The sequence below is a fragment of the Salibacterium halotolerans genome (genome assembly GCF_900115625.1).
GTDB lineage: Bacteria > Bacillota > Bacilli > Bacillales > Marinococcaceae > Salibacterium > Salibacterium halotolerans.
On the sequence record NZ_FOXD01000002.1, the window covers coordinates 1 to 57,671 of the forward strand.

The 57,671-nt window shown below is 46.4% G+C and carries 57 protein-coding genes (1 of these 57 running past the window's edge); 40 read left to right on the top strand and 17 right to left on the bottom strand.

Annotated elements, in window-relative coordinates; translation table 11 throughout:
• Window positions 1-92: 92 nt before the first annotated feature.
• Complete coding sequence (locus BM124_RS01365) at window positions 93-380, bottom strand: hypothetical protein (protein WP_093334868.1); 288 nt, start codon at window positions 378-380, stop codon at window positions 93-95.
• A gap of 179 nt (window positions 381-559) precedes the next feature.
• On the opposite strand from BM124_RS01365, the gene BM124_RS01370 reads away from it, so the two are divergent.
• Both BM124_RS01370 and BM124_RS01375 read left to right on the top strand, forming a co-directional pair.
• Window positions 560-2,167: an ATP-binding protein gene (locus tag BM124_RS01370; RefSeq protein ID WP_093334869.1), complete on the top strand. Its 1,608-nt coding sequence runs from the start codon at window positions 560-562 to the stop codon at window positions 2,165-2,167.
• Entirely contained in the window at window positions 2,154-2,831 is a 678-nt protein-coding gene (locus BM124_RS01375) for a response regulator (protein ID WP_093334870.1), read from the top strand. Before BM124_RS01370 ends, BM124_RS01375 begins: the two co-directional genes overlap by 14 nt.
• Window positions 2,832-2,877: 46 nt before the next feature.
• On the opposite strand, the gene BM124_RS01380 is transcribed toward BM124_RS01375, so the two are convergent.
• Window positions 2,878-4,209, bottom strand: a complete 1,332-nt coding sequence (locus BM124_RS01380; RefSeq protein WP_093334871.1) for a CitMHS family transporter — start codon at window positions 4,207-4,209, stop codon at window positions 2,878-2,880.
• Window positions 4,210-4,457: 248 nt separating this feature from the next.
• Here BM124_RS01380 and BM124_RS01385 point away from each other — a divergent pair, with 248 nt between their 5' ends.
• The 4 genes from BM124_RS01385 (at window position 4,458) to BM124_RS01400 (ending at window position 7,216) form a co-directional block, all read left to right on the top strand.
• Entirely contained in the window at window positions 4,458-4,784 is a 327-nt protein-coding gene (locus tag BM124_RS01385; protein WP_093334872.1) for a YnfA family protein, read from the top strand.
• A gap of 62 nt (window positions 4,785-4,846) precedes the next feature.
• The gene (locus BM124_RS01390) at window positions 4,847-5,977 is read left to right on the top strand and encodes a mechanosensitive ion channel family protein (RefSeq protein ID WP_244504192.1); all 1,131 of its coding nucleotides are present in this window, start codon (window positions 4,847-4,849) and stop codon (window positions 5,975-5,977) included.
• Window positions 5,978-6,044: 67 nt separating this feature from the next.
• The gene (locus BM124_RS01395; protein ID WP_093334873.1) at window positions 6,045-6,476 is read left to right on the top strand and encodes an HPr family phosphocarrier protein; all 432 of its coding nucleotides are present in this window, start codon (window positions 6,045-6,047) and stop codon (window positions 6,474-6,476) included.
• Between the two features lie 176 nt (window positions 6,477-6,652).
• Window positions 6,653-7,216 carry a hypothetical protein gene (locus BM124_RS01400; RefSeq protein ID WP_093334874.1) on the top strand — a complete coding sequence of 188 codons (564 nt, stop codon included), beginning with the start codon at window positions 6,653-6,655 and terminating at the stop codon, window positions 7,214-7,216.
• Between the two features lie 60 nt (window positions 7,217-7,276).
• Here BM124_RS01400 and BM124_RS01405 read toward each other — a convergent pair whose 3' ends face one another.
• Entirely contained in the window at window positions 7,277-8,494 is a 1,218-nt protein-coding gene (locus tag BM124_RS01405; RefSeq protein ID WP_093334875.1) for an MFS transporter, read from the bottom strand.
• Window position 8,495: 1 nt separating this feature from the next.
• Window positions 8,496-8,915 carry a MarR family winged helix-turn-helix transcriptional regulator gene (locus tag BM124_RS01410; RefSeq protein ID WP_093334876.1) on the bottom strand — a complete coding sequence of 140 codons (420 nt, stop codon included), beginning with the start codon at window positions 8,913-8,915 and terminating at the stop codon, window positions 8,496-8,498.
• Window positions 8,916-9,093: 178 nt separating this feature from the next.
• Between BM124_RS01410 and dapD the strand changes: the two genes are divergently transcribed.
• From dapD to BM124_RS01425, 3 genes are all read left to right on the top strand, one after another.
• Entirely contained in the window at window positions 9,094-9,816 is a 723-nt protein-coding gene (gene dapD / locus BM124_RS01415) for a 2,3,4,5-tetrahydropyridine-2,6-dicarboxylate N-acetyltransferase (RefSeq protein WP_093334877.1), read from the top strand.
• 78 nt (window positions 9,817-9,894) lie between these two features.
• Window positions 9,895-11,103: an aspartate aminotransferase family protein gene (locus BM124_RS01420; protein ID WP_093334878.1), complete on the top strand. Its 1,209-nt coding sequence runs from the start codon at window positions 9,895-9,897 to the stop codon at window positions 11,101-11,103.
• Window positions 11,096-12,214 (top strand): N-acetyldiaminopimelate deacetylase, encoded by a 1,119-nt coding sequence (locus BM124_RS01425; protein ID WP_093334879.1) that lies wholly within the window; start codon window positions 11,096-11,098, stop codon window positions 12,212-12,214. The genes BM124_RS01420 and BM124_RS01425 overlap by 8 nt, the downstream gene beginning before the upstream one ends.
• A gap of 97 nt (window positions 12,215-12,311) precedes the next feature.
• Here the strand turns inward: BM124_RS01425 and BM124_RS01430 are convergent, their stop codons facing one another.
• Window positions 12,312-13,133 carry a mechanosensitive ion channel family protein gene (locus BM124_RS01430; RefSeq protein WP_244504193.1) on the bottom strand — a complete coding sequence of 274 codons (822 nt, stop codon included), beginning with the start codon at window positions 13,131-13,133 and terminating at the stop codon, window positions 12,312-12,314.
• Between the two features lie 162 nt (window positions 13,134-13,295).
• Between BM124_RS01430 and BM124_RS01435 the strand changes: the two genes are divergently transcribed.
• The 3 genes from BM124_RS01435 (at window position 13,296) to BM124_RS01445 (ending at window position 15,087) form a co-directional block, all read left to right on the top strand.
• Window positions 13,296-13,844: a peroxiredoxin gene (locus BM124_RS01435; RefSeq protein WP_093334880.1), complete on the top strand. Its 549-nt coding sequence runs from the start codon at window positions 13,296-13,298 to the stop codon at window positions 13,842-13,844.
• A 30-nt stretch (window positions 13,845-13,874) separates the two neighbouring features.
• Complete coding sequence (locus tag BM124_RS01440) at window positions 13,875-14,318, top strand: TlpA family protein disulfide reductase (protein WP_093334881.1); 444 nt, start codon at window positions 13,875-13,877, stop codon at window positions 14,316-14,318.
• Window positions 14,319-14,421: 103 nt separating this feature from the next.
• Window positions 14,422-15,087 (top strand): potassium channel family protein, encoded by a 666-nt coding sequence (locus tag BM124_RS01445; RefSeq protein WP_093334882.1) that lies wholly within the window; start codon window positions 14,422-14,424, stop codon window positions 15,085-15,087.
• 53 nt (window positions 15,088-15,140) lie between these two features.
• Here the strand turns inward: BM124_RS01445 and rnjA are convergent, their stop codons facing one another.
• Together rnjA and BM124_RS01455 are read right to left on the bottom strand one after the other, a co-directional pair.
• Window positions 15,141-16,808: a ribonuclease J1 gene (rnjA, locus tag BM124_RS01450; RefSeq protein WP_093334883.1), complete on the bottom strand. Its 1,668-nt coding sequence runs from the start codon at window positions 16,806-16,808 to the stop codon at window positions 15,141-15,143.
• A gap of 3 nt (window positions 16,809-16,811) precedes the next feature.
• Entirely contained in the window at window positions 16,812-17,021 is a 210-nt protein-coding gene (locus BM124_RS01455) for a DNA-dependent RNA polymerase subunit epsilon (RefSeq protein ID WP_093334884.1), read from the bottom strand.
• A gap of 343 nt (window positions 17,022-17,364) precedes the next feature.
• Between BM124_RS01455 and BM124_RS01460 the strand changes: the two genes are divergently transcribed.
• Window positions 17,365-18,141 (top strand): Cof-type HAD-IIB family hydrolase, encoded by a 777-nt coding sequence (locus BM124_RS01460; RefSeq protein WP_093334885.1) that lies wholly within the window; start codon window positions 17,365-17,367, stop codon window positions 18,139-18,141.
• 17 nt (window positions 18,142-18,158) lie between these two features.
• Here BM124_RS01460 and def read toward each other — a convergent pair whose 3' ends face one another.
• The gene (def, locus tag BM124_RS01465; protein WP_093334886.1) at window positions 18,159-18,707 is read right to left on the bottom strand and encodes a peptide deformylase; all 549 of its coding nucleotides are present in this window, start codon (window positions 18,705-18,707) and stop codon (window positions 18,159-18,161) included.
• A gap of 163 nt (window positions 18,708-18,870) precedes the next feature.
• The gene (locus BM124_RS01470) at window positions 18,871-19,020 is read right to left on the bottom strand and encodes a YjcZ family sporulation protein (protein WP_139217056.1); all 150 of its coding nucleotides are present in this window, start codon (window positions 19,018-19,020) and stop codon (window positions 18,871-18,873) included.
• 233 nt (window positions 19,021-19,253) lie between these two features.
• On the opposite strand from BM124_RS01470, the gene BM124_RS01475 reads away from it, so the two are divergent.
• The 5 genes from BM124_RS01475 (at window position 19,254) to lpdA (ending at window position 25,656) form a co-directional block, all read left to right on the top strand.
• Window positions 19,254-19,931: a YkyA family protein gene (locus tag BM124_RS01475; RefSeq protein WP_170840906.1), complete on the top strand. Its 678-nt coding sequence runs from the start codon at window positions 19,254-19,256 to the stop codon at window positions 19,929-19,931.
• 902 nt (window positions 19,932-20,833) lie between these two features.
• A complete protein-coding gene (pdhA, locus tag BM124_RS01480) occupies window positions 20,834-21,877 on the top strand; it encodes a pyruvate dehydrogenase (acetyl-transferring) E1 component subunit alpha (RefSeq protein WP_093335155.1) in 1,044 nt (347 codons plus the stop codon).
• Window positions 21,878-21,880: 3 nt separating this feature from the next.
• Window positions 21,881-22,858 carry an alpha-ketoacid dehydrogenase subunit beta gene (locus BM124_RS01485; protein WP_093334889.1) on the top strand — a complete coding sequence of 326 codons (978 nt, stop codon included), beginning with the start codon at window positions 21,881-21,883 and terminating at the stop codon, window positions 22,856-22,858.
• A gap of 97 nt (window positions 22,859-22,955) precedes the next feature.
• The gene (locus BM124_RS01490) at window positions 22,956-24,242 is read left to right on the top strand and encodes a dihydrolipoamide acetyltransferase family protein (protein ID WP_093334890.1); all 1,287 of its coding nucleotides are present in this window, start codon (window positions 22,956-22,958) and stop codon (window positions 24,240-24,242) included.
• Between the two features lies 1 nt (window position 24,243).
• Window positions 24,244-25,656, top strand: coding sequence for a dihydrolipoyl dehydrogenase (lpdA, locus tag BM124_RS01495; protein ID WP_093334891.1), 1,413 nt, complete (start codon window positions 24,244-24,246; stop codon window positions 25,654-25,656).
• A 469-nt stretch (window positions 25,657-26,125) separates the two neighbouring features.
• Here lpdA and BM124_RS01500 read toward each other — a convergent pair whose 3' ends face one another.
• Window positions 26,126-27,718, bottom strand: a complete 1,593-nt coding sequence (locus BM124_RS01500) for a glycine betaine uptake BCCT transporter (RefSeq protein WP_093334892.1) — start codon at window positions 27,716-27,718, stop codon at window positions 26,126-26,128.
• Between the two features lie 371 nt (window positions 27,719-28,089).
• On the opposite strand from BM124_RS01500, the gene BM124_RS01505 reads away from it, so the two are divergent.
• From BM124_RS01505 to BM124_RS01515, 3 genes are read left to right on the top strand one after another with little or no spacing between them, the layout of a single operon-like run.
• Window positions 28,090-28,965, top strand: coding sequence for a polysaccharide deacetylase family protein (locus BM124_RS01505; protein ID WP_093334893.1), 876 nt, complete (start codon window positions 28,090-28,092; stop codon window positions 28,963-28,965).
• Between the two features lie 59 nt (window positions 28,966-29,024).
• Complete coding sequence (locus BM124_RS01510; protein ID WP_425288494.1) at window positions 29,025-29,981, top strand: NAD(P)H-dependent flavin oxidoreductase; 957 nt, start codon at window positions 29,025-29,027, stop codon at window positions 29,979-29,981.
• Window positions 29,982-29,991: 10 nt separating this feature from the next.
• A complete protein-coding gene (locus tag BM124_RS01515) occupies window positions 29,992-30,270 on the top strand; it encodes a UPF0223 family protein (protein ID WP_093334895.1) in 279 nt (92 codons plus the stop codon).
• Between the two features lie 59 nt (window positions 30,271-30,329).
• On the opposite strand, the gene BM124_RS01520 is transcribed toward BM124_RS01515, so the two are convergent.
• Window positions 30,330-30,965, bottom strand: a complete 636-nt coding sequence (locus tag BM124_RS01520) for a YktB family protein (RefSeq protein WP_093334896.1) — start codon at window positions 30,963-30,965, stop codon at window positions 30,330-30,332.
• Window positions 30,966-31,183: 218 nt separating this feature from the next.
• On the opposite strand from BM124_RS01520, the gene BM124_RS01525 reads away from it, so the two are divergent.
• Window positions 31,184-31,372: a hypothetical protein gene (locus tag BM124_RS01525; RefSeq protein WP_093334897.1), complete on the top strand. Its 189-nt coding sequence runs from the start codon at window positions 31,184-31,186 to the stop codon at window positions 31,370-31,372.
• A 153-nt stretch (window positions 31,373-31,525) separates the two neighbouring features.
• Window positions 31,526-32,335 (top strand): inositol monophosphatase family protein, encoded by an 810-nt coding sequence (locus BM124_RS01530; RefSeq protein ID WP_093334898.1) that lies wholly within the window; start codon window positions 31,526-31,528, stop codon window positions 32,333-32,335.
• A 37-nt stretch (window positions 32,336-32,372) separates the two neighbouring features.
• Here the strand turns inward: BM124_RS01530 and BM124_RS18680 are convergent, their stop codons facing one another.
• On the bottom strand, window positions 32,373-32,546 hold the full coding sequence (locus tag BM124_RS18680; protein ID WP_170840907.1) for a DUF5325 family protein: 174 nt from the start codon (window positions 32,544-32,546) through the stop codon (window positions 32,373-32,375).
• A 152-nt stretch (window positions 32,547-32,698) separates the two neighbouring features.
• On the opposite strand from BM124_RS18680, the gene typA reads away from it, so the two are divergent.
• The gene (typA, locus tag BM124_RS01535) at window positions 32,699-34,540 is read left to right on the top strand and encodes a translational GTPase TypA (protein ID WP_093334899.1); all 1,842 of its coding nucleotides are present in this window, start codon (window positions 32,699-32,701) and stop codon (window positions 34,538-34,540) included.
• A gap of 44 nt (window positions 34,541-34,584) precedes the next feature.
• Window positions 34,585-34,941 (top strand): YlaH-like family protein, encoded by a 357-nt coding sequence (locus BM124_RS01540; protein ID WP_244504194.1) that lies wholly within the window; start codon window positions 34,585-34,587, stop codon window positions 34,939-34,941.
• A gap of 383 nt (window positions 34,942-35,324) precedes the next feature.
• Here the strand turns inward: BM124_RS01540 and BM124_RS01545 are convergent, their stop codons facing one another.
• Window positions 35,325-36,866 carry a BCCT family transporter gene (locus BM124_RS01545; RefSeq protein WP_093334900.1) on the bottom strand — a complete coding sequence of 514 codons (1,542 nt, stop codon included), beginning with the start codon at window positions 36,864-36,866 and terminating at the stop codon, window positions 35,325-35,327.
• 362 nt (window positions 36,867-37,228) lie between these two features.
• Here BM124_RS01545 and BM124_RS01550 point away from each other — a divergent pair, with 362 nt between their 5' ends.
• From BM124_RS01550 to BM124_RS01575, 6 genes are all read left to right on the top strand, one after another.
• Window positions 37,229-38,272: an ornithine cyclodeaminase family protein gene (locus BM124_RS01550; RefSeq protein WP_093334901.1), complete on the top strand. Its 1,044-nt coding sequence runs from the start codon at window positions 37,229-37,231 to the stop codon at window positions 38,270-38,272.
• Between the two features lie 22 nt (window positions 38,273-38,294).
• A complete protein-coding gene (gene pruA, locus BM124_RS01555) occupies window positions 38,295-39,842 on the top strand; it encodes an L-glutamate gamma-semialdehyde dehydrogenase (RefSeq protein ID WP_093334902.1) in 1,548 nt (515 codons plus the stop codon).
• Between the two features lie 98 nt (window positions 39,843-39,940).
• A complete protein-coding gene (locus tag BM124_RS01560; protein ID WP_093334903.1) occupies window positions 39,941-41,101 on the top strand; it encodes an aromatic ring-hydroxylating oxygenase subunit alpha in 1,161 nt (386 codons plus the stop codon).
• 89 nt (window positions 41,102-41,190) lie between these two features.
• Window positions 41,191-41,538, top strand: a complete 348-nt coding sequence (locus tag BM124_RS01565; RefSeq protein ID WP_093334904.1) for a Rieske (2Fe-2S) protein — start codon at window positions 41,191-41,193, stop codon at window positions 41,536-41,538.
• A 104-nt stretch (window positions 41,539-41,642) separates the two neighbouring features.
• Complete coding sequence (locus BM124_RS01570; RefSeq protein ID WP_093334905.1) at window positions 41,643-42,890, top strand: NAD(P)/FAD-dependent oxidoreductase; 1,248 nt, start codon at window positions 41,643-41,645, stop codon at window positions 42,888-42,890.
• 211 nt (window positions 42,891-43,101) lie between these two features.
• Window positions 43,102-43,785, top strand: coding sequence for a TetR/AcrR family transcriptional regulator (locus BM124_RS01575; RefSeq protein ID WP_093334906.1), 684 nt, complete (start codon window positions 43,102-43,104; stop codon window positions 43,783-43,785).
• A gap of 87 nt (window positions 43,786-43,872) precedes the next feature.
• Here the strand turns inward: BM124_RS01575 and BM124_RS19455 are convergent, their stop codons facing one another.
• On the bottom strand, window positions 43,873-44,004 hold the full coding sequence (locus BM124_RS19455) for a hypothetical protein (protein ID WP_280139706.1): 132 nt from the start codon (window positions 44,002-44,004) through the stop codon (window positions 43,873-43,875).
• A gap of 403 nt (window positions 44,005-44,407) precedes the next feature.
• A complete protein-coding gene (locus BM124_RS01580; protein WP_093334907.1) occupies window positions 44,408-44,608 on the bottom strand; it encodes a YlaI family protein in 201 nt (66 codons plus the stop codon).
• A 177-nt stretch (window positions 44,609-44,785) separates the two neighbouring features.
• Here BM124_RS01580 and BM124_RS01585 point away from each other — a divergent pair, with 177 nt between their 5' ends.
• Window positions 44,786-45,250 (top strand): pyridoxamine 5'-phosphate oxidase family protein, encoded by a 465-nt coding sequence (locus BM124_RS01585; protein WP_093334908.1) that lies wholly within the window; start codon window positions 44,786-44,788, stop codon window positions 45,248-45,250.
• Between the two features lie 167 nt (window positions 45,251-45,417).
• Complete coding sequence (locus BM124_RS01590; protein WP_093334909.1) at window positions 45,418-46,746, top strand: PhoH family protein; 1,329 nt, start codon at window positions 45,418-45,420, stop codon at window positions 46,744-46,746.
• A gap of 27 nt (window positions 46,747-46,773) precedes the next feature.
• On the opposite strand, the gene BM124_RS01595 is transcribed toward BM124_RS01590, so the two are convergent.
• Complete coding sequence (locus BM124_RS01595) at window positions 46,774-47,277, bottom strand: hypothetical protein (RefSeq protein ID WP_093335157.1); 504 nt, start codon at window positions 47,275-47,277, stop codon at window positions 46,774-46,776.
• 135 nt (window positions 47,278-47,412) lie between these two features.
• On the opposite strand from BM124_RS01595, the gene glsA reads away from it, so the two are divergent.
• From glsA to BM124_RS01620, 5 genes are all read left to right on the top strand, one after another.
• Window positions 47,413-48,357: a glutaminase A gene (gene glsA, locus BM124_RS01600; protein ID WP_093334910.1), complete on the top strand. Its 945-nt coding sequence runs from the start codon at window positions 47,413-47,415 to the stop codon at window positions 48,355-48,357.
• A 119-nt stretch (window positions 48,358-48,476) separates the two neighbouring features.
• The gene (locus BM124_RS01605) at window positions 48,477-48,761 is read left to right on the top strand and encodes an Fpa/YlaN family protein (RefSeq protein ID WP_090925484.1); all 285 of its coding nucleotides are present in this window, start codon (window positions 48,477-48,479) and stop codon (window positions 48,759-48,761) included.
• 242 nt (window positions 48,762-49,003) lie between these two features.
• The gene (gene pyc / locus BM124_RS01610) at window positions 49,004-52,453 is read left to right on the top strand and encodes a pyruvate carboxylase (RefSeq protein ID WP_093334911.1); all 3,450 of its coding nucleotides are present in this window, start codon (window positions 49,004-49,006) and stop codon (window positions 52,451-52,453) included.
• 163 nt (window positions 52,454-52,616) lie between these two features.
• Window positions 52,617-54,044 (top strand): cryptochrome/photolyase family protein, encoded by a 1,428-nt coding sequence (locus BM124_RS01615; protein WP_093334912.1) that lies wholly within the window; start codon window positions 52,617-52,619, stop codon window positions 54,042-54,044.
• Window positions 54,041-55,213, top strand: coding sequence for a GNAT family N-acetyltransferase (locus tag BM124_RS01620; RefSeq protein WP_093334913.1), 1,173 nt, complete (start codon window positions 54,041-54,043; stop codon window positions 55,211-55,213). Before BM124_RS01615 ends, BM124_RS01620 begins: the two co-directional genes overlap by 4 nt.
• 78 nt (window positions 55,214-55,291) lie before the next feature.
• Here the strand turns inward: BM124_RS01620 and BM124_RS01625 are convergent, their stop codons facing one another.
• Entirely contained in the window at window positions 55,292-56,293 is a 1,002-nt protein-coding gene (locus tag BM124_RS01625) for a COX15/CtaA family protein (protein WP_342028576.1), read from the bottom strand.
• A 258-nt stretch (window positions 56,294-56,551) separates the two neighbouring features.
• Between BM124_RS01625 and cyoE the strand changes: the two genes are divergently transcribed.
• Together cyoE and coxB are read left to right on the top strand one after the other, a co-directional pair.
• Window positions 56,552-57,478 carry a heme o synthase gene (cyoE, locus tag BM124_RS01630; protein WP_093334914.1) on the top strand — a complete coding sequence of 309 codons (927 nt, stop codon included), beginning with the start codon at window positions 56,552-56,554 and terminating at the stop codon, window positions 57,476-57,478.
• A 92-nt stretch (window positions 57,479-57,570) separates the two neighbouring features.
• On the top strand, window positions 57,571-57,671 hold the 5' portion of the coding sequence (coxB, locus tag BM124_RS01635; RefSeq protein WP_093334915.1) for a cytochrome c oxidase subunit II. 1,084 nt of this gene lie beyond the right edge of the window; only the first 101 of its 1,185 coding nucleotides appear in the window; it begins with the start codon at window positions 57,571-57,573; the stop codon falls past the right edge of the window.

Sequence of the window (57,671 nt, forward strand, 5' to 3'; positions counted from 1 at the left end):
GATTTCCTTTTTTCCTCCAAGGTAGCCTCTCTATCTCAAAAGGAGTCACACCTTATTTATTTTAAAAATGTGTCTTGACAAAGGGGTCCACTTTAGTTCATGATCATATACAGCCAAAAATGGTGATGCGTGAAATATAAAATGATAATGGTACCGGCAAAAAACAAGCCATAGACAAATGATGTGATATTGGTCAGTAAAATAATATTTTCTTCTATCCGCCACCATTCAAACCGGTCTGCCATCTGAAAAACAAACGTCAGGATGAGCGTACCGTACATGGCAGCCGGGAACACTTTTTTTACACGGGTTTTGTTCAATGGGATCAGTGCCAACCAGGGGATGATAAAGGTTGCCCATAACAGCAGTTGGTTAAACAAAAAGTATCCGCCCTTTAACAGTTTCTTCTTTTTCCGTTTCTTTTCAGCATGCCCAGTAAGTGAAAATACAAACAGCGGGTAAACCGCCTGCGGGAACTAATTTCAACGCAAAACAGGGGTGTGCTAAAATAAGAAATAGGTGTCGTTTCGAGAATTTTCTTCTTTATGGGAGAGTGCCTATGTTTAAGTGGAAATTGTTTCACCGCATGACAGCGGTTATCGCTTTATTACTGACAGCGGTAACAGGCGTTCTGGCCGGCTTTTTTTACATATTCTTTTCAGATTCTCTGGAGCAGCAGGTTGGGCAGAATGCTCTAAACCTGGCCCACAGCGTAGCTGAGAGTCCTGAAATACAGGCAGCGTTTAACGACGACCATCCTTCAGAAACGATACAGCCTATTACAGAACGTATCCTGGAGCGCACCGGAGCTGAATTTATTGTCGTCGGAAACCGACAGAGTGTACGTTATTCCCATCCTGAACCGGATCGCATCGGTGAAACAATGATTGGAGGCGATAACAGAAGGGCTCTTCAGGAAGGAGAGAGCTATGTCTCCAGAGAAGAAGGATCGCTCGGTCCTTCGATACGGGGCAAGACTCCGGTATTTAATGAAAACGGCTCTGTCATTGGCGTGATAAGTGTCGGCTTCCTGCAGAAAAATGTAAACGATCTTATTACGGATTACAGCACCGAATTGTGGGTGGCTTTTGCTCTTTTGCTGCTGCTTGGGCTGACAGGTGCCCACTTTATCGTGAGGTGGATCAAGTCCAGTTTATTTGATCTCGAACCGGAAGAAATTGCGCAGTTGTACATACAAAAAGAAGGAGTGCTGCAGGCGGCCCATGAAAGCATCATAGCATTTGACAGTGCCGGCAATGCCACCTTTATGAATCGCAGCGCGGAGCAGGCTGTGTCTCAGAACGGGGATAAAACCGCTCTGCTGGAGACATTGGTTTCCAGTGACATACTTGAAACGGTGCTGAAAGAAGGAAGAGCACGGCATTTTGTAGAAAGGTCGCTGGCCGGAACGACCATGCTGCTTCATCTCATTCCGATCGAATACGGACCCCGGATTACCGGGGCGGTGGCATCGTTTCACCCCAAAAATGAGGTGGATCGTTTGAACATGGAACTTTCCGACATGCGGGCTTATTCGGAAACACTGCGCGCGCAGACGCATGAATTTTCCAATAAGCTGTTCACGATTTCCGGCCTGCTTCAGATGAATGAAGTGGATCAGGCAACGGAATACATACAATATGAAACCAAAACACAGCAAAACCGCATTCATTTCTTCACATCGAGAGTGGCGGACCCATCCGTTGCCGGTCTGCTGCTTGGGAAATACAATCAAGCGTATGAAAAAAATATTACACTGACCATACATCCGGACAGCAGTCTCTCCTCAAGACTGCCCGCTCTTTTGCAGCATACGGTGTTAACCGCTCTTGGCAATGTGCTCGATAATGCGTTTGAAGCTGTTCTCCGTAACGGACAAGCTGCTAAACAGGTTACGATCCATTTCACTGATATTGGAGATACGATTATATTCGAGGTGGATGATAATGGTCCGGGGTTGTCGGAGGAGGAAGCAGGTACGGTGTTTGAACGCGGCATTTCCACAAAGGAGGAAAGCGGCCACGGCTACGGCCTGTTTCTCGTCAAAGAAACGCTGGAGCATGTGAACGGAGACGTATATCTTGAAGAAAGCGAATGGGGAGGGGCGTGTGTGGTGCTCAGCTTTCCCAAATATAACGAGGAGGAACGCTCAAATGGAGAAATATAATGTATTGATTGTGGAAGATGATTTCCATGTTGCTGAAATCCTCGCTTCACGGGTGGATCAATCCGATTTTTTTCAAGCGATGCATAAGACAAAGACAGGGGAAGAAACGCTGCAATATCTGAATGATACAGACGCACCGCCTGATATTATTCTTCTTGATGTATACATTCCCGATGTCGAAGGGCTTGAATTACTTTGGTCTTTAAAAAAATCTGCCCGCCGCTCGGAAGTGATTATGATTACGGCAGCAACAGAAGCAAAAACGGTGGAAGAAGCCCTGCGTGCCGGTATTTTTGATTATATTATTAAGCCGATTCAGCTGGAACGTCTGGATGATGCGCTGCAGCAGTTTCTGCGTAAACAGCAGTTTCTAAAAGATCAGGTGGATCTCGATCAATCGTCCATAGACTATCTCGTGCAGAATAGAGAGAACAAAGGAGAAGACCTTCCAAAAGGGATAGATTCGCAGACACTGAAAATCATCCGGAATGTATTCGATGACGGCACAGCAGCCTGTTCTGCCTCGGAGACAGCGCGCCTCACCGGTGTCAGTCGTCCGACGGCCAGAAGGTATCTGGAATACCTGGTGAGTATCAATGAACTGTCCTTCTCCTCCACCTACGGCGAACCGGGACGGCCGCAGCGGCTTTACCGGAAAAAATAAAGCCGGTACGCTCTTTTTCAGCAGCGTACCGGCCCACTTTTTGTGGTTAAGACCCAATGATTCCCATGATCCAGGCGACAAAGAGCAGCAGGATACTGAATGCCCATACCCAGAAGAAAGAATATTTCAAGTGCTGTCCCATTTCCACTCTGGCAAGTCCCAGGCCGAGCCATAGGGCGGGCGCAAAAGGACTGACCATCGTACCAATGATATTGCCGACAACAAGCGTGTAAATGATTTTCGTGGATTCTACGCCGAAGCCGGAGACAATCTGTTCCACAATGGGAACAAGGGCAAAGTAATAAGCATCTGTACTGAGCAGCAGATCAAATGGTACACCGAAGAATCCGATAATCATATGAAGATAAGGCACAACCAGTCCGGGAAGAATGTTGACCAGACCGGAGGCCATTTCTTCGAGCATGCCGGTGCCCTCCAGAATCCCGAGAAACGTTCCGGCTGCAAGGATGATGCCGGCCATCATCAAGGCGTTCGGGGCGTGCTCTTTGATTCTGCCCATCTGTTCGTCAACAGACCGGTAGTTCAGAGGAAGCGCAATTGATAACCCGATCATGAACACGAAACCGGAAGGCAGCACGCCGCTCATTAACGTACCAATCAACAGCAGAGTGAAAATAATATTGAACCAGAGCATTTTGGGCCGCTTCAAAGAATCCCTGAATGCTTTTTCCTCTTCGTCCATTTCCAATGTTTCTGCCGCAGCGGCAATTTCTTCAGAAGCCGCTGTGCTTTCCTGCTTTTGTGCGATCCGTTTCTTCTCGCGAAGGCCGAATAATGCTCCTACAATGAATAACAGCACAATTTCGATAAGCTGCAGGGGAATGAGCGGTCTCCACAATGCTACAGGATCCATGTTCAGCACGGTAGCAGCACGCCCTATCGGTCCCGCCCATGGAAGCAGATTCATGACACCGACACTCAGCACCGTTAACAGCATTAAGAGGAGCGGACTCATGTTCAATCTTTTATATAAAGGAAGCAGTGCAGGAATCGTGATGAGAAACGTAGATGCCCCGGAGCCGTCAAGACCTGCAACGATTGCGATAGCAATAGTACCCATGGCGACAAGTACTACATTTCCTTTTGTCAGCGCTATCACTTTATCGATGATCGGGTCAAACAACCCGGCATCCTGCATCATACCAAAGAACAAAATAGCGAAAATGAACATAATGACAACAGACATGACAGAATCAATACCGTCCTGAAAGTAAGTGGTGAGCTCTTCAACCCCCGAACCGAGTATCAAAGCCGCTGCTACAGGAATTAATGTCATCGCGACAATGGGAGATAACTTCTTTGTGATCAGTAGTGTTACAATAGTAATGATTGTCAAAAAGCCGATAAAACTTACCATCGTAATCCTCCTTCTGGTTTTTGAAACGCTTTCATTTAATGTATCACAGCTGTTTTGTTTATTGATTTTTTGTATGTATTGATTATCTTTTCAATATAATGATTGTATTGTTCATAAAGTTTATGGGAAAAGGTGTGTGTTTTTCGATCCAGCGATGGGGGGAGATAAGCGGAAGGAAGGATATACATAGCCGCGGAGCTTTTAGTAAAATAAAAGAGAGGTCCGTATGGCATGAAAAGAGGGATGTAGTGATGTATGCCGTGCTGTTGTTTGTGCTTGCCGGCCTTGCGGAGATAAGCGGAGGCTATTTGATATGGGTATGGCTGCGTGAAAGCCGTCCATTTTGGTTCGGTTTATCGGGCGGCATACTGTTAATGCTGTATGGAGTTATTGCCGCTTTTCAGGTATTTCCGTCCTTTGGCCGGGTGTACGCCGCTTACGGCGGAGTATTTATTGTCATGTCCGTGCTTTGGGGGTGGCTTGTCGACCGCAAAACTCCTGATATGTACGACTGGATTGGAGCCGCCGTCTGTTTAATCGGTGTAAGCATTATGCTGTGGGCGCCCAGGCAGTAATACCAGACAAACTTAGAAATAACAGCAGCGGCTCAGGATAAGTGCCCATGGAGGGAAAACCAATGGATATTATTATGAATATCATAGAAGAGTGGTGGGAGGCGTTTCTGAGTCTTCCGTGGAGAAAGATAGGGATTGCCTGTCTCATCTTTCTCGTTATATTCACTTTCCGTAAAGTGTTCACTCGTTATATTTTCAAGATTGTGATGAGGTTTGCGCAAAAGTCGCCTACCTCCTTCTTTACCAATATGCTGACCGCGTTTGAAAAGCCGGTCCGCTTCTTTATCGGAGTTCTTGGCATATATCTGGCGCTCCTCTATCTTCCTATACCGCTCGAGTCGATGACTGTAATCAATACAGTGTACCGATCTATAGTCATTGTGGTGATCGGCTGGGGGTTGTTCAATTTTGCTTCGTCGAGTTCCAATCTGTTTCACCGTTTCTCTCACAAAATGGAGGACGGAGCCGACAGTATGGTGATTCCATTTCTGTCGAAGCTCACCCGCTTTGCCATTGTACTGCTGACTATTACCCTGGTTGCCTACGAGTGGGGATATAATATTAATGGGCTGGTGGCCGGGCTCGGGCTCGGAGGTCTTGCCGTCGCGCTTGCCGCGCAGGAAACCCTCAGCAACTTTCTCGGCGGTGTTATTATTGTGACGGAACGTCCGTTCAAAAGCGGAGACTGGATTGAGACACCTACCGTTGAAGGCATGGTGGAGGATATCAGCTTCCGCAGTACAGAAGTCCGGACGTTTGCGGATTCGCTTGTCACCGTACCGAATAAAATTCTTGCCAGTGAAGCTATTACGAACTGGTCGGAAATGAGTGTTCGCCGCATTATGTTTACGGTGGGAGTGGAATATGGCACGTCACCGGAAAAAATCGAAACCGTTGTACAGCGCGTGGATCAGCTGCTGCGTGATCATGAAGAAGTGGATAACGAATTGATACTCGTTCGTTTCAGCGAAATGAGTGAGTCGTCTTACGATATTTTTGTCTATTTCTTCACAAAATCCACAGCCTGGCTGGAATGGTATAAAGTAAAAGAAGAAATCAACCTGACCATCATCCGGATTCTCGAAGAAGAAGGTGTGAAAGCGGCGTTTCCTTCCCGTTCGCTGTATGTGGAAAAGGTACCAAAAGACTGGGAGGGTGTTGTCCGGGAGACATCCGGGCCGCAGGAAGAATAGATGTTCTGCGACATTTCTGTGACACCTTACCGCCCGGTGGTGGAAAATACGGCTTGCTCCTTTTATAATGGCGGAGGATTCCATTGGAAAAGGGGAATGCGTTTTGGAACAGACGGCTGTATTTTCTTTGTTTAAGGGACTATCAGTGCAGAAAGTGATGGAGCTTGTTCATCATTTGGAGCGATATAACAGTGACGTGTTTTTTGAAAAAAAACAGACATCCGCAAATGGTAAAAGCATGCTTGGGATGATGTCGGTTTTTACGACCATACGTATCGGCGACAAGGTTCATGTCCGCGCCAGAGGGACGGATGCATCAACGCTGATATCGAGTGTTCACTCTTTTCTTGAAGACGCTGAAGCAGCAGAGGAAACGCTCGGGTACTGGGAAGAAGAAGGCATGGAAACCGTTGAAAAAGCGATGACGGCATCTCTTCATAACTGGACGCCGGAAGTACGAAACGTAGCAAAATCCTATTTAAAAACGACAAGACATTAATATAAAAAAAAGAACTGTTTTTCCAGCATTGTTTCACTGGAAAAACAGTTCTTTTTTTGAAAAGCCTTCAGGAATTGAGACGAAAGTTTCATTTTTCGGCTTGAAGGAAATCGTAGTGTAAATTTGTACAGAAGGGGAAATAGAAGTAGTAGAGAAAACGAAAGGAGGGGGCGTCGTTGATAAAGACAGGCACCGCTGTTTTATTCATGGGTGTGGCATTGCTGGCATCGTGCGGACAATCGGATATGCAGGAAACCGGCACGACACAGGCGGCTGCGTCATCTGCTGCTCTTCAAGTGCAGGACAAACAGCCCCTCTCCGACGTGAAAAGTGTCACCGATCAAAAGGGAGAGGGGGAAACACAGTTTAACCGTCTGCTTCAGAATGAGAAGTCTGTCTCCTTGTTTTCCCTTCTGCATCGTGACAGAGAACAGATGAAACAGGAAGCCGGAACGCCGCAGGAGGAAGGCTCCTTTGAAGGAGCACCGTTTATGCGTTACGGCAGCGGAACGTTCTTTTTCCCCGGCGGATCGGAACAGGCGGAAGTATTTGCTGTACAGAACCCTGAAATAACTGCCGGCGGAGTAACGGAGCAGGCAGGTTCTCCGGATAAGGCATACGAGAACAAAATGGAAGGGCTTTGGACGGAAGAATATACGTATGAAGACGGCACGATTATCGTAGAAAAACAAGCCGAAAACACAGAGGAAATCAGCACTCTCTGGTTTAAATCATCATAAATACAAAAAAAGCAGACGAAAAGACGGAGTATGGGAAATGTCCCGCTCCGTCTTTTTACGTTACCGGCTGGAAGACTCAACTTCCTGCTGTCTCCAATGTTCTGCAGCCGACGCTTGTTTCTTGTCGAGCATCATCTGAAAGAGACCGCAAAGCAGCACGACAAAGACGGCACTTCCAGCAAAAAGCATAGAGAATCCGGTATAGGTTACGACAATACCAAGTAGGAAAGACCCGGCTGCAACGCCTAAATCAAACATCATGAAAAACGTAGCCGTCGCATAACTGTTCCGCTCTGGTGAGGCGGCCTGCACCGAAAGCGACAGCAGCGAGGGAAGCAGTGTTCCGTATCCGACACCAATCAAAGCCGCAGAGATAAGAAAAGAAACCGTACCTTCCGCGAAACTTAGAAGCCCAAGCCCCGCTGCAAAGATAAACAGACACGGGATAATGACAATTCTCGGGCCGCGTGCGTCAAACAGACGGCCGAGATACGGACGGCTGAGAAGCATGGTTACTGCAAAAACCAGGAAAAAATAACTGGATACAGACGCCAGTCCAAGTTGATCCGCATAGACCGAAATAAATGAAATCACGCCGGAGTAGGCAAAAGCCACCAGACTGCTGGCGGCGGCAATCGGCAGTGCTTTTTGCTCGATTAAATCTCTGAGGGATGTTTTACCGCTTTCTTTGGATGGAGCTTTTGGTATTTCTTTCGGCCGCACGAGAAACGCGGACAAGGTGCCTGCAATCATAATGATACTTAAAAGAACAAACAAGAACTGATAGGACACGAATTGTGTCAAGGTAAGACCGAGAAAAGGTCCGGCCACAACAGCCAGATTCATGGACATGGTGAAATAGCCGAGTCCTTCTCCGCGTCTTGCGTCAGGGACGACATCTGCCGCAATCGCTGATGTCGCAGTTGTTAATATACCAAACGACAAACCGTGAAAAATGCGGAGCAGAATGAGTGGAGCGAAAGCATCAACCCAGATATAACCGAATGTTGAAATGGTAAAGACGACCACGGTGATAAGCAGTATATTTTTCTTCCCGCCCCAATCCAGTATCTTTCCGGAAAATGGTCGGATGATAATGGCGGTGATGAACATTGCCGTAACGACGAGACCTCCTTTGGATTCGGAGCCGCCAAGTTCGTTAATGACATAGAGCGGGAGGGTGGTGAGCAGTGTGTAAAAAATGACAAAGACGATGAAATGGACGAGAGAAATGCTGAGAAAGTCTTTTGTCCAGATCGGTTGTTTCGTTTGATTCAAGTTAAACCCTTCTTTCTTCGATTCCGAGTTTCTGCAGCAGCGTGTAAAGCTGCTTCGCTTCTTCCCGGGTTAACGAGCCGGTGAAGTGGTGCTCCATCTGTTCAACACTTTCCTTCACCTTCGGCAGCTGCTGTTTTGCTTCATCGGTTATAACCGCAATACGTTCCCGGCGGTCCCGACCGTACTGTCTGCTGACCCAGCCGTTTTCTTCCATTTTGGCAAGGGTACGGGTTACTGTCGGTGCTTCCACCTGAAGGTATTTCCAGATCTCGGTCTGTGTCATTGGGCCATTTTTCATCAGAATATATAAAATAGTCCATTGGGAAGCATACAGACCGTGCGGCTGTACCTGGTCATTCAGTTCTTTTGAGAAATTCCGGGCTTTCTGATTCAGTAAATGGATGAGTCCGCTTGTATCCATGACAAACTCCTTATTATTTACTTAAGTAATTAATAACATACCTGCTAAGTATAACGACCATTCACATCCCTGTAAACCGGGGTTTTTCATGTAAGGGGATACAAAAGAGACAGAATGGTTTCTTTCGCCTGTGACGTATGATAATCTATGAAGGAGAATATTTGAGGAGGCACGTGATATGAACCAGATGGATGCCAATGAAATTATTTCGTTTATTTCAGAAAGTGAAAAAACGACACCAGTGAAAGTACATATTAAAGGAGACGGTCTGGAACTGATTGGTTTCGGTAATGATACGAAACGTTTCATTACCGGAAATACAGGCGTTCTTTTCGGAGAATGGAAAGAGATTCAAAAAGGAATCGAAGAAAACCCGGACAAAATCGAAGACTATGTCATTGAGAATGACCGCCGTAACAGTGCTATTCCGCTCCTTGACCTGAAAGACGTGCAGGCCCGCATCGAACCGGGTGCTGTCATCCGCGACCAGGTGGATATCGGCAAAAACGCGGTCATCATGATGGGTGCAACCATCAACATCGGCGCTGTCGTTGGAGAAAATACAATGATCGATATGAACGTCGCGCTCGGTGGACGAGCTACTGTGGGAAGCAACTGCCATATCGGCGCCGGATCGATTCTTGCAGGGGTCATTGAGCCGCCTTCCGCGCAGCCGGTCGTTATCGAAGACGGTGTCGTCGTCGGTGCGAACTGCGTTATCCTCGAGGGTGTTACCGTCGGCGAAGGAGCTGTTGTCGCCGCTGGAGCCGTCGTCACCGAAGACGTACCGGCCAATACCGTCGCTGCCGGAACCCCGGCCCGTGTCATCAAAGAAATTGACGATCAGACAAAAGGCAAAACAGAAATGAAGCAGGAACTGCGCCGCTTAAACGACGACTAATAATACTGCACGATCTGCCCGGTCTGAAACACTGTTTTCAGCCGGGTATTTTTCCATCAAAAGAAGGGACGAGTCACAATGAACTGGATGAACAGGGACCAGCAGTATATCATGAACACCTATCAGCGTCTTCCCATCGCTGTAACAAAAGGAGAGGGGAACTACCTGTACGATGAAGAAGGAAACAGCTACCTCGATTTATTTACAGGACTTGCTGTGAACATATTAGGCCACTCCCATCCTTACCTGGTTCAAAAGCTCGAAGAACAGGCAGGACAATTTCTGCATATTTCGAATGTATTCCTGAATACACCGGCCATCACGTTGGCCGAACGGCTTGTAAAAGAAACATTTCCGGGAAAAGTGTTTTTTTCTAATTCAGGAACAGAAGCTGTGGAAGCGGCGGTTAAGCTCATTCATAAATGGAAAAAGCAGGATACGGATGAAAAGGACGGCATCGCGGTCCTTGGGAACAGTTTTCACGGTCGGACGCTCGGCGCGGTGAAGCTGACACGTCAGGAAAATGTGTATCAGGATTTCCCGGCGGCGGATTATCCGGTCTATGAAACAGCGCCTGAAGATCTGGAGGCACTGGAACGCCTGTTTCAGGAAAAGAAACCGGCTGCGTTTATGATGGAACCGGTCCTTGGCTCCGGTGGCATTATGCCTGCATCCCGCTCGTTTCTGGAAGGGGCGGCTGCGCTCTGCCGCCGGTACCGGGTACTGTTCTGTCTGGATGAAATACAGACCGGCATGGGAAGAACGGGGGAGCTGTTTGCCTATCAGCATACTGATGTAACACCGGACCTGCTTCTCTTTGCCAAAGGAGTCGGAGGCGGTCTGCCGCTCGGAGGAATGATTGCACGCGAAGGGCTTGATACGTTGTTTACTCCGGGAGATCACGGAGCGACGTTTGCACCGAGTCCGCTCAGCGCCGCCCTTGGTAATGCCGTGCTGGATGTGCTGCTGGAGCAGGGGGGACTGGAACAGGGAAAAGAAAACGCTGGGTATTTATGGAACAGTCTGGAGTATCTTAAAGTAAGAAGCGGAGGTCTGCTCCGTGAAGTCCGCGGGCAGGGGATGATGCTCGGTCTTCGTCTGCAGGTGTCCCCGGAAGATGTACAGCGGATTCAGAAACAGCTGCTCCGGCGCGGCTTTATGGTCAATGTGACGCAGCAGACCATTATTCGTCTGCTGCCGCCTCTGACACTCAAACCGGAGGATACGGATGCATTTACCGGGGCGCTGGAAGAGGAATTACTGAAGGAGGTATCCATCCATGACTGAAGAGGAACTGCTTACGCTCCGCAGGCAGCTGCATCAGATTCCGGAACCGGGGTTTGAAGAGTGGAAGACACAGGAACTGCTGCTTGAGACTATCAGCGGCATGCCGCAGGACCATCTTACGGTGCGCACGTGGAGAAGCGGCATATTCGTATATGTGGAAGGAACAGCCCCGGAAAAAACGATAGGGTACCGGACCGACATGGATGGCCTTCCGATGCAGGAGCAGACGACGCTCTCCTTTCCGTCCTCGCATGAAGGGTATATGCATGCGTGTGGTCATGACATGCATATGACGATTGCGGTTGGTATTTTGTCTCATTTTGCAGCCAGGCAGCCGAAAGACAATCTTCTGTTTTTGTTCCAGCCGGCGGAAGAAGGACCAGGGGGCGCGCTGCCGATGCTTCGTTCGCAGCCGTTTCAGGAATGGAAACCGGATGAGATGTACGCCCTTCACGTCGCACCGGAATACAAAGCAGGTACGGTTGCCGTAAAGCCTGGGCTGCTTTTTGCCAATACATCGGAACTGTTTATAGATCTAAAAGGACAGGGAGGCCACGGGGCAAGACCCCATACCGCCAACGATATGGTCGTAGCTGCTTCCCACCTTGTCACCCAGCTTCAGACGATCGTCTCCCGTAATGTGAATCCGATGGACGCAGCCGTTGTGACAGTAGGAACAATCTCCGGCGGGGCGAAACAAAATATCATAGCAGAAACAGCGCGTCTGGAGGGAACAATTCGTGCGTTGTCCGCAGGCAGCATGAAAGAAGTGAAAAAGCGGATCCAATCCCTGACCGCAGGCATTGAAACCGGTTTTGACTGCGAAATCTCGATTGACTGGGGTTCAGCTTATTGTCAGGTCCATAACGACAAGGCGTTAACGGACGCGTTTATGCAGTTTACGTCGGAAGAAAGCGCCATGGAGTTGGTGGAATGCGGCGAGGCTATGACCGGGGAGGACTTCGGATATTTTCTGGAAGAACTGCCGGGCGTTATGTTCTGGCTCGGCGTCGATACGCCGCACGGGCTGCACGATGCCCGTATCGAACCGAAAGAAGAAGCCATCGCACGTGCCGTCAGCCACATGACCTCCTTTTTATCCCGTAAGTAAGGATTCGGACTTGGCAAAATAAGAAAACATGGATCCGTACAAAAAGCCGCGGAAAGCAAATGCTTTCCGCGGCTTTTTGCATGGCTTATTGCATGGCTTATTGTTCCTGGCGTTTGTCCACATAAACCTGATGGGGATACGGGATGTCGATACCGTTTTTGTCGAGTGCTTCCTTGCATGCTTTGCGGAGTTTACGTTCAATGCCCCATTGTTCCATGTTCTCGGTTTTTCCGAGAATTCGGATGACAACGTCGGATTCTCCGATGCCCTGAACGCCTAAAACGTCAGGTCCTTCTTTGATGGCAGGTTCTTCAGCAGCGAGCTGGTCGCACACATCCTGCAGCACCCGGACCGCTTCATCGATATTGTCATCATACGAGATGCCGATATCAATCATTGCCCTCATGTTGCCACGGGAATGATTATCGACGTTGCTTATGTTGCGGTTCGGAATAAAATGAAGCGTTCCGTCAAAGCCGCGGATCTGGGTGGTGCGCAGTCCGACTTCTTCCACGACACCGCCTACGCCTGCTGCGCTTACGTAGTCTTCGACGTCAATCTGCTTTTCAAGCAGAATGAAAAATCCGGTGACAACATCGCTGACGAGACCCTGAGCCCCAAAGCCGATAGCAAGTCCGACTACACCGGCACCAGCGATAAGAGGCGCGATTTCAAGGCCGAAAATCCCGATAAGTATAGTGAAAAAGATAAAAATCAAGACGTAGGAAAAGACACTCACGGACAGCTTATTCAACGTCTGCACCCGTCCCGGCTGCATATTTTTCTGTTCTTTCATACGCGAAAACGAGCGGTTAATAATATTCTTTCCAACGGCACGTACAATCAGAAATACGATGAGCAGCAATATAATTCTGAGCGCGCCTTCAAGTAAAGTGGATATGTCCAAAAAATCTGCCAAAACCCGTCACTCCTTTATGTATTCTCATGCTTATAGTACCCCGGCTCTGCTCTGACAAAACGTATCACTTTTTGTCAGGAAAACTCATTATAACATAATAACGCTTCATGTATAAGATAACAAGGAGAACGTCACCGCTTAACGGAGAAAGGAGCTTGAATCATGACCGCATCTCAGCTTGTTGGAAAAACAGCCCCGCTTTTCCGGGCGAAAGCGCTGTTTCCAGATCAATCAGAAGGCATGTTGCAGCTTTCTTCCTGGCAGAGCAAAGGAAAGTATATCATTTTATTTTTCTATCCGATGGATTTTTCTATCGTCTGCCCAACGGAAATAACGGCTCTTCATGACCGCATCGAAGATTTTGAGGATCTCGATACGGAGATTCTTGGTATTTCGACAGATTCTATCTATGTTCATGAGGCTTGGACGAATACTGCCCGTGAAGACAATGGAATTGGAAACATTGCATTCCCTCTTATTTCGGACAGCAATCACCGGATATCCAGAGATTACGGTGTACTGCAGGAGTCAGAAGGAACGGCTGCGAGAGCTATGTTCATTATTAGTCCGGAGGGTACTGTGATGTATTCCCTCGTACATCATGACAACATCGGAAGAGATGTAGAGGAGACATTGCGGGTGCTTGAAGCACTGCAGACAGGAAAGCCCTGCCCGGCGGACTGGAAGCCGGGAACACGGACGATCGAATAGCATAAAAGGTGAAACCGGGGAGGTGTTACGATGAAAAAAGAAATGAAACGTCCTTCTTTTAACGGTGATGGATATTGGCTCAACGAAACCTGGACCGAAGAACAGGCGGACGACGGATGTCCTGTGTTGATTTACTTCTGGTCTGTCAGCTGCAGTCACTGTGACAAAGCTGTGCCGGCGTTAATCCGACGTCTAAGTCGGCACCGGTCGGATCTCCATGTCATATCTGTACACATGCCCCGATCTGCCAAAGATAAGAACACAGAAAAAGTGAAAAGTAAAGCATCATCCTTAAATATTACCCATCCTCTTCTGGTTGATCAGGATCATTTGGTGTCCGATGCGTGTCAGAACGATTATGTTCCTTCCTATTATCTATTTCATCCTGACAAAACGCTGTTTCACATGCAGTCCGGCGACAGTGGCATGACACTCCTTACGAAAAAAATAGACCGGTTGCTGCAGAACCTGTAGGAGAGTCCGGCAGCAGGTGCAGATCCTGCTTTTGCGCCGAAACGTTTCATCGTTTAAAATATAAGAAGCTGTAGAAATTGAACGAACGTTCGGAGGATGAACCATGAAAAAACAATTTGCGGTGATTGGTCTCGGCCGTTTCGGAGGAAGTATCTGCAAATCTCTTGTGGATGAGGGTAGTGAAGTGCTCGCGATCGATCAGGATGAAGATAAAGTGAATGAATTCTCATCTCTTGTGACGCATGCGGTGATTGCTGATTCAACGGATGAAAAAGCCTTGAAAGGACTGGGCATCCGGAATTTTGATCACGTTATCGTTGCGATTGGAGACGATATACAATCAAGTATTCTGACCACCCTGATTCTCGTGGAGATGAACGTGAAGCATGTAACAGTTAAAGCGCAGAACGATTATCATGAAAAAGTGCTGAATCGTATCGGAGCGGATGAAATCATTCATCCGGAACGGGACATCGGGGTGCGTATTGCCCATAACGTGGTTTCCAACAGTGTGCTGGATTATCTGGAAATTTCCGATGAATACAGCATCGTAGAGCTGGCAGCGGGCCCTACCATTGATGGCGAAACGATTGTTGATCTCGATCTTCGTGCCAGATACGGATGTAATATTCTCGCTGTAAAAAGAGATGAAAATATTCACGTATCCCCAAGACCAGATAAAAAAATAGAAGAAGGAGATATTTTAATAGTTATCGGTGCGGATAATGACATCACCCGCCTGGAAACCCGCTGGATTGACGAGACATAAAAAAGGAGGCTGTCTTCTGTTTAGGAAGACAGCCTCCCTTTTTGTGTCCGTTGTCATACTTCCATGATGATAGGAAGGATCATGGGCTTTCGTTTTGTCTTTTCATAAAGATACGGGGAAAGCTGATCAATCACTTCGTTTTTTATTTCGGACCACTGGGTGGTTTTTCGTTTCATTACTTCTTCAAGATGTGTGGTCAGTTTCGTCTGGGCATCGTTGATAAGGTCGCTTGATTCACGCATGTACACGAATCCACGCGAAATAATATCCGGTCCGGCCGATACTTTGAAATTTTTCATGTCTATGCTGACCACGACGACAACAAGACCTTCCTCTGATAAAATGCGGCGGTCACGCAGCACAATGTTTCCGATATCTCCAATCCCGTTTCCATCCACGTAGACAGAGCCGGAAGGAACCTTCCCAAGCGGCGACGCACTTTTTCTGGTGAGGGCGAGAACTTCGCCGTTTTCCATGACAAACGAATTCTCCTCCGGAACGCCGCAGTCTCTGGCCAGCTTCGTGTGCATCTTTAACATCCGGTATTCTCCGTGGATCGGCATGAAATACTGCGGCTTTAACAGGCGGAGCATTAATTTCTGCTCTTCCTGGCCGCCGTGTCCGGATGTATGGATATTGTTCAGAGAACCGTGAATGACTTTTGCTCCTGCCCGTGACAGCTGATTTATAATTTTATTAACCGACAAAGTGTTGCCGGGGATCGGAGAGCTTGAGAAAACTACGGTGTCTCCAGGGATGATCTGAATCTGGCGGTGGGTTCCGTGAGCGACACGGGAAAGAGCCGCCATCGGTTCGCCTTGACTGCCTGTACATAAAATGGCCGCCTGGTTGTCCGGAATCCGGTTGAGCTGGGACGCATCAATGAATGTTCCCTTCGGCGCTTTGATATATCCGAGTTCCTGTCCAATGGTGATGGAAGATTCCATGCTGCGTCCGAATACGGCAATTTTACGTCCGTCCTGCACAGCGGCTTCCACCGCCTGCTGCAAACGGTAAATATTGGAGGCGAACGTAGCAAAAATCAATCTGCCTTCCGCCTGCCTGAATATATTGTCGATACTTTTGCCTACCGTCCGTTCTGACATGGTGAATCCCGGTACTTCACTGTTTGTGCTGTCCGACAACAGACAGAGAACGCCTTCCTCCCCGATTTGGGCCATCTTCGAGAGGTTGGCCGGTTCTCCGACCGGAGTGAAATCAAATTTGAAATCTCCTGTCTGAACGATGTTACCTTCCGGGGTATTCACAACGATCCCGAAAGAATCAGGAATGCTGTGCGTCGTCCGGAAAAAAGAAACTTTTGTTTTTTTGAACTTAATAACCTGATCTTCATTAATCACATTCAGTTTAGCTTTTCTCAGCAGTCCGTGCTCTTCCAGTTTTCCTTTCAAAAGTCCGATGGAGAGCTTTCCGCCGTAGATGGGGACATTCAATTCCCGGAGAAGATATGGAATGCCGCCGATATGGTCTTCGTGACCATGTGTGACAAAAAGGCCCTTGATTTTGTCCTTATTACGGGCCAGATAGGTGTAATCAGGTATTACATAGTCGATCCCCAGTAGTTCGTCTTCTGGAAACATGATTCCGGCGTCAATGAGAATAATCTCATCCTGGTATTGTATGGCATACGTGTTTTTGCCGATTTCGCCTAGACCTCCGAGCGCGAAAACAGCAACCTGATTTTTTTTCATCTGCTTCATGCTCTACAGATTCTCCACTTTGAAATCTTCTTTTTTCTGTTCATGTTTCAACAAGCCCTCGGAAACCGGTTGAATGAATTCAATATTGTAATTTCTATCTGCCAATTTGCGCCGTACTTCCCGTTCTGTTTCCGCTTCAACAAACATGGTGTCTGTATTTTCACGCACAGGTATCTGGCTGAAGTCTTTCTGGTAAAACACTTTAAAAATCATATTGCTATCTCTCCTTTAATGTATAAATCAAAACGTGCAGCAGCGGCCGGCTCCGGTTCCGGCTTGGCGGGCACGTCTTTAAAAAACGAACTTTAATGGCATCTATTCTTCATTATAAATCAAATTGGTGGAAGTAACCATAAAGAACTTTTGAATGTTCATCCGCGCCGCAAGTGTTCAATTATCAAATTGTAATGGAAATCTTTTCGTTTTTCAATAGAGCATCCATTTGTTCCACCTGTAAATAATGAATACGTGAAGCTGTGGGTTCGATATGTTACGATTAATATTGGATATGAGGGAGCGTATAATTAAACATAGAAAGCTGTAAGGTGATGCAGGCATGAAAAAACCATCCATTGTTTTTTTTGACATAGATGGCACTCTCTATACTAAAGAAATGACACTTCCCCCTTCTGCTAAGAAAGCGATTCAGGATTTAAAGGAAAATGGGGTGTATGTGGCGATCGCGACAGGCAGAGCGCCATTTATGTTTGAGTCGCTGCGTCAGGAACTCGGAATTGAAACATTTGTCAGTTTCAACGGATCTTACGTCGTTGCTGAGGGAGAGGTAGTGGATAAGAAACCATTAAAGTCCGAAGATGTGGGGCATCTTCATGTGGAAGCCGGTACCCGGGAACACGGGATGGTTTTTATGGACCATGAACAGGCAGCAGCAGATTCAGAAGAAAATGAGGACATATCCCGCGGCATGAATGATTTAAAACTGCCATACCCTCCGATGAACCGGAACTTTTATAAGGATCATGAAATTTATCAGGCCCTGTTGTTCTGCGGTCCGGATGCCGAAGAAAAGTACCGTGACACGTTTGACACGTTCCGTTTCGTACGCTGGCATCAACTGGCCGTAGACGTGGTACCTGTCGGTGGCTCGAAAGCGGAAGGAATCCAGGCGGCAGCAGCCCATCTTGGATTTTCCATGGACGAAACAGCGGCTTTTGGCGACGCGTTGAACGACGTGGAAATGTTGAAGGAAACCGGAATCGGTATTGCTATGGGCAACGCTCTGGAAGAAGTGAAACAGGCAGCGGACTTCGTCACTTCCCCGGTCTATGAAGACGGAGTGAAGCAGGGACTGGAACGAATCGGGCTGCTTTAAAAAAAGACGACGGAGGATCACAGCGCTCCGTCGTCTTTTTTATCTGTTTCCGGAATTTCTTCTTCGATGCGGTCATAAAACATAACACCATTTAAATGATCCAATTCATGCTGAAATACGATAGCAGGCAGGTCACGCAGCCGCAGGCGGACTTTTTCGCCTTCCAGGGTTGTCCCCTCCAGGGTGATGCGTTTATAGCGCGGTACATCTCCGGGAACCTCCCTGTCCACGGAAAGACAGCCTTCCCCGCCTTCAAGATGGGTCATTTCCACAGAATGTCTCGTGATTTTCGGGTTGAACAATCCGTAACTGTACAAGCGGTCTTTTTCATCCGTTACATGTACCGCAAACATCCGCTTGTTGATTCCAAGCTGCGGAGCGGCCAGTCCGACCCCGGAACGAAGGTCATACTTCTCCGCCATTTCAGGATCCTGGCTGTTCTGCAGGAACTCGAGCATTTCTTTTAATGTGTTTTTATCTTCCTCGGAAGGAGGCACTGGCACTTCTTCGGTAACTTTTCGAAGCGCAGGATGGCCCTCCCGTACAATATCATCCATCGTCAGCAAGATTGATCCCTCCGGTTGAGTCGTTATATACAGCTGTTGCACCCAATTATTTTACTTAGTATAACAGAAAAATGAAAGCGGCAAAAGCAGGCCGCCATTGTGCAGCACCCGCTCCTGTAAAAAAGGAGCTATTCTCTTGGAATAGCTCCGACGGCGGCTGGTTTTACTCTTTATAGCCGTAATCGGTTTTGGAAGCTCCTACAATAACAAGCAGAATGAAAAGCACTACAATCAATGCGAATGCTTTGCCTGCTCCTTTTCCTCCACTGCTGTAGCCGGCTGTCTGGTTTTGATTGTAGTAAGGCTGATACATCTGGTTACTGCCCCACATACTCATTCTCTCCTTTCCTTGTGATGCGCAAATTTAGGTCATCTCCCTTTCAACCTATGTCAAAAGCACAAAAATGAATGGGCCCCTGCCCATTATGAAGTTTATTGATTTAGTACAGGAGTTGTTTTATGATTGTGAGAGTAAGAATGAAATCAGGATAAAAAAATGTCACTGTACAGCAGTGAAATGGATATAACAGAGAGGAGAACAGATTGTTGATACATAGAAAGGTGTTCTATCTGTGTGCGGCTGCCGCCGTTTTTCTCGTGTTGAGTGCCTGTGGCGGAGGTGCCGCTGAACAGGCCTATACTCATCTGGAAGAAGCAGCAGCGCTCGAAGACGGTTTTGAAAAACAGCAGGACCCTATCATGAACCTGGAAGAAAAGGAACAGCAATTATATGAAGAAATGCTTTCTCTGGGGACGGAAAATATGGAACAAATTCAGTCGCTGGCCGAAGAGGCTGTTGGACTGGCTGAAGAACGGAAGCAACTGCTTCAGAAAGAAAAAGAAAGCATTGAGGCAGCATATGAGGAATATCAGATCGGGGCAGAACAGATGCAGCAGGTGCAGGGAGCCGGGGAACAAATCCAGGCTGTAGAAAAAGCGATGGAAAATCGTTATAACACCTATCAGGATCTTTACGAAAGCTATCAGAAAGCGGTCGAACAGGATATTTCCCTGTATCAGGCGTTCACGGATGAAGAACTGACCATCGAAGACCTTCAGAGCCGGATTGACAGTGTCAATAAACAGTACAGTTCAGTTGTGAAAAACAGGGATGCGTTCAACCGCTACACCGATAAATACAATGAAGCGAAACAAAATTTCTATGAAGCGGCGGAACTTGATATCAGCGGATCGGAATCAGAAGAAGCCCCGGACACAGAATAAGGCAAAAAGAAGGAGACCGGTCTGCAAGGGTCTTTATATCGTAAGAAAAGGAGGCTGTATTAAAAGATACAGTCCTTTTTGTATTGTATAAAGAATGTAAGCGCGGGCGGGAGCGGAAGACGCCAGCCTGCCAGGCAGCCTGCTTTATTAGCTTGGCCATTGACTTTTGGCTGCAGCTTTGTTCATCCGGGTGTGGACACTATCAGCAGAAAATAAGACTGTAGTGTCCACGGATCGCCGTTTCGTGGACACTACGCCGCTGAAATCCGGAATTAGTGGGTGCTGGTGGAAGACAATGGACACTAGCTGCCCCTGGGGAGAGTCTTAGTGTCCTTTCAACCCGCTTCCATGGACACTAAGCCGCCCCGCGGCATACATAGTGTCCACACTGCCACTGCCTCCAGGAACAACCCCAGCTTGACACCTTTTAAAATAATGTAGAAATACTCTGCTTCTTTAAGCTGTATTATAAAAACAATGGCTGCCTGAATCCGCTCTCAAAAAAGAAGTGCTGTTTACAGCGATTTTCAAATGATATATAACAGTTGCATGTCCAATCGGTTATATCTGGCGCCCCGAAACATCATAGAAACGTTTGAAGTAAAAGGATTGACGAATCTTTTTGAAGTGGTATATTCTTAAATCAGAGCAAGGTTGTTTCATTTTTTTTGAACTTTTACTGAAACAGTTGTATCATGAGAAGGAAGTCAGCATGGAAGTCAGCTTACACATCATAAGACGCTGAAAAAGAAAACATTCAGTCTGATGTTTTCAGGCGGTAATGGTTATCCTAGCTGTAGGAGAAAAGGTGCGCGTGTATCTTATTTCAACCATTGGAAGAAAGGAAGAGGTGAACATTAGTGGCTAGTAATACATTAGAACAGGCGGAAGGTCACTTTGAAATGTTTCAGGTTATGAACGAGGAAGGCGAAATTGTAAACGAGGATGCCTTTCCGGATCTTTCAGATGAAGATCTGCAGGAACTGATGAGAAGAATGGTGTATACAAGAATCTGGGATCAGCGTGCAGTATCGCTGAACCGTCAGGGACGTCTCGGCTTCTACGCCCCGGTTGCGGGACAGGAGGCATCGATGCTTGGGTCGCAGTATGCGCTCGAGCAGGATGACTGGATTGTACCGGGTTACCGCGATGTTCCTCAAATTGTCTGGCATGGATTTCCGCTTTATCAGGCTTTTCTGTTCTCACGCGGTCATTATCACGGCGGTCAGATTCCGGAAGAGTTGAACGTATTGTCCCCGCAGATTATTATTGGGGCTCAGATTGTACAGACAGCAGGTGTTGCCCTTGGTCTGAAAAAGAAAGAGAAAAACAGCGTAGCAATTACTTATACAGGCGACGGCGGAGCATCCCAGGGCGACTTTTATGAAGGGATGAATTTTGCCGGTTCGTTCAAGGCTCCGGCGATTTTTGTCGTGCAGAACAATCAGTTTGCCATCTCGGTTCCGGCTGACGCCCAGACGTCAGCGAAAACCATCGCACAAAAAAGTGTGGCAGCAGGTATACCGGGCAGACAGGTCGACGGCATGGACGTGCTGGCTGTATACGCAGCTACAAAAGATGCACGCGAACGCGGTCTTGCAGGCGACGGCCCGTCCCTTCTGGAGACACTCTGCTACCGTTACGGCCCGCATACAATGGCCGGCGATGACCCGACACGTTACCGCACCTCCGATATGGATGACGAGTGGGAAAAAAGAGATCCACTCGTGCGTCTGCGTAAGTATCTGGAGAATAAGGATCTCTGGTCTGAAGAGCGGGAGAACGAAGTAGTGGAAACGGCAAAAGAAGAGATCAAGGCTGCCATCAAGAAAGCTGATGACACACCGAAACAGAGTGTGTCGGATCTGATCGAAAATATGAACGAGGTGCTGCCTCCCAACTTGAAGGATCAGCTTGAAGAATACAGAGAGAAGGAGTCGAAGTAAGCTATGGCGCAAATGACAATGATTCAGGCAATAACCGATGCGATGCGTACGGAGCTGAAAAACGACGAAAACGTACTTGTTTTCGGGGAAGATGTGGGACAGTACGGGGGTGTATTCCGTGCAACGGAAGGCCTTCAGAGTGAATTCGGCGAAGACCGCGTGTTTGACACGCCGCTTGCTGAATCCGGCATCAGTGGATTGTCCATCGGGCTCAGCCTGACAGGCTTCCGCCCGGTCATGGAAATTCAGTTTTTTGGGTTTGTATTTGAAACAATGGATGGTATCAGCGGACAGATGTCAAGGCTACGCTACCGTTCCGGCGGTCACTACAACGCTCCGGTAACGGTGCGTTCCCCGTTCGGAGGCGGCGTAAAAACGCCGGAGCTGCATGCGGACAGTCTGGAAGGATTGATGGCACAATCTCCGGGGCTGCGGGTAGTGATTCCTTCTTCGCCATATGACGCGAAAGGACTCCTGATTTCATCCATCCGCGACAATGATCCGGTTGTATTTCTGGAACATATGAAACTGTACCGTTCGTTCCGCGAAGAAGTGCCGGAAGAAGAATACACTGTTGACCTTGATAAAGCAGCTGTGAAACGAGAAGGCAAAGATGTAACTATAGTGACGTACGGTGCTATGGTTCACACATCGCTCAAAGCCGCCGAACAGCTGGCCGAAGAGGGAATTGAAGCAGAAATTGTAGATCTCCGCACGATCAGCCCGATCGATGTGGATACCGTGCTGGAATCGGTCAAAAAGACCAACCGTGTCATTGTGGTGCAGGAAGCACAGAAACAGGCCGGCATCGCCAACCGTGTTGTGGCGGAGATCAATGAACATGCCATTCTGCATCTCGAGGCTCCGGTTCTGCGGGTAACGGCACCGGACACGGTCTTTCCGTTTGCAGCAGCGGAAGATATCTGGCTCCCGGATTACACAAATGTAGTGGAAAAAGCAAAAACCGTGGTGAATTTCTAAAAAACGGGAAGCTTATGATACAAACTGAAGAAGAAATAGGATTTCTTTTTCAGTTTGTTGTGTTTCAAGAAACGGATAAATAAAGGAGGCAGCCATAGTGGCTTTCAATTTCGAACTACCAGATATTGGGGAAGGCATCCATGAAGGTGAAATCGTAAAATGGTTCGTCCAGTCAGGCGACACTGTTCAGGAAGATGACGTCCTTTGTGAAGTGCAGAATGATAAGGCTGTTGTAGAAATTCCTTCGCCAGTGGAAGGCACCGTAAAGGATGTTAAAGCTGAAGAAGGAGCTACCGTCAATGTGGGAGACGTCATTCTGATCGTCGACGATGGCAGTGCTGACACTCCTTCAGATGAAGGCAGTGAAAAAGCGGGCACTGAAGAACAAAAAGAAGAAGAGGAACCAAAGCAGAGCGGCGGCGAAGAAGAGAGTTCCTCCGAGCCGGCAGCCGGCGGGGAAGATGACGATAAACGCGTCATAGCTATGCCTTCGGTTCGTAAATTCGCCCGTGAACAGGGAATCAACATTCAGGATGTAGAAGGCACCGGCAAAAACGGCCGCATTCTGAAAGAAGATGTAGAAGCGTACAAAGACGGCGGGCAGGCTTCCTCTGCAGCAGGAGAAGAGCAGAAAGAAGAAGCACCCGCCGCATCAGCTGGTGCACCGGCCCAGGATCAGCAGGCACTTGAAGAGCGTGTACCGATGAAGGGTATCCGCAAGTCCATTGCCAAAGCAATGGTGAATTCCAAGCACACAGCACCGCACGTTACGCACCATGACGAAGTGGATGTGTCCAATCTAGTGGCGAACCGGAAGAAGTTCAAGCCGGTTGCAGCTGAAAAAGATATTAAGCTGACGTATCTGCCGTATGTCGTGAAGTCACTTACTTCCGCTATTCGTGAGTTCCCGGTGCTTAATGCTTCGATTGATGATGAAAACGAAGAAATCGTCTACAAGAAGTACTTCAATATCGGTATCGCAGCAGACACGGATCAGGGACTTGTTGTACCGGTCGTAAAAGACGCCGACCGCAAGTCGATTTTCATGCTTGCTGATGAAATCAATGAACTTGCCGGCAAAGCACGGGACGGCAAGCTGAGCCCGGCTGAAATGAAAGGCGGCTCCGCCAGCATCTCCAACGTAGGTTCCGCGCAGGGGCAGTGGTTCACACCGGTTATCAATCATCCGGAAGTGGCTATTCTCGGAATCGGCCGGATTGAAGAAAAAGCGGTCGTTCGTGACGGAGAAGTTGTCATCCGCCCAATGCTTGCTTTATCCTTAAGTTATGACCATCGCCTGATTGACGGCATGACTGCCCAAAATGCCCTGAATCATGTGAAGCGTCTGTTGAATGATCCAGAATTACTAGTTATGGAGGGGTAAAATGGTAGTAGGAGATTTTCCAGAAGAAGTAGATACGCTTATTATTGGATCCGGTCCGGGAGGCTACGTTGCGGCAATCCGCGCGGCACAGCTTGGACAGTCCGTCACCATTGTTGAGAAAGACAACCTCGGCGGCGTCTGCCTCAACGTAGGCTGCGTGCCGTCCAAAGCATTAATTCAGGCCGGCCACCGTTATCATGAAGCGCAGTCCGGCGATGATATGGGGATTACTGCAGAAAATGTCAGTGTTGATTTCTCCAAAGTGCAGGAATGGAAATCAAGCGTCGTGCAGAAACTCACAGGCGGCGTTGATGGTCTTCTGAAGAGCAATAAAGTAAATATTGTCCGCGGGGAAGCTTATTTCTCCGACCGTGATGCGGTAAAAGTGTCCACGGATGACTACAATTCCCAGACATACAAATTCAAGAACTGCATCGTAGCAACAGGTTCCCGTCCTATTGAACTGCCTAATTTCAAATACAGCAGCCGTGTCATCAATTCAACAGGCGCGCTTGAGCTGGAAGACATTCCGCAGAAGCTTGTCGTTATCGGCGGCGGGTATATCGGAATTGAACTGGCCGGCGCCTATGCCAACCTCGGCACAGAAGTTACAGTGCTTGAAGGGGAAGAAAGAATTCTTACAGGCTTTGAAAAGCAGATGGCACAGCTCGTAAACAAACGTCTTAAAAATAACAATGTAACCATTGAAACAAAAGCATTCGCCCAATCTGTAGAAGAATCGGATGACGGCGTGCATATCAAAGCGGAAGTAAATGGAGAAGAAAAATCCTATGACGCTGATTATGTGCTTGTATCTGTAGGTCGTAAGCCCAATACCGATGAACTTGGTCTGGAACAGATCGGGGTCGACATCGACGATAAAGGTCTGATACAGGTGGACGAGCAGTGCCGCTCCACAAATGAGCAGATTTATGCAATCGGCGACATCGTCCCGGGTGCACCGCTTGCCCACAAGGCTTCTTATGAAGGAAAAGTAGCTGCTGAAGCTATCTCCGGAGAAGCGGCAGCAGTTGATTATCTTGCGATGCCTATGGTTGTGTTCTCTGATCCGGAACTGGCAAGTGTCGGCTACACGGAACAGGACGCCAAAGACGCAGGATATGACGTTACAGCTTCGAAATTCCCGTTCCAGGCTAACGGAAGAGCCCTCTCCCTTAATGACTCAGAAGGCTTCATGAAGCTTGTGACAAGAAAAGAAGACGGACTTGTCATCGGCGCCCAGATTGCCGGACCGAACGCTTCAGATATGATTGCAGAAGCAGGACTTGCGATTGAAGGCGGCATGACCGCTGAAGATCTTGCCATGACCATCCACGCTCATCCGACACTCGGAGAGATCACGATGGAAACAGCGGAAGTGGCGCTCGGACTTCCGGTCCATGTGACTAAATAGCGCCCGATATTCATCGGCGTCCGCAATATCCAGTGGAATTCGTGAAAATAAAGAGATCCGATTATCTAAACAAGATAGTCGGATCTTTTTTTTATAAGACAAAGTATCTTAGCTGATAAAGGGCAAAGCTTCCGGAGTTTCCCGCCAGGTTGATTCTCCATGCAGAAAAGAGACGGATTGGTCGAAGGAAAGACTTCCGGTACGTTATTACCGGCAGAAAATGTTGAACGCCCCATTCACAGCGCGTTACAGCTTCACACTTTGCTTTTACGAATCGCAAGGGGTTGAACAACACAGAAAGCAACATGTCCTTGTACTTGAGAGGAAAAGCAATGTATAGAAACGAAGAGGTATATCGGATCAAACAAAAACAGCCGAGCGATCTGCACGGATCGTTCGGCTGTTTTTCATCGTACTATCAAAGTTTTGTGACCGGCTTTATATCCGGGCTTCTATGATATTGTGTTTTTCATTTTTTGACTTTCTTCTTTAACTCTTCTTTTTCTTTCTTCAGTCGTTCTTTTTCTTCCCTTAACTTATTGCGCTCGGCCTGCAGCACCGCTTTGTCCGATTGAATAATACTGCGCTCACTTCTAAGAGATTTCAGGATGGAGATAACCATCAACAGCATGATGAACGTAAACGGCAGGGCTGCGATAATCATGGCTGTCTCCAAGCCGCCCAGACCTCCAAAATAAAGAAGAACCGCAGCGGAAGACGATTGAATAGCTCCCCATACCATCTTAACAGAGACAGGCGGATTCAGACTTCCGTTGGTTGTCTGCATGCCGAGAACAAATGTAGCGGAGTCCGCGGATGTGACAAAGAAAGAAACTATAAGCAGAATAGCCAGTGTCACCATGAAAGCAGAGAGAGGAAATTCGTTCAGCAGAGTGAAAAGGGCAAATTCATCCCCCTGATTTGACATAACCTCGTACAGTCCGCCTCCCATGGAAATGTTGGTAGAAATACCGGTTCCGCCGAAGACTGAGAACCACAACGCCCCGAACAGAGTGGGCACGGCTATGACGCCGAGCATAAACTCGCGGATGGTACGGCCTCTGGACACGCGGGCGATAAATGTACCAACAAACGGAGACCATGCAATCCACCACGCCCAGTAGAAAATGGTCCAGTTCTCCAGCCAGGCCCGGTCCCCGGAAAAGGCTGCTGTATTGAAACTCATGCTGGGCAGGTTTTGAATGTAACTGCCAAGTGTGGTCGTGAACACGTCAAACACGTATACTGTCGGCCCGACAGCAAGAAGAAAGAGCATCAAACCGATGGCAAGCACGATGTTGGTCATGCTTAAGATCCGTATTCCGCGGTTCAATCCTGTACCTGCGGAAAACAGATAAAGCACGGTGATGATGGCGATAATAATAAGCTGCGTGATAATATTGTTCGAAATGAAATCAAAAGTGAAACTTAAGCCGCCGGTTACCTGAGCGGCGCCGAAACCAAGGGAAGTCGCCACACCAAAAATTGTGGCAAAAACGACGATGACATCGACGGCCGTTCCATAAGGGCCGTCCATTCTGTTTCCAAACAGAGGACGCAGCGAAGCACTCACAACGCCGGGAGCGTCATGCCGGAATTTAAAGTAGGCAAGCGATAAAGCTACGATGGCATAAATCGCCCACGGATGGATTCCCCAATGGAAAAAAGAATATTGTAATGCTGCAGCGGCGGCAGCGTTTGTTTGAGGTTCCGCAGAGGGAGGGCCGTAGTAATGGTACAGCGGCTCAGCCACTCCCCAGAAAACAAGGCCTATTCCCATACCCGCGGTAAACAGAAACGCAAACCATGTAAAGTAACCATACTCCGGTTTCTCATCAGGTTTCCCAAGTTTTATTCTTCCGAAAGGGCTGAAAATTAAATAGATCGCAAAAATAACAAAAGCTGTAGCTGATAACAGATAAAACCATCCAAATTGTTTGGATATAAAGCTCTGAATCGAGCCGAGCACTTCATCTACGTTATCAGGAGCGAAAGCACCCCATACAATAAAAATGAGTGCAATAAAAAACGAGATGTAAAAAACGGGTGTAAGCTTTTTCATCTCCGGCAGAACCACCTTTCAAAGTAATAGTTAGTTAAAGATTGTGCTGCAGTGTGCCGGTACATGAAATGGAAAATCGGACCGCTGTACGGCCCGTATCGTAACATTTCTTTAAAATGCAATAAGATAGAAAGCATACGTTATTCATGTTCCGCTTATTATGTCTTTCTTGACGGAGAAGAAATGTTCCCTGTTCGTAAACCACAAAAATATTATAAACATGATTGAAAGTGGAATCAACCTAGAAATAATACGCTCAATCCCATGAGAACAGTAGATAGAGTGGTCTTTCTATAAAAACTCATACTCTGGAATGATCCCGGTATGGAAATATTTCTGGTAAAATAAAATCAAAAATGGGGGAGTTACATATGAAAAAAATAATGGCAGCGGTCTGTTTTCTTTTATTGGGGGCCTGCGGTCTGAATGCAGAAGATGCTGCATCCGATACCGAAACAAATCAGACAAAAACCGGAGAAGAAAGAAGCAGCACAGACAATCCTAAAAAAGACGAGAAGGAAGCACCTCAAAAGAAGGAATCAGAGAAGAAAGCAGAGGATAAGAAAAACGACGAAAAGCAGACGGAGGAGGAAAAGGAAAATGCCTCCCCTTTATATGAAGTGAACCCTGCTGACTCCTCCCTGGATCCGGTGAACAAAGAAGCCGATCCAAAGAAAGTACTGGTAACGATTGATGATGCGCCGGATACATACAGTGTAAAGATGGCAAAAACGTTGTCGAAAGAAGGCGTGCCGGCTGTATTCTTTGTGAATGGTCATTTTCTGAACGATCAACAAGGAAAAGAAAAGCTGAAAAAAATAGCCGATATGGGATTTGAAATAGGAAATCACACGATGACACACGCCAATGTTTCCGAGTTATCGAGTGCAGAGCTCAAACAGGAAATTGGTGCGTTAAATAAAAAAATCGAGGATGTTACCGGAGAAACACCTGAATTTTTCAGAGCCCCTTTTGGAGACAACTCAGAAAAAAGCAAAGCATTTATAAAGGATCAAGGCATGACCTGGATGAACTGGAGCTACGGTTATGACTGGAATGCCAAGTATCAAAACGCCAAGGCCTTAACGGATATTATGGTTAACACAAAACTTCTCGGAAATGGATCCAATCTTCTTATGCATGATAGAGAGTGGACGAAGGAGGCTCTGGACGATATTATTAAAGGGCTGCGTGAAAAAGGATACGGCTTTATTGATCCTGACCACATAAAGAATAGTGCAACATAAGTAAAAAGATAAAACGGAAGGTATTTTGTTAAGCAGTATAGAAACGGGGGGGCAGCTTGATGCTAAAAACAAGTATAACGGAGCTGTTGAACATTCGTTATCCGATCATTCAGGGCGGCCTCGCTTATCTGGCTTATTCTGATTTAGCTTCTGCCGTTTCCAATTCGGGGGGGCTTGGTCAGATTACAGCTATGTCTCTGCCGGATGTACAGGCATTAAAACAGGAAATCCGCCGTGTCAGACAACTGACCAGTGCTCCGTTTGGGGTTAATATTGCCATCGGAAGAGGAGTGCGTCCTTATGAGGAAATGGTGAAAGCAGCTGTTTTTGAGGAGGTGGATGTTCTGTCCATCACCGGTGGTAATCCGGTGCCGGTGCTTGATATGCTGAAAGGAACCAACATAAAAGCCCTTGTATTGACTGCTTCTATACGGCAGGCTGTAAAAGCGGAAGAAGCGGGAGCGGATGCTGTTATGATCGTAGGCCGGGAAGGCGGCGGCCATGTAGGGCGCGATGATACCGGGACAATGGTACTCGTGCCGCAAGTCGTTGATCGTGTCTCTATCCCTGTGATTGCCTCCGGCGGTATCTCGGATGGACGTTCCATGATGGCCGCCATGGCTCTCGGAGCAGAAGGTGTCGAAATGGGAACAAGATTTATTGCTGTAAAAGAATGTGTACATGCCCATCCTGCATATCAGCAGGCGCTGACAGAAGCAGCAGAAACCGACACCGTTGTGATCAAAGAATCGATCGGAGCACCGGGGCGGGTATTAAAGAATGAGTGGACAAAGACAATTCTGGCGAAGGAACAGGTTTCTCCGTCGTTTGAAACACTCCGCCCCTATATCGGAGCAGAAGCGAACAAAGCCTTTATTTACGATGGAAAAGATGAGGACGGTTTCGGCTGGGCTGGTCAGGTTACAGGTCGTATCCACGACATCCCGTCTGTACAGGAACTGTTTGACCGCATAGTCGAAGAGACGGAACAAGTGAAAGAACGATGGAACAGATAGGAGGGTCATGATGGAGGAAGAATATCCAATGCCTTTTTCGCTGGAATGGACGAAAGAGGAAATTATTGATGTGATGGAGTTTTTTCAGGTCATAGAAGAGGCGTACGAAAAACCGGTACGTAAGGAGACAGTATTGGCGAAGTACCGTCGCTTTAAACAAATTGTTCCTTCCAAGTCCGAAGAAAAGCAGTATTTCAGGGATTTTGATGAAAAGGCCGCCGTGTCGTGCTGGAAAACGGTGCAGCAGGCAGAGAAACAGGAGGCGGGGGAGGCCTTCAAAATGATATAACATACGGCCGGTCTCCGACATCCGGCCGCACGTACATCTTTTCCCTCAAACCGCCGCGGTCAGGAAGGCGTTTCTCCGAGAGAGAGTTGATACAGCGGGAGAAGGGTTTCAAATGTTTTTTGTGCTTCCTCAAGAAAGGCATCCCCATCTTCAAGCAGGGGATCATTCTTATCAATGTGTCTGCCGACAAGGAACTCTCCTTTTTTGACATCGCGGAAGCGTTCCAGCGATGCGGTAATATCAGCGCTGCTGCTTTTTTTCAGGGAGAACGCATCCTTTGTCGTGTGATCAAGGGAGATAACATAATGGTCCGGGAGATTTTCTATGGTCTCCTGGTGCTGTAGAAACCGTTCCGCGGTTTCCGCCTTCTCCGGCATTTCATAGATGCAGGCGAACCATAAAAACACGTGATCATCAAACAGCCCGACCTGGAAGTGGGGGCGCTTTTTATACCCTTTTTTACTGTCCGCCAATGCAAGCCATGTATCGGTGGGCGGGTTTTTGGTGCGCCTGGCGTGTTTGGCGATGTGAAGATGCATTTCCATACTGAGCATGACAGATAATTCATCGGTCAAGTAACTGCCGATGGCTGAAAATTTCGGCTGGATTCTGTTTCGGATGGCTTCCATTCGTTCATCGAGATCGTCAATGAAAAATGTTTCAAAGTCCGAGGGCCTGAATCCTTGAAATGGCATGATGAAACTCTCCTTTCTAATGTCATGTTCCATATTATCCTCTTTACCCAAAGAAAATCAAACATATTCTTTATCATTTCAAGAGTTGTATCGTTTGAAAATAGTGAAACATATGGTATAATATCAGAAACATAATACTCAGAATATTTCGTTAAGGTTGCAGTCAACCGTCAGAAGGCCCGTGAGACATCGAAACAAATAAAGGGGTGTGGGTGGCCATGGAACAAGTAATGCAGACATTGAAAAGAACTGACGCTGAAGAAAGAATCGCCGTCCTCCGCATGGAAATCGATTACGAACTGGCAGGACTTTATGATGCCATGGTGGAAGGTAATATTGATAAAAGCAGTGAGTACAAAGAAAGTCTTGAGCAGCTGAGGCTGGAGCTCATCCGGCTGGAAGCATAACAAAACAAAGAACACGAAAATAGAAACAAAAAGACCGGAAAGAATAAACAGCTCTTCCGGTCTTATTCAAAACATGCAGCCTGCCGAGCAGGCTGTGTTTTTTTTATCCTGCATATGCGATAATGGAAAGCAGATGAACACAGGAGGACTTACATGAATGAAAACTGGGACGATATAAAAAATCAAGCGGTTAAATGGGTGGAGGAAGCAGGGAAAATGCTGAAGGAATCTCTGTATAAACAACTGGACATCCATACGAAATCCAACCCAAATGATCTTGTGACGGAAATGGACTATAAAGTGGAACGTTTATTGAAAGAACGGATTGAAAAGTCCTACCCTGATCATAAAATCATGGGAGAAGAAGAAGCAGGACGACACATAGAATCGACCAATGGTGTGATGTGGCTCATTGATCCCATTGACGGCACCACCAATTTTATACATCAGAAATTCAATTTTGCGATATCACTCGCTGTAGTGGAAAACGGAATAGGAAAAATAGGCATCGTTTATAATGTCATGCAGGATGAGTGGTTTACCGCCGTTTCCGGACAGGGTGCGTACCTTAACGAGAGGAAGCTGAGGCAGACGCAGCCCGTTACGCTCCAAGAGGCCGTTCTTGGACTGAACGGCCGCTGGCTCGCAAGGGAAAAGCGGGCGGATGAACAATCCCTTCATCATATGGTACGACGTTCAAGGAGCGTTCGTTCTTACGGTGCAGCAGCGATTGAACTTGCCTATGTCGCCTGCGGCCGGCTGGACTGTTACATCAGTTTTCGTTTGTCTCCGTGGGACTATGCGGCAGGGCTTGTATTATTGAAAGAAACAGGCCACCTGATTTCAACATTTCAAAACGAAGGGGTGCCGCTGTTGAAACCAAGCAGTATTGCCGCTTCAAGACCGGGCCTTCATGATGAACTCCTTCACTACCTATATGATCATAAAGGATTTGACTACTGATCACTTCCTGATTTTATGCAGGATAAGGGCACTGTGCCTACCGGCTGGATCCGGCGCGCAATCTTCTGGCCGCGGCATAGGAAAGACCAAGACCGAGCGCACAGCAGATGGCAATAAGTAAGGATTTCTCTGCCACCGCAATGCCGAAGGACGCCGTTGATAAAGCGGCGATAACCGCAAGGATAAGATAACTCCATTTTATCTCTTTCATATTGTCACCTTCTATCATCAGAATGTTCACTTCCCAGTGTACAGCGAAACATCAGCGGTGAAAACCTGAAATGTTTGTGCAGTACGATATGGTTTATGATACAATAGATAAGTTGAAAAAGGAACGCATAGAATAGGAGCGGTGAAAAAATTATGGCAGTACGCAATGATTTAAGAAACATCGCCATGATCGCTCACGTCGATCACGGTAAGACAACGATAGTGGATGAGTTCCTGAAACAGTCGGGAACATTCCGCGAACATGAGCAGGTAGACGAACGGGCGATGGATACAGATGATATAGAAAAAGAGCGCGGTATTACGATTCTTGCCAAGAATACAGCTGTGCGCTATAAGGATACACGGATCAATATTATGGACACCCCGGGTCACGCCGACTTCGGCGGTGAAGTGGAACGTATTCTGCAGATGGTGGACGGTGTCCTTCTTGTGGTGGATGCCTACGAAGGATGTATGCCGCAGACAAGATTTGTACTGAAAAAAGCACTTGAACAAAAGCTGACTCCGCTCGTCGTGCTTAACAAGATTGACCGGGATATGGCACGTCCGGGTGAAGTGGTCGATGAAGTGCTGGATCTCTTTATCGAACTCGGCGCCGATGAAAATCAGCTGGATTTTCCAGTGGCGTATGCTTCTGCGATCAACGGGACGGCAAGTACGGATCCTTCCAAACAGGACAGCGGCATGGATGTACTTTTTGAGATGATTGTTAATAATGTGCCGGCTCCTGTAGACAACAGTTCAGAGCCCTTTCAGTTCCAGGTCACAATGCTTGACTATAACGAGTACCTCGGACGTATCGGAGTCGGTCGTGTCTTCCGTGGAACGATTCAGACTGGAGACCAGGCCGTCCTCATAAAACGGGACGGCACCGTGAAGAAATTCCGTGTATCCAAACTGTTTGGGTTTATGGGATTGAAACGGGTGGAAATCGACAAAGGGCAGGCCGGTGATTTAATCGCTATTGCCGGGGTGGAAGATATCAACGTCGGCGAAACGATCTGTCCGGCGGATTATGAAGATCCACTTCCGCGGCTGCGCATCGACGAGCCGACGCTGCAGATGACGTTTCTCGTAAACAACAGTCCTTTTGCAGGCCGTGAAGGAACGTTCATTACGAGCCGCAAGCTTGAAGAACGACTCCTCACCCAGCTTGAGACAGACGTGAGTCTGAAAGTGGAAAACACCGAGTCACCTGATGTATGGACCGTTTCTGGACGCGGTGAGCTTCACCTATCTATTTTGATCGAAAACATGCGCCGCGAGGGCTATGAACTTCAGGTGTCCAAGCCGGCGGTTATTGTAAAAGAAATTGATGGTGTATTGTGTGAACCGGTCGAGCGGGCGCAGATTGATGTACCTGAAGACTACACCGGTAACGTCATGGAAGGTCTCGGCGAACGTAAAGGCGAAATGCTGGATATGGTGAACAACGGCGATGGACAGGTTAGAATGGATTTTCTTGTTCCATCCCGCGGTCTTATTGGCTACTCGACGGAATTCATGGCGCAGACGAAAGGATACGGCATCCTGAACCACAGTTTCGACGGCTATCAGAAAATGCACACCGGACAGGTGGGTGGACGCCATCAGGGAGCCCTCGTTTCCATGGAAGACGGCAAAGCGACACCATACGGTATGATGCAGGTGGAAGATCGTGGTACACTGTTTGTAGAACCGGGAACAGAAATTTATTCCGGTATGCTTGTAGGGGAACATTCCCGCGAGAACGATATAACGGTTAATATTACGAAAGAAAAACACCTGACCAACGTCCGCTCCGCAACGAAGGATACCACGGTAACGATGAAACGTCCCCGTGTGTTGACGCTTGAAGAAGCGCTTGAGTTTCTGAATGACGATGAATATTGTGAAGTAACGCCGGAATCCGTCCGTCTCCGGAAGAAGATACTGGACAAGAGCACCCGTGAACGCGAAGAAAAAAGAAAGAAACAGGAAAACAAAAATCCTTAACCTGACTGGATAGATGAAACAGGAGAGAGGAAAGGTGAAAGAATATGTACGCAGCCGCTGCTTCCTTAAATGAGATTAACGTAACAAAAGAACAGCTGAGCTGGTTTGCCGGAGTTTTAAACGTTCATGAAGCGCCGATCACTGGTTTCTGGCTGATGTATGCTGCAGTGGTTGTGATGTGCATTATTGTTTACAATCTCGGGTTCGCACGCAGACTGCCGCTGTTGAAAAATGCAGTCGTGTATACCGTTATGTTAATCGGCACCTTTCCTCTTACCATTTTTGCCTTCGGTATGCCTGTTGTGGAATCCTTACTGGCCGCTGCCGCCGTGCTTGGCATTTATAAAATCAGGCTCCGCCGTTATAAAAAAGAAAAACAGGAAAATGCAACAACTTCTTAACTAAAAGAAGCTGTTCAGTGGAGTGAAACAACAAAAGTTTTCTTGAGAAAGTATGAATGGAACTCGAATTCAGCTGGTTTTCAAGCAGTCCCACCAAATCAAGGATCAATTTTATATAGGACATGTCCATTTCACCCTGCGCGGGCGAAATGGGCATGTCCTATTTTTTTGCACAATGATAGAAAATAGTCCATTCGATTTTATTTATATTCCTGTTCAGCCTTTACATGATGACAAGATAAAAAAGAAGAGAGGGCAGGGAAGCGCCGGTAAAACGGATCGAAAAAGAAATTATTCAGCGTACCTTGTACACGGCCTGCTGAATAATCTCCACTCAACCTTAGGAAAACGGTGGACTTTCCACCACTGGGGTAACCCATTTTTTATTCAACCATGTTCTGCATGGTTTCCCCATGTTTAGTATTAGTTTGTACTGCTTCCTTCTTAAATTCTTTCCGCATTGCTTTTACTATCGACCAACATATAAAAATTAAGATAATAGAAAAAGGACTGGCTACGACAATGGAGATGGTCTTTACTGCATCCAGCCCCCCCGCTAACAAGAAAACGGTAGCGGATCCGGCGATAATGATTCCCCAAGTTATTTTGATTTTGTTTGATGGATGAAGGTCTCCATTGCAGCTTAACATTCCCAGCACAAATGTAGCGGAGTCCGCTGAGGTAATAAAGTAGGAAAAAATAAGCATTAGTGCCACAATACTTAAGATCGAACCTAAGGGAAGGTTACTTAAAAACGCAAATAAAGCTCCGTTAACATTAGCGTTTATACTTTCTGCCAGCGCAATGTTGCCTAAATCATGAATGAGGTGGATGGCACTTCCTCCGAGAACGGAAAACCAAATAAACGATATAAAAGAAGGGACTAATAAAACACATAAAATAAATTCTTTAATGGTTCTCCCCTTTGAAACCCTTGCAATAAAGGATCCTACAAAGGGAGCCCAGGAGGTCCACCAGGCCCAGTAAAATATGGTCCAATTCCCTATCCAGGTATTAGCTTCACCATTAAAAGGTTCCATCCGCAGACTCATTGGCACAAGACTGCCCAGATAACTTCCGGTTGAGCTGATCAGTATTTCAAATATTTGTTTAGTAGGGCCGATGAATAATACAGAAAGAGTTAGGACGATTAACAGCAGCATGTTAAGGTTCGATAAGTATTTAATGCCGCGGTCAATCCCTGAACATGAAGAAATAATGAATAGTAAAAAGGCAAAACCGATAACCAGAAGTTGAACGAGCAATGTATTCGGTATCCCCCACTGTGCATTCATCCCGCTGGTGATTTGCAGTGCACTTAATCCGAACGTACTAGCAACCCCAACAGCGGTAATAAAAACGGAAAGCATATCTATTGTTTTACCAGCAGGACCGTTAATTCTGTCACCTATCAATGGATGGAAAATGGAGCTTATGGAAGAGGGAAAGCCTTTACGGAAATGAAAATATGCTAAACCAAGAGCTACAATTCCGTAGAGAGCCCAGGGATGTAATCCCCAATGAAAAAACGTATACTGCATAGCGACGGACGCAGCTTCCCCTGTTGATCCTTCTCCATAAGGTGGTGTTGTATAGTGACCGACAGGCTCAGCACCCCCCCAAAAAACCAAACCAACTCCCATTCCGGCACTAAACAGCATCGTAATCCATGAAAATGTGCTATAAGAGGGTTTATCTGCGTCCTTCCCTAAACGGATCTGCCCATACCTTGAAAACATTAAATAGAGACAAATGAATACAAAACCAGCACCAATAAGCAGATAAAACCAGTTAAAGTACGTAACTGCAATATCTAAAAAGGATGATGCTTTCTGCCCCAGCCAATCATTGTAGACAACTCCGATAATGACAAATAAAAGACTCAATAATAAAGAAATTGTAAGAACACTGTTTCCTTTAAACAAAAAATCCCCTCCTTATTTTTGTGGTACCCGGGATACATACTCAACAACATAAACAACTCTGTGAAAGTGTAATGAACATTATTGAAACCGCTTGCATAAATTTTATTAATCGTGATTATAACATAACCATGATGCAAAACAAGGATATAAATTTAGAAAAATGAAAATAAATAAAGTATTGCGAATTTATATTATCACGATTATAATATAATCAAAATTAGTAATCGTGATTACTTTTATAAGTCATCAGCAAATGAAAAGTATGATCGATTCGAAAGGGGGGCTGTAAAAAAGGAAATGCAGGAAAGCAGCTGTATTAATAAACGGAGACTTAACAAAAAGGTAGGGAGTGTGTCATTAAAATGAATAATTCCAGTAAAGAAGTAAATGTTTTGTGGTTGTCTCAAGAGGAATGTATCGAAGGTGGAGCAAAAGATATGGATATGATTCTGGAGTATGTAGAGAAAGTAAATTTATGGCTGGCGGAAGATAAAATTGTTGAACCGGAACTATTACATTTACTCTGGGAAGAAGGTAATTACTCCGGCAAGCGGATCGGGGTCCATGCTGCTCTCCTCCAATCTGAAGAAATGCGTGTTGCTGCGGTGAAAGGTATACCAAGTAATCCTTTAAATCCGGTTGAAAGACAAACACCACGATCCAACGGTATGATTATTCTTTATAACGAGGACACAGGGTACCCTTTTGCTGTTATGGACGACACAATTGTAAGCGCTTTACGAACTGGTGCCTCAAGTGCTCTGGGAGCAAAATATCTTGCCCGTCCTGAATCGGAAATTCTCGGATTGGTAGGTTGCGGTGTTATTCAAAACGCGCACATTGAAGCGACAAGTAAAGTGATGAAAAATATAAAAACGGTACGATTGTATGATGTTGACAAGGATCGTGCGGAAAATTTTGCTTCCAGATGGAGTCATTTAGGGTATAACTTCGAAATCTGCAGTAACGTTAAAGACGCCGTAGCTGATTCAGATATTGTATATACAGCAACAAATGTGAATGTAGGTAATGAATACATTCCTAAAGAATGGATAAAAAAAGGTTCTTTCCATTCTGGAGTTTCTATGTGGGATCATAAAGATGAAGCTGTTCTGCAGGGTTTTAATAAATACTGTATGGACTATAAACTCCGCTTAAATGATGACAAGTATCCTTTATCAGAGTTAACAAAGTCAGGCGACCTTGATTCGTCCGATATTACTGAGCTGGGCCAGGTTATAAAAGGAAATACGGTTTGCCGGGAGAATGAAGAAGACAGCATCTTTTTTGTGACGCTCGGGATATGTGCAACGGATACAGCAAACAGTTATCGAATTTATCAAAATGCGAGAGAACGCGGAATAGGTACGGAAGTGAAATTGTGGTCTGAGCCTGCTATGTACTAAGTTCTTTTAGGAGGTGTATAAAATGTCTGTCGCACCATTTCAAAATCAACCGCCGATAGAGTGGGGTAAAACGGAAAACAAAGAACGTTTGTATAAGAGCCTGAAATATGTAAAAGCAGAATCAGGCAGAGAATATCCGCTGCTTATTGGCGGGGAAGAAATTTTAACCGAAAATAAAATATCTTCTCACAATCCGGCCTCTCACAATGAAGTTATAGGTTACGTAAGTCAAGCCGGCCGGGACCATATCGAAACAGCAATTTCTGCTGCCCGGAGTGCCTATAATACCTGGAGCTCAACAACCTTCCAGGAGCGGGCGTCGTACCTATTTAAAACGGCTGAAATTATGAAACGCCGAAAAACGGAAATGATTGCCTGGCAGATATACGAGGCAGGTAAAAATTGGGCGGAAGCTGATGGGGAAATGGATGAAGCCATCGACTTTCTGGAAATGTATGGACGCGAAGCGATGAGTCTTGATCAAGGGCAGAATCTTGTATCAGTGCCTGGAATCGAAAACTGCCTCGAATATAGACCACTTGGAGTGGGGAGCATTATTTCACCATGGAATTTCCCTATAGCGATTGTAACCGGGATGACAGTTTCTGCATTGGTAACAGGAAACACTGTATTACTGAAACCTGCTTCTTTAACTCCTGTGATTGCGGCTAAATTTGTAGAAATAATGCAAGAAGCTGACGTACCTGATGGAGTTATTAATTTTGTACCGGGAGCGTCCGGTGACATCGGGGATTATATGGTGGAACATCAGGATATTAACTTTGTTTCGTTTACCGGGTCAAAAGAAGCAGGGCTGCACATTGATGAAATCGCGCATAAAAGAATACCAGGTCAGCGCTGGATAAAGCGTGTAGTTGCTGAAATGGGCGGCAAGAACGGCATCGTTGTTGATGAATCAGCAGATCTTGATGCTGCCGCAGCCGAGATTATAACATCAGCCTTTGGTTATCAGGGGCAGAAGTGTTCAGCCGGATCAAGAGCGATTATCCATGAAAGCGTTTACGATGAAATGGTGAAGAAAATTATAGAACGGGCGGATACTCTTCAAGTTGGGCCAGGGAGTGAAAATAATGAAATAGGTCCAGTAATAGATGAAAAAGCGTTCAAGAAAATCAACCATTATATCGAAATTGGAAAAGGAGAAGGAACATTGGTTTTCGGCGGCACCAGTGATGACACTCACGGTTATTATATCACCCCTGCTGTTTTTAAAGATGTACCAGCAGCATCCCGTATTATGAAAGAAGAAATCTTCGGGCCTGTGCTGGCAATCTGCAAAGTGGCAGATGTGGAGGAAGGTATTCAAGTTTATAATGACACGGAATTTGGATTAACTGGATCTTTATTTACAAAGAGCCGGGATCACATGATATATGCCCGCCGGGAAATGGATTGTGGCAATCTGTTCCTTAACGGCAAATGTACGGGAGCCCTGGTAGGAGTGCAGCCGTTTGGCGGCTATTATATGTCGGGTACAGGCTCAAAGACAGGATGTCTGGACTATTTACTGAATTTTGTGCAGGCTAAAACAATCGCAGAGAATTTGTAATATAAAGAGGTTTTCTACACGCGGAACACCTTATTAAGTGAGTTTGAATGAAGGTTACTTCTAAGTCCCAAATACAGTGAAATAAGGAGGGGTACGTTATGAATATGATTGAGGGCGGCTGGCCGAGTGATGCAGCATTTGAATCAACATTACCAGGTGAAAAATACTATGACGGGGAAACATTTAGAAAGGAATTAGAAAAAATTTGGTTTAAGACGTGGTTATGTGCAGGAAGAGAAGAAGAAATTCCTAACACTGGTAACTATACAACTGTTCAAATTGCTCACGAGAATTTCATTGTAACCCGTGGATCAGATGGTCAGATCAATGCATTTTACAACGTATGCCGGCACCGTGGTTCCAGATTGTGTACTGCTGAGTCAGGTCATTTTAGTAGAGGCAATATTATCTGTCCTTATCACAGCTGGATGTACAGCGGAGATTCGGGACAGTTAAAGAAGGCGCCGAATATCCCGGAAGAAGATGAACATTTTGATAAAAGTGAACATTCGCTGGTGAAAATAAAAGCAGAGGCATGGGATGGATATATCTGGATCAATGTAGATCCAAATGCTCCTCCGCTGGAAGAAAGCTTTAATCTGCCTGAATCCTGGGCTATTTATGAAAGATATCAGATGGATAGACTTAAACTTGGAAAAAAGAAAACCTACACGGTGAAAGCAAATTGGAAGTTGTTGATGGAGAATGCAGAGGAATGCTATCACTGCGGGAATATTTATCCGGAGTTAAGCCGTACCACACCTCCAAGTCAGCCTAGAAACTGGGTCGGTGAAGATGTCCCGGAGACAACCGTTCTCAAGCATGTCGGCGCCATGGCATTAAAATCGGGTTTTGAGCGCGTGAACATTGATGGTAACGCTTACAGGCCTGTATTTCCAGGACTTAATGAGGACGAAAATAATAAAATTGCCTATCTGCATATTTTCCCGCATTCCTATATATGTATGGCATCTGATTATGTGTTCATTGCAGCAATGTTCCCGATCAAACCAGACGAGACTTTGGTCAAAGGATATTGGTTGTTTGATCCGGAGATTTTGGAACAGGAAGATCCTCCTATCGATGATGCTGTTGATTTCTGGCATGTCACAAGTCAGGAAGACTGGGAAGCAAGTGAGCTCGTACAGTTGGGGAATCAATCAAAGGCATATGAAAATGGCGGTGTTTTGACTCCAATCGATTGGAGGGTGGCTAACTTTAAGAAATATGTACAATCCGAACTCGAAAGACCGGATTAAAAGAGAAATAGGATATGGTACGAAAAATACCATATCCATATACCAATTGCAGCGTAGTTATTATTATTTTAAAAAGGACGGTGGGATACATGATCAGGCAGGAACGGGACGCTTCATTACAGGACAGCGGGTACATTTTTATTGCATCCAGTGACTCCATCGGTGAAGGTGAAATGATGGAAGTATCTGTTGGAAAAGAAACGGTTCTTGTAGCACGTGTGGATGGATCTGTATATGCGGTGGATGGTATATGTTCGCATGCTTATTCTGAACTAGTGGACGGTGAATTAGAGGACAATTGTTTATATTGTCCGCTTCATTTCGCTTGTTTTGATATCCGGAATGGTGACGTATTGGAAGGGCCGGCTGACGAACCTTTATCGGTGTATACCGTGACAGAACAAAAAAGTTCTATTTGGATCAAAATAGAACGTTAATTTCTATTAATTGGTTAACAATAAATCAGCACCACTCATCATTGTAGGAAGGCTGAACAGAACACTGAAATGTGAAAGGTTAAGATGATTGGAGGGAAATATTTATGACTGCTGCCCATCCTATTGTTATTGTTGGGGCCGGTATAGCCGGAGTTCACGCGGCTGAATCACTTAGGAAAGAAGGGTATGAAGGCCGGATAGTGCTTGTTGATGGTGACACACAACCACCTTATGATCGTCCGCCGTTGTCGAAAGAATATATGCTGGGAGAATCATCGGAATCAACTATATACCTGCGTCATGATACACGTTTTAATGAACTGGGGGTTGAGTTAAAGTTGGGTGTTCAAATCACTTCCATCGATACGGAACAACAAACGGCATCCGTCTCCGATGGCAGCACTATTCAATGGAGCAAACTTCTATTAACAACGGGATCACGTTTAAGACATTTGCAAGTGAAGGGATCAGATTTTAAGGGAGTGCACTACTTGAAAACCTTGTCGGATGCAAAAAATCTTCGCAGCAGGTTGGATGACGTACAGGAAGTCGCCATCGTCGGTTCGGGATTTATTGGAGCGGAGCTTGCCTCCTCTCTTAAAAAACTGGGAAAAAAAGTGACCATTATAGAACGCATGCCGCTGCCGCTTGCACACATCCTTGGTGATGAAATGGGAGAGTATTTTCTTCAGCTGCATCGATCGGAAGGTGTGAGTGTTATGACAGAAGACTCCGTTGTTCAATTTGATGGAACTTCCTACGTTCAGGCAGTCATAACAAAAAAGGGGCACACTATTCCTTGTCAAGCTGTCATCGTTGGAGTTGGAGTTATACCAAATACGTTATTAGCCGGCGAAGACCTCGATGTAGATCATGGATATATTGTAAATGAATTTTGCGAGACATCGCTCCCTGACGTTTATGCTGCTGGGGATTGTACCATGTGGCCGTATCAGGGAACGAACATTCACGTAGAGCATTGGGATCACGCAGTGAACCATGGTCAATGCGCTGCCAAAAACATGATGAACGAAAAGTCAACCCCCTATTCTTCCATACCTTATTTTTGGTCCGATCAATATAACTCTCGTTTTCAATATTTTGGTCACACAAAAAATTGGAAGACGACTATACTGCGTGGAAATACGGTAGATCATCAATTCACGTATTTTTATTTAAATGAGAGCGGTATAATAGAGGCTGCTTTACTTGTGAATCAGCCGAAAAATGCGTTGACCATACGCCGGTTGATCAAACAGCAGCAACCGGTTGATTCTGCATTGTTATCTGATTCGGATGTCAGTCTGAAAAAGGTGAATATACAATCAAATGAAGATAAAGTCTCCTATTAGCCTATCCTGTTGTCACAAATATAGATGATACTGCAGCATTCGCCGGGAATAACGAGCTGAATGCTGCTTTTTCTATGTTGTCACTTTAAAGGATGGCGTATTACGTGAAAGACTCTCCTGTGTTTTTGTAATCTTGATTGCAGGTAAAATCTCCTTTATAGTAAGGAAAAGGGTTACTCGAAAAATTATAAAAGCATAAGGAGTCTCGTTATTGAAGAATAAAGAAATACAAATGCAGCGAATGTGGCAGTATTTTGTTGATGCTACCGTTGAAATAATCGATCAAAAGGGAATTGAAAATGTTACAATACGGGAAATTGCCGATAAGGCTGGTTACAATAGTGCTACGATTTATAACTACTTCCAGGAAGTTTCCCACTTAATCTTTTTTGCAGCGTTAAAGTATTTAAATAATTTTATTGAAGACTTGCCGGCGTACATAGAAAAAAGTGATAATTCTATAGACAGGTACTTATTGAGCTGGAAATGTTTCTGTGAGCATTCCTTTGAAAATCCTGATGTATTCCATGCTATTTTTTTAGCAGATTTAGGTGACGGACCTGAAGAATTTCTGACATATTACTATAGGATTTATCAATCCGATATATTTGACGATTTCACTGAAGATTTGGAAACACTTATTGTAGAATACAACCTTTCAACAAGAAGCAGAAAAGAACTGGATAAGTCGGTTCAACAAGGTTATTTGACCAATGATACTGCCGCTGTTATTAACGAAAGAACGGTTTTAATATGGCAGGGTATGCTGGCTACTATAATAAATAATCGACGTTACTTGAATACCGAAGAAGCAACGAATAAAACAATGCAGCATATAACAGAGATTGTAAACAGTTACAGGTTAGATAATCCAGGCTTCCTCAAAGATAAGTAGGCTTCCTGTAAAGTTGCATAATTAGGAAGGCTTAAGAACAAGCCGTTCAGCAGCAGGCCCGCTTTAATCTCCTTTCGCTTCCGTGTTTTAATGACCCATTATTTTTTCCTCAGCGCTCTCCTGATTGGAAGCCGGGCGGGGTTCCGCTGCTGGTACGTTATCCTCTTTTTGCTTGCAGAACCGACGAAGCACAAGGCTTTCATCCTCATCTCCTACCACATGAATCCTCCGTTCCTTTTGTCTCTGTCTTTTCGTTTAAGTTGCTTTTGTTAAAAAATCAATTTGAAAAACGAGGGTGGGATGGAAACTTAAACGTTGTATAAAAAACGAACGTTATGTAGTTATTGATGAAACGTGCTTCCACCAAGCGATGTATTTTTGACGGAGCGGCAGACTAACGCAAAAAAAGTTCCGAATGATTCATAGGAAAGTTATTCGGAACGTTTTTATCTATAAATGGTTTTGTCCCAGCCTCTTCTTTGCCTGGGCTTTTCACGGAAGGAGCGGTGTGACATAGTATGAGTAGATGGTCGGTGAAAGTTAGAGGAAGCGGCGGAGGATTTGGAGGAAAAGAAGATCTGTATAAAAAAACCGGGGAGCCTGAGCGGCTGCACCCCGGAAACTACCAATCATCATCGGAAACCGGATCCCGGTAGGGACGGAAATTCCCTGTAGCCCACCGTTCCAATGTTCTCTTCTCGATACGCGCGTGGCAGGAGCTGCACATAAATGTGTGAATCGGCCGGTTCCGAAGTTTTTTGGCAAGCGGATCATCATTATTTAAATCGTGTATCGTATCGCAGATGACACATTTTACTTTCATCGTATCCCTCCAGATGCTTCCCTTTGAAAAAGGGACGATTTCATTATAACATAGCAGTAGAGCAGTACATATTGACCTGGAGATGAAAGTCTGCGGGATGTCTGCTTAACGTTCCTTCCACTGACCATTTTATGCAGGGGCAGGAACGCACCGCTTCAAAAAAAGGAGGGGCTGAATGTGCCGAATCATGTTGAAACATGTCTGACTGAGGAGCTTTTGACTCTTCTCCGGCAGGAACGCTATGTCACGCTGTCCACGATTGATCATGAGACGAACGCACCAAGTGTGAGTGCCATTTCATGGCTTTATGCCATGGACTCCAACACCGTACGATTCTGTGTGGAGAGCAGATCTGTGATTTTGGACAACCTGAAGCAGAACAATCAGATTGTTATTACGTTTATCGGAAATGGATCCACGTATGCCATCTCAGGTAAAGGGGTTATCATCTCTGAAGAAGTGGAAGACATGCCGATTAAACTGGGATTAATCGAGTGCCGCGTCGAGGAAGTGAAAGATATTATGTTCTACGGCGCTAAAATTGTCAACGACCCACAATTCGAAAAAACGTATGATGCAGAAGCGGCACTGAAACTGGATAACCAAGTAATGGAAGCGATGAAGAATCCTTCTGTTGAATAAAGCGGCACAGATAAAGAATCGCGTATTTTTTACGTCAATATTGTCCAAGTTGAAGCATATGAAAGAACAAGACCATTTTTAAGTTAAAGATGTATTTGTCCTCCGTCCGCGTTTTATGCAAAAGAACGACGGCATGATGTTTCATTTTCGAATAGGGAGGAACTGCCTTGGAAAAAATATATGTCCTGGACACGAATGTTTTACTGCAGGAGCCCCGTGCCCTTTTTCAATTTGAAGACAATGAAGTTGTTATTCCAGCGGTAGTGCTGGAGGAAATAGACGCGAAAAAAAGGTACATGGATGAACTTGGACGAAATGCCAGGGAAGTATCGAGAATTCTTGATGGTCTCCGTGATAAAGGAATGCTCCATGAAGGAGTACCTCTTGAAAACGGAGGGAAAATCAGGGTTGAACTGAATCACCGTTCCTTCCACTTTTTACGGGAAACGTTCGCGGAAATGACGAATGACAACCGGATTCTCGCCGTTGCGATGAATCTGCAGTCGGAACAGGAAAAAAACCGCGCGTTCCGGGATGTAGTGATTGTGAGCAAGGATGCACTTGTGCGGGTGAAAGCGGATGCTCTCGGCATCAAAGCCGAAGATTTTCTCAATGACAGAGTGACAGAACTTGATCATATTTATAAAGGTAAACTTTATAAAAAAGTCGGAAAAGACACGCTGAACCAGTTTTATAAGTCGCAGAGCCTTCCTGTTTCTGAAATCGGACTTGAGCAGCTCTATCCGCATCAGTTTGTTATTTTGCAGGACGCTTTGGGAAGTTCAGCATCCGCTGTGGCAAAGGCCGATGAACATGGAAAATATCTCTGGCCTTTCTTCCACGAATCCGAACAGATATGGGGCATTCATCCACGGAATGTAGAACAGAAAATGGCGCTTGAGCTTCTGCTTCGTGATGATATTCCGCTCGTAACATTAACCGGTAAAGCCGGGACGGGCAAAACACTTCTGTCCCTTGCCGCGGGTCTGTTTCAGACCGAAGACATCGGTATGTACAATAAACTGCTTGTGGCAAGGCCCGTTGTACCTATGGGAAAAGACATTGGATTCCTTCCCGGGGAAAAAGAAGAAAAACTCCGGCCGTGGATGCAGCCGGTTTTTGATAATCTGGAGTATCTGTTTAACACCAAAAAGCCGGGTGAAATTGATCAGATTCTTGCCGGAATGGGATCAATCCAGGTGGAAGCTCTCACCTATATACGAGGGCGGAGCATCCCGGAGCAGTTCATTATTATCGATGAAGCCCAGAACCTGACAAAACACGAGGTGAAAACCATCTTAACGAGAGTTGGGGAGCGCAGTAAAATTATTTTTATGGGAGATCCCGGGCAGATTGACCACCCGTATCTGGATGAATTGGATAACGGTCTTTCCTACGTTGTTGAAAAATTTAAGGATCAAGCCGTTGGAGGTCATGTGAAGCTCGAAAAAGGAGAGCGTTCAGGCCTGGCCCAACTCGCTGCCGATATTCTGTAACACCGGCAGCTGGACATGTATATGCTTTTATTCAATACGGATCCCTGTCACATGTGTGACGGGGTTTCCTTTATTACTGCCGTCTCCGTAGTAAAGATGAATCGGTCCCGATTCTTTCAAAGGTTCCCCGTTTTCTGAAAATCCTGCTACCATCCGGAGGGCATCTTCAAGAGCCGCTTCATACTCATCCCCGCCGGATGTCTCGATGACCGCCCGGACAGCCGAATCATTTGGCACTGCATTTTGTATAAACGAACCGAACGGAATGCCGAACGTTCCGTGAATCAGCTGCTCTTTTTTGGAGCGGACTTCGTTGGTCTGAGACGAAGCAGGGGCGTCGACTCCTTTTGTCAACTCTTTGTCGAATTGTTCGGATACGGATTTTTTATACGCTTCCCATTCTTTTTCCTGTCGTTTTTCCTCGCCTTCCCATGTATTCAAGTCAATCTTTCTTTCATCGAAAATCCAGACAGTGGGATCGATGGTAATCGTATACTTTACATTTCCATGTATAAAAACAATAAAATCCAAAAAAACGGCCTCCTTGTCATTGTATCTTTCTAATCCTAACATATTTTCCTTCCTGTATGAGAATAGACGGCTTCGTTCACACTATAAACACATAAACCAATGAAAGGAGCCCTGTTATGGGGAAGTTTAAACACGATGGTCCTTTTCATTAATAAAAATACGTTAGCCTCCTCTTTGGAAGCTGTACAGCTGGAAGCTGGAAGTGGAAGCGTTGCTTCCTATATTCCAGCCTTGCAGCAGGCAGATCCGGCGGCATTTGGATGTGTGGTTCATTACGGAAGGGAAAAGGTGAAGGCGGGGGACACCGATATTTATTTCACCCTTCAAAGTATTTCCAAAGTCATTAGCCTGGCCCTTGCATTAATGGACAAGGGATCAGAAGAAGTCTTTTCCAAAGTGGGGATGGAACCGTCCGGAAATCCGTTTCACTCGATTCAGACACTGGAAAAAGAAAAACCGGCTAAACCCTTAAATCCCATGATTAATGCAGGCGCTCTCGTCGTTGCGGATATGCTTCAGGAAAAAGAACCGGATGCGGCAGCCCGTCGATTTGTACGTTTAATAAGAGAAATCACTTCCAACCCTGAAATCGATATCTGCTTTGAAACAGCAGCGTCTGAGCGGAATCATTCAAACCTTAATCGTGCTCTCTGCTACTTTCTGAAAAGTCACGGTGTTATTGAAAACGATGTCGAACAGGTGTTGAATACGTATATTAATCTTTGTTCTGTCAGGGTCAACAGCTGCGACCTCGCGCGGATAGGCAGTGTCCTCGGCAGAGACGGACAGGACCCGGAAACCGGGGAGCAGCTCATACCCGCCTGGACCGCTGAAATGGTAACGACGTTTATGGTGACGTGCGGGATGTACGACGCTTCCGGATCATTTGCGGTCAAAGCAGGAATTCCATGTAAAAGTGGAGTGTCCGGAGCTCTGCTCGGCAGCCTTCCGGACGGTACAGGAATTGGTGTTTACAGCCCGCCGCTTGATTCACATGGTAACAGTGCTGCAGGAACGCGTCTTCTTGAAAAACTTTCATCCGACTATCAACTGAGTATTTTTTCGGGACGTTTCCGATGACACGAATTCTGCTGCCGATTTTTCTAAATTTTTAAAGGGTTCTTTCCTCTGTTCTGTTGCATTTTTCTCCGGCAGCCGATAAGATAGGTGACAGGAGTAAATGAACAGGAGGGATCACCTTGAGCGTTGAAGCGCAGACGGAACATAAAGAGAAAGCATATGCTCTGCTTAAAGCTGACGCAGAACGGATCCGCAAATTAATCGAAGTACAGATGGACAATCTCACACTGCCTCAGTGCCCTTTATACGAAGAGGTTCTGGATACGCAGATGTTTGGTCTTTCCCGTGAAATTGATTTTGCCATCCGCCTGAATCTGATAGATGAAGACACCGGGAAGCAGATTTTATCTGAACTGGAGCGGAAACTGGCGGCCTTCCACGAAGCAGCACTTGCGGGGAAATAAGAAGAACCAGGCTATTCTAAGGAGTAGCTTGGTTTTTTTTTACCTCCCTGCGCTCTTTTGTAAACGCATAAGATGTTACGCTGAAAAGGAAACAGCATGTTTTATCCGGTCTGGGTGATAGACGCAATTTTTTGACAGATTTGCTGAAAGTGTTATGATAAAATATATTTAGAATTGTCTGATTGAAAAAGTTCTCCATTTTGAAGAGAATCATGGAGAGTAACTTACCAAGGAGGAATTTGATGAACGGCCTGGGAAATATTCAAAAGGTAATGGTAGCCAACCGGGGTGAAATAGCCATCAGAATCTTCCGTGCGTGCACTGAATTACATATCCGCACGGTTGCTGTTTATTCGCAGGAAGATACCGGCGCATTTCACCGCTATAAAGCAGATGAAGCTTATCTTGTCGGGGAAGGACAGAAGCCGATTGATGCCTATCTCGATATTGAAAGTATTATAGAGACAGCGAAGGCAACGAACGTTGACGCTATCCATCCCGGCTATGGTTTCCTGTCGGAAAATCTCGAGTTTGCCAAGCGGTGTAAAGAAGAAGGGATTACATTTATCGGTCCCGGAACAGAACATCTTCACATGTTCGGGGATAAAGTCCGGGCAAGAGAAACCGCCATTGAAGCGGGTATTCCGGTTATACCGGGAAGCGACGGTCCGGTATCGGGCCTCGATGAAGTGAAACAGTTTGCCGGCAGACACGGCTATCCTTTTATCATCAAAGCATCCCTCGGCGGAGGCGGACGCGGCATGAGGATTGTCCGCAGCGAGGAAGCGCTTGAAGATTCTTACGAACGCGCAAAATCCGAGGCGAAATCCGCTTTTGGAAGCGACATCGTCTACGTGGAGAAATTCATTGAAAATCCAAAGCATATTGAAGTACAGATTCTCGGTGACCACGACGGCAACATTATTCACCTTTATGAGCGGGACTGTTCTGTACAGCGCCGCCACCAGAAAGTGGTGGAAGTCGCGCCGAGTGTAGCCCTTAGTGAAGAACTGCGGGAAAACATCAGCGCCGCAGCCGTACAGCTCGCTGAAAACATCAACTATTACAACGCGGGCACGGTGGAGTTTCTCGTCAATGAAAAAGAAGAATTTTTCTTCATTGAAGTGAATCCGCGTGTGCAGGTGGAACATACCATCACCGAACTTGTCACCGGCGTGGATATTGTTCAGTCGCAGCTCTATATTGCTGCCGGAAAGTCCCTTCATGGAGAAGAACTTGCCATTCCAAAACAGAAGGATATACGCACCCACGGGTACGCCATCCAGTCCCGTGTCACCACCGAAGATCCGGCGAACAACTTTCTCCCGGATACAGGGCGTATTAACGCGTACCGCTCAAGCGGAGGCTTCGGTGTGCGCCTTGATGCCGGAAACGGCTTCCAGGGAGCGGTGATCACGCCGCACTATGATTCACTTCTTGTGAAGGTATCGACGTGGGCTCTGAATTTTGAAGGAGCCGCGGCGAAGATGCTCCGTAATCTCCGTGAATTCCGGATCCGTGGTATTAAAACGAACATTGCGTTTCTTGAAAACGTCGTGCAGCATGAACAATTTCTGGCCGGTACCTATGACACGTCCTTCATTGACTCTGCTCCGGAATTGTTTGTCTTCCCGAAACGAAAAGACCGCGGGACGAAGATGCTTTCCTTTATCGGAGAGACAATCGTAAACGGTTATCCGGGACTCGAAGAGGAGAAAAAACCGGTATTTGAACAGCCTGAACTTCCTGAAATCAAAAAGAGCGAACCGTTTCCCCAAGGAGCGAAACAGATCCTGGATCAAAAGGGGCCAGAAGGCCTTGCGGATTGGGTGAAAAATCAAAAAGAGGTTCTTCTGACGGATACGACGTTCCGTGATGCGCACCAGTCGCTTTTGGCCACACGTTTCCGCACAAATGATCTGAAAAAAGCAGCGGAACCTACGGCACGTCTGCTGCCGAACCTTTTTTCCGAGGAAATGTGGGGCGGAGCGACATTTGATGTAGCGATGCGTTTTCTGCATGAAGATCCATGGGAGCGGCTTTTGACGCTGCGGGAAAAGATGCCGAACGTTCTTATGCAGATGCTGCTTCGTTCATCCAATGCCGTCGGTTACAAAAACTACCCGGACAATGTCATTAGGGAATTTGTCGAAAAATCCGCAACGGCCGGTATCGATGTGTTCCGGATATTTGATTCTCTTAACTGGGTGGAGGGCATGCGCCTGACCATTAACGAAGTGCGGGAGCAGAATAAGATTGCTGAAGCGGCGATGTGCTACACCGGCGATATTCTTGAACCAAAACGGGACAAGTACGATCTGAAATATTATAAAGGGCTCGCAAAAGAGCTCGAACAGGCCGGTGCCCACATGCTCGGCATTAAAGACATGGCCGGCCTCCTGAAACCGGAAGCTGCCTATCAGCTGATTTCAGAACTCAAAGAGACGATTGATATCCCGATTCATCTCCACACGCATGACACAAGCGGCAACGGAATCTTTTCCTATGCCCGGGCCATTGAAGCCGGTGTCGATGTCGTGGATGTGGCAGTCAGTTCGATGGCCGGGCTCACATCACAGCCGAGTGCCAACAGCCTGTATTATGCGTTGAAAGGAAGTCCGCGCCAGCCGCAGGTGGACATCAAGGCACTGGAAGAACTGAGTCAGTACTGGGATTATACCCGTAAGTATTATCAAGGATTTGAAAGCGGCATGAACGCGCCTCACACAGAAGTGTATGAACACGAAATGCCCGGCGGCCAGTACAGCAATCTCCAGCAGCAGGCGAAAGCCGTTGGACTGCAGGGACGCTGGAATGAAGTGAAGAAAATGTACCGCCGCGTGAATGATATGTTTGGAGACATTGTCAAAGTGACGCCTTCCTCGAAGGTTGTTGGTGACATGGCGCTGTATATGGTTCAGAATGACCTGACAGAAGATGATATTTACGAAAAAGGAGAGAACCTTGACTTCCCGGATTCCGTGGTGGAACTGTTCCAGGGTTACCTTGGCCAGCCGTATCAAGGCTTTCCAAAGGAACTGCAGCGTATCATTCTGAAAGGCCGTCAGCCGATTACCAACCGCCCGGGCGAAAACATGGAGACGGTCAACTTCAATGAAATCAAAGAAGACCTGTACCATAAACTGGACCGGCAGGTAACGAGCCATGACATGATTTCGTACGCCCTTTATCCGAAGGTGTACATGGACTTCGAGAAATTCCGCCAGCAGTTCGGCGATGTGTCGGTACTTGACACTCCGACGTTCTTCTATGGTCTGCGTCTCGGTGAAGAGATTGAAGTGGAAATTGAGCAGGGAAAAACACTGATTGTGAAGCTTATTTCCATTTCAAGGCCTCATGATGACGGCAACCGCATCGTTTATTTCGAACTGAACGGACAGCCGCGTGAGGTCATCATCAAAGACCAGAATGCCCAGACGACCGGTGCTGAACGTCCGAAAGTGGACAAAACAGATGAGAATCAAATCGGTGCATCAATGCCGGGAACCGTGGTCAAAAAGCTTGTTAATAAAGGTGAAAAAGTGAAGAAAGGCGACCATCTTATGATCACCGAAGCCATGAAGATGGAGACGACCGTTCAGGCTCCATTTGATGGTGAAGTCAAAAATGTGTACGTCACGGACGGAGACACGATCGAGACCGGTGATCTGCTGATTGACCTGGAGAAATAAATAAAACAGAGGCAGGCATCTCCCTCTTAAGATCCCGAATTTAAATTCGGGATCTTTTTTCCGGAAAAGCAAGGCTTTCTGGTTATAGGTCAGCTTAAACGGGGAATTAGATAAAGATGAAAAACAGTACGATCATCGGCCGGTTAAAGGAGTTATAAAAAATATGAAGGCTCTATGGTTCAGGAGAGACCTGCGTTTAACAGACAATTACGCTATGTATGCTCTGGAAAATGATCTTGAATATGATAAAGAAGTGTCCTGGTTTGCTTTCTACCATGTAGATCCGGTATTTCTGGAAGAAAAATGCCTGCACCATCACTATTTTTTCCAGCAGGTAAAAGCATTCGAACAGGAATGCAGGGAGAAAGGAATTACCCTTCATTTTATCTATGGCACCCACCCATTTCAGGACTTACTTTCTGCTGTGCCTGATTTGTCCGCTGTATATTTCAATGAAGATGAAGCAGCGTGGGAGGCACAACGGGATCAAGCCATCCGGGACTACCTTCATAAACACGGAGTTTACACGTATGCTTATCCGGATGCACACCTGCATCACTCCGGCGAAGTCATGAAAAAAGACGGATCTCCGTATAAAATATTCACACCTTATTTCAGAGCGTGGCAGATGCTGCCCAAGCCCCGCCCGTACCCGTGCAATCTGGAGCGCTTTAAACAGCGGCAGGCGGAACCTGCTCTTCAGGACACCCATGAGCTGGCGTTTAATGAAATGGAAGCCTTTGATGAGGCAATGAATAGAGAGGCAGAACCTGTATTTGAATCCGAAGCCATTCAAAAAATGAGCACCTTCATCCATGAAGATCTTCCGAATTATGAAAATAGCCGGGATATTCCTGCTGAAGATGCAACAAGCCGTCTTTCCCCCTTGATTAAAACGGGAAGATTGTCGGTGCGGACCATTTACAGCGCTTTGGAACCGTATGTGGAACAGGGGAGTTCTGCCGCACAGAAATATCTGGCGGAACTGGCCTGGAGAGATTTCTATAATATGATTCACGCTTATTTTTCTGAGCTGAAAAAGAAGGAAATGAACGAAAAATATCGAAATCTGCAGTGGGAGTATCAAGAAGAGCAGTGGGAGAAGTGGAAAAATGGAACAACCGGTTTTCCGTTTGTAGATGCTGCGATGAGACAATTGAATGCAGAAGGATGGCTTCACAACCGTGGAAGAATGGCAGCAGCTTCTTTTCTCGTGAAAGACTATCATATAGACTGGAGACTCGGGGAAGATTATTTCCGCAGACAGCTCATCGATTATGACCCCTCCTCCAATGCCGGGGGCTGGCAGTGGACGGCTTCTACAGGCAGTGATGCGGCACCGTATTTCCGCGTGTTTTCCCCTGTTCGTCAAAGCAAAAGGTTCGACCCGGACGGTATCTATATCAAAACCTACGTCCCGGAACTGAAACATGTACCAGCGCGCTTCATTCACGAACCTTGGAAAATGGACGAAGCTGCTGCGGAAAAAGCAGCATGCATCCCCGGACGTGATTATCCTCTGCCGGATGTTACCCACAAGACTGCAGCACACCAAGCCATTGAAATGTTCAAAGGAGACAGGAACGTATGAAAATCAGAAAAATGAATGCCTCCCAAATGCGGCAGAGTCTCGAACTGGATCAGTTTGCTTTTCAGTTTGAATTCACAAAAGATGAAAAAAAGAACCACGAACGAATCATGAAGCCGGAAAATACATGGGTTGCTGAAGAAGATGGACGGTTGATGTCCAAACTGACCATTTTACCGATGGAGGTGTATATCGGCGGAACGCTTGTACCGATGGGCGGGATATCGGGAGTGGCGACGTGGCCGGAATCAAGACGAAATGGTCTCGTCCGGAAGCTTCTTCATTCCGCTCTGGAAGATATGAAAAGCCGTGGACAGGCGGTTTCTTTTCTGTATCCTTTTTCCATTCCATTTTATCGTAATTTCGGGTGGGAGTTATTTGCCGACTCCATCACATGGACTATAAAAAAAGAGCAGCTTCTGAGTAAAAAAGAAATCAGCAGCGGAAAAATCAGAAGGGTCCCACCAGCTGAGTGGCCGACGCTGCAGCGTATCTATCAAAGATTTGCAGTCAGATATAATGGAATGATTGACCGCGATGAGAGCTGGTGGAGATACACTGTGCTGAAGAAAAAAAAAGGTCAGATTGCCGTCTTTTCAAACGATGCCGGAGAAGACAGAGGCTACATGATTTATCAGATTAAAAACAACCATATGAAAGTCCATGAATGTATTGCGCTTGACGAAGAAGCAAGACAGCAGCTTTGGCGTTTTACGGCCAATCATGATTCCATGATCGAGGAGGCTGAAATAAAACCCGCCCCCGGAGATCCAAGCCGCTTTATGCTTCCGGACTCTTCCATTGAAGAAAAACGAGAGAGTTATTTTATGGCACGTATTGTTGATATGAAACGTTTTCTTGAGTTGTACCCTTTCCGGATGGAAGACGGACAGGATATCACGTTTGAGATAGAGGATCCAGGTGCCTCTTGGAATAATGGAGTGTTTGCCGTAAGGAAGAATGAATCCGGAAATGATGTGGAACACTACAGTGCAGCGGAAATAGAAGGCGGTGTGAAAATGGACATAAATACGGCGGCGGCTGTTTTTCTGGGATACCTTCCAGTGTCCACCGCCGTCCAAACAGGAAAAATGAAAGCCTCAGATGAAGCAGAAGCACTATGTGAGGACGTTCTCACACGCGAACCCCCTTTCATCTACGATTTCTTTTAATAAAAATATAGTAAGACCGGCTGTGTGATGCAGCCGGTCTTTTTACAAATATTCTTGTATTCCTGGAGCAAAGTGATGTTACAGGGTGTTTCTTCTCGTAATAACCATTCCCATGTAGGAGAGAATGGTGAATAAGATGGTGATCGTCAGGGAGTGTACGAGAGCAGGCGGAAGGTACGAGTCAACGAAAAGAATCGATATTCCGGCTGCTGCCTGGACGAGCACAAGGAGAAATACGGCGGTACTTCCAAATAACAACACGGGATACGTACTGTAGCGGCGTATCGTCCAGATTAACAGCACAAGAAACAGTGCAGCAAGTATCAAAGCGGCAGCCCGGTGTATCATGTGAATACTGAGCTGATAAGCAAGTCCGCTCCCCATGTCCGGTATGATACTGCCGTTACAGAGTGGAAAACCGTTGCAGACATACGTCGCATCCGTATGTTTCACATAAGCTCCGGTGTAAATAACGAGGTAGGCATATACGAGTACACCAAATAAATAATTACGGTATGCTTTGGATACCCGGACCCCTGTAACGGATGAATTATTGTCTTCAAAGGCAAGAACGGTAAGCAGGGCCACGGAAGCAAAGGAGATAGTGGATATGCCAAAGTGAAGGGCGAGAACAATATCATTGTTGCCCCAAATCACAGCACCAGCTCCCATAAAACCCTGAAAGAGTATAAAGAGGACAGCCATCAAAGCCAGGAATTTCGTTTCCCGCAGATGGCTGAGTTTTTTCCAGGACCAAACCGCAAGAATAAAAACAAACAGTCCCATCAAGCCGGACCATGCACGGTGAGAGTACTCGATAATCGTTTCTTTTGCAGAAGATTCGGGGATAAGCTGCCCGTAACAGAGCGGCCACGTGGCCCCGCACCCTTCAGCAGATCCGGTTTTTGTTACAAGGGCCCCCTGCAGCAGTACAATTAACATGCCGATAGATGTAACAATACCAAAAGTCTTCAGACCTCTATTCAAAGTATTCACCTCCCCGTCATCGGACGGATGAATTCCATTCATACTATACACAATATTATCGTAATGAAAACGGCTGAAAAAAGTCAATTTCAACGGGGTGAACAATTTGAAAACATCAAAAAATGTGACCATTATGTGAAATTTTTCAAACTAATGAAATATCGAAGGCTGTAAATGACAGCAGCTGTGGTATACTATTGGGGGAAAAAAGCAGAATTGCGATTCTCTAAGAAAGCGGTTATATGGTACAATCTGATTATTAGTGGTCCATGACATAAAGTGCACCGTGGCACATTGTCTGCTCCGGACTCGTATTGTTCCAGACCGCCGGATTATAAGGGGGTGAAAGGTTTGGATGAACCCGATGCGGTTCCGCACGCAGCTGATTTGGGGGGGAGTCATTCAGAAGGAAAGCACCATTCTTCATGGATGGACTATGTAAGCGTTGCCGGTCTCCATGCTGTATGTTTTTATATGATTATTGCTGCTGCGGCGATGATTATTGCTTCGAACTATTCGGAGTTTCCTCTTCTCCAGAATCTTCACATTTTGATTCTGACGCTGACCGGTGCAGGACTGACCGCTTCCGGAAGCTTTACATTGAATAATTATCTGGACCGGGACTTGGATGCGGTCATGGAACGGACAAAACATAGACCGGCTGCAGCAGGGAGGATGAAACCGGTACGAATACTGACAGCAGGTCTGGCGGAGGCGGCTCTCGGCATAATGATACTGGGGGCGGTGGAGCCTGTATCTGCAGCAGCAGCAGCCGCCGGGCTGATTGTGTATATTGTAGTTTATACCCTCTGGATGAAAAGGGTTTCGCCCCTTCATCCAGCAGCCGGAAGCCTTGCTGCTGCGGTAACACCGCTGGTTGGCTGGGCTGCGGTGGATCCGGCCCTGCATTCTCATGCGTGGCTGCTTTCCTGTATTCTGTTTATATGGTATCCGCCTCATTATCTCGCGCTGACCATACGGTACCGGGAAGAGTTTCAGGCAGCAGGAATACCGGTTCTGCCGGTCAAAGCCGGACAAGCGGCGGCAAAACGCCAGATTGTTCTGTACGCTGCAGTGCTGCTTGCGGTTTCTCTTTTTTTACGAGAGTATGGAACCGTTTATACAGCAGCGGCTGTCTTACTCGGGGCCGGCTGGCTGATTCCGGGAACCGCCGGTCTCTTTATGAAAACTGATACGGGGTGGACCGGGTATATGTTTGTTTATTCCCTTTCATATATGACGATATTGTTTATAGTAATGGCTGCTGTTCATTTGTGAAATACTACCGGCAGTTTGCAATACGCTGCTGTAGATGACTAAATACATTTGGTATTTCTTACTTCACTTGGAAAGAGAGGTTTGATGATTTGATGAAAAGACATCTGGGATTACTGCGTCTTCTCCCGCTGACAGCGGTATTTATGCTGCTTGCCGGGTGCGGGGAAGAAAGATTGTCTGCGCTCGATCCTTA

Bases quoted from the DNA above. Each gene is read 5' to 3' on its own strand.
- BM124_RS01620 (WP_093334913.1), top strand. From the start codon at position 54,041: ATGAAAATCAGAAAAATGAATGCCTCCCAAATGCGGCAGAGTCTCGAA.
- BM124_RS01380 (WP_093334871.1), bottom strand. From the start codon at position 4,209: ATGGTAAGTTTTATCGGCTTTTTGACAATCATTACTATTGTAACACTA.
- BM124_RS01505 (WP_093334893.1), top strand. From the start codon at position 28,090: ATGAAAAAAATAATGGCAGCGGTCTGTTTTCTTTTATTGGGGGCCTGC.
- BM124_RS01375 (WP_093334870.1), top strand. From the start codon at position 2,154: ATGGAGAAATATAATGTATTGATTGTGGAAGATGATTTCCATGTTGCT.
- BM124_RS01460 (WP_093334885.1), top strand. From the start codon at position 17,365: ATGAAAAAACCATCCATTGTTTTTTTTGACATAGATGGCACTCTCTAT.
- BM124_RS01370 (WP_093334869.1), top strand. From the start codon at position 560: ATGTTTAAGTGGAAATTGTTTCACCGCATGACAGCGGTTATCGCTTTA.
- BM124_RS01470 (WP_139217056.1), bottom strand. From the start codon at position 19,020: ATGTATCAGCCTTACTACAATCAAAACCAGACAGCCGGCTACAGCAGT.
- BM124_RS01520 (WP_093334896.1), bottom strand. From the start codon at position 30,965: ATGCCATTTCAAGGATTCAGGCCCTCGGACTTTGAAACATTTTTCATT.
- BM124_RS01570 (WP_093334905.1), top strand. From the start codon at position 41,643: ATGACTGCTGCCCATCCTATTGTTATTGTTGGGGCCGGTATAGCCGGA.
- BM124_RS01485 (WP_093334889.1), top strand. From the start codon at position 21,881: ATGGCGCAAATGACAATGATTCAGGCAATAACCGATGCGATGCGTACG.
- BM124_RS01560 (WP_093334903.1), top strand. From the start codon at position 39,941: ATGAATATGATTGAGGGCGGCTGGCCGAGTGATGCAGCATTTGAATCA.
- pdhA (WP_093335155.1), top strand. From the start codon at position 20,834: ATGTTTCAGGTTATGAACGAGGAAGGCGAAATTGTAAACGAGGATGCC.
- BM124_RS01565 (WP_093334904.1), top strand. From the start codon at position 41,191: ATGATCAGGCAGGAACGGGACGCTTCATTACAGGACAGCGGGTACATT.
- BM124_RS01420 (WP_093334878.1), top strand. From the start codon at position 9,895: ATGAACTGGATGAACAGGGACCAGCAGTATATCATGAACACCTATCAG.
- rnjA (WP_093334883.1), bottom strand. From the start codon at position 16,808: ATGAAGCAGATGAAAAAAAATCAGGTTGCTGTTTTCGCGCTCGGAGGT.
- glsA (WP_093334910.1), top strand. From the start codon at position 47,413: ATGGTCCTTTTCATTAATAAAAATACGTTAGCCTCCTCTTTGGAAGCT.
- BM124_RS01525 (WP_093334897.1), top strand. From the start codon at position 31,184: ATGGAACAAGTAATGCAGACATTGAAAAGAACTGACGCTGAAGAAAGA.
- BM124_RS01435 (WP_093334880.1), top strand. From the start codon at position 13,296: ATGACCGCATCTCAGCTTGTTGGAAAAACAGCCCCGCTTTTCCGGGCG.
- BM124_RS01530 (WP_093334898.1), top strand. From the start codon at position 31,526: ATGAATGAAAACTGGGACGATATAAAAAATCAAGCGGTTAAATGGGTG.
- pyc (WP_093334911.1), top strand. From the start codon at position 49,004: ATGAACGGCCTGGGAAATATTCAAAAGGTAATGGTAGCCAACCGGGGT.
- dapD (WP_093334877.1), top strand. From the start codon at position 9,094: ATGAACCAGATGGATGCCAATGAAATTATTTCGTTTATTTCAGAAAGT.
- BM124_RS01615 (WP_093334912.1), top strand. From the start codon at position 52,617: ATGAAGGCTCTATGGTTCAGGAGAGACCTGCGTTTAACAGACAATTAC.
- BM124_RS01550 (WP_093334901.1), top strand. From the start codon at position 37,229: ATGAATAATTCCAGTAAAGAAGTAAATGTTTTGTGGTTGTCTCAAGAG.
- BM124_RS01445 (WP_093334882.1), top strand. From the start codon at position 14,422: ATGAAAAAACAATTTGCGGTGATTGGTCTCGGCCGTTTCGGAGGAAGT.
- BM124_RS01500 (WP_093334892.1), bottom strand. From the start codon at position 27,718: ATGAAAAAGCTTACACCCGTTTTTTACATCTCGTTTTTTATTGCACTC.
- BM124_RS01510 (WP_425288494.1), top strand. From the start codon at position 29,025: ATGCTAAAAACAAGTATAACGGAGCTGTTGAACATTCGTTATCCGATC.
- BM124_RS01390 (WP_244504192.1), top strand. From the start codon at position 4,847: ATGGATATTATTATGAATATCATAGAAGAGTGGTGGGAGGCGTTTCTG.
- pruA (WP_093334902.1), top strand. From the start codon at position 38,295: ATGTCTGTCGCACCATTTCAAAATCAACCGCCGATAGAGTGGGGTAAA.
- BM124_RS18680 (WP_170840907.1), bottom strand. From the start codon at position 32,546: ATGAAAGAGATAAAATGGAGTTATCTTATCCTTGCGGTTATCGCCGCT.
- BM124_RS01440 (WP_093334881.1), top strand. From the start codon at position 13,875: ATGAAAAAAGAAATGAAACGTCCTTCTTTTAACGGTGATGGATATTGG.
- BM124_RS01580 (WP_093334907.1), bottom strand. From the start codon at position 44,608: ATGAAAGTAAAATGTGTCATCTGCGATACGATACACGATTTAAATAAT.
- BM124_RS01425 (WP_093334879.1), top strand. From the start codon at position 11,096: ATGACTGAAGAGGAACTGCTTACGCTCCGCAGGCAGCTGCATCAGATT.
- BM124_RS01455 (WP_093334884.1), bottom strand. From the start codon at position 17,021: ATGATTTTTAAAGTGTTTTACCAGAAAGACTTCAGCCAGATACCTGTG.
- lpdA (WP_093334891.1), top strand. From the start codon at position 24,244: ATGGTAGTAGGAGATTTTCCAGAAGAAGTAGATACGCTTATTATTGGA.
- BM124_RS01395 (WP_093334873.1), top strand. From the start codon at position 6,045: ATGGCGGAGGATTCCATTGGAAAAGGGGAATGCGTTTTGGAACAGACG.
- BM124_RS01410 (WP_093334876.1), bottom strand. From the start codon at position 8,915: ATGGATACAAGCGGACTCATCCATTTACTGAATCAGAAAGCCCGGAAT.
- BM124_RS01540 (WP_244504194.1), top strand. From the start codon at position 34,585: ATGTACGCAGCCGCTGCTTCCTTAAATGAGATTAACGTAACAAAAGAA.
- typA (WP_093334899.1), top strand. From the start codon at position 32,699: ATGGCAGTACGCAATGATTTAAGAAACATCGCCATGATCGCTCACGTC.
- BM124_RS01515 (WP_093334895.1), top strand. From the start codon at position 29,992: ATGGAGGAAGAATATCCAATGCCTTTTTCGCTGGAATGGACGAAAGAG.